The organism is Methanomicrobiales archaeon, assembly GCA_030019205.1.
Classification (GTDB): domain Archaea; phylum Halobacteriota; class Methanomicrobia; order Methanomicrobiales; family JACTUA01; genus JASEFH01.
Map to the genome: position 1 here is coordinate 1 of JASEFH010000017.1, position 56,814 is coordinate 56,814.

General features: G+C 65.5%; 52 protein-coding genes and 1 tRNA gene (1 of these 53 only partly in view). 28 read left to right on the plus strand and 25 right to left on the minus strand.

From position 1 onward, the window contains the following. Positions 1-536: 536 nt before the first annotated feature. From QMC96_09450 to glgP, 3 genes are all read left to right on the plus strand, one after another. Positions 537-1,469 (plus strand): ROK family protein, encoded by a 933-nt coding sequence (locus tag QMC96_09450; GenBank protein ID MDI6876981.1) that lies wholly within the window; start codon positions 537-539, stop codon positions 1,467-1,469. 61 nt (positions 1,470-1,530) lie between these two features. Beyond that, positions 1,531-3,051, plus strand: a complete 1,521-nt coding sequence (gene malQ / locus QMC96_09455) for a 4-alpha-glucanotransferase (protein ID MDI6876982.1) — start codon at positions 1,531-1,533, stop codon at positions 3,049-3,051. 65 nt (positions 3,052-3,116) lie between these two features. Next, positions 3,117-5,345 carry an alpha-glucan family phosphorylase gene (glgP, locus tag QMC96_09460; GenBank protein MDI6876983.1) on the plus strand — a complete coding sequence of 743 codons (2,229 nt, stop codon included), beginning with the start codon at positions 3,117-3,119 and terminating at the stop codon, positions 5,343-5,345. Between the two features lie 16 nt (positions 5,346-5,361). Here the strand turns inward: glgP and QMC96_09465 are convergent, their stop codons facing one another. From QMC96_09465 to QMC96_09475, 3 genes are all read right to left on the minus strand, one after another. After that, a complete protein-coding gene (locus tag QMC96_09465; GenBank protein ID MDI6876984.1) occupies positions 5,362-6,072 on the minus strand; it encodes a glucose-6-phosphate isomerase family protein in 711 nt (236 codons plus the stop codon). Positions 6,073-6,153: 81 nt separating this feature from the next. Continuing rightward, complete coding sequence (locus QMC96_09470; protein ID MDI6876985.1) at positions 6,154-6,393, minus strand: PspC domain-containing protein; 240 nt, start codon at positions 6,391-6,393, stop codon at positions 6,154-6,156. Between the two features lie 155 nt (positions 6,394-6,548). Then, positions 6,549-7,817 carry a PEGA domain-containing protein gene (locus tag QMC96_09475; GenBank protein ID MDI6876986.1) on the minus strand — a complete coding sequence of 423 codons (1,269 nt, stop codon included), beginning with the start codon at positions 7,815-7,817 and terminating at the stop codon, positions 6,549-6,551. 115 nt (positions 7,818-7,932) lie between these two features. On the opposite strand from QMC96_09475, the gene QMC96_09480 reads away from it, so the two are divergent. Then, positions 7,933-8,877, plus strand: coding sequence for a slipin family protein (locus tag QMC96_09480; GenBank protein ID MDI6876987.1), 945 nt, complete (start codon positions 7,933-7,935; stop codon positions 8,875-8,877). A gap of 105 nt (positions 8,878-8,982) precedes the next feature. Continuing rightward, entirely contained in the window at positions 8,983-9,549 is a 567-nt protein-coding gene (locus tag QMC96_09485) for a flavin reductase family protein (GenBank protein ID MDI6876988.1), read from the plus strand. Here QMC96_09485 and QMC96_09490 read toward each other — a convergent pair whose 3' ends face one another. Further along, positions 9,550-10,599, minus strand: coding sequence for a trypsin-like peptidase domain-containing protein (locus tag QMC96_09490; protein MDI6876989.1), 1,050 nt, complete (start codon positions 10,597-10,599; stop codon positions 9,550-9,552). Positions 10,600-10,887: 288 nt separating this feature from the next. Here QMC96_09490 and QMC96_09495 point away from each other — a divergent pair, with 288 nt between their 5' ends. From QMC96_09495 to QMC96_09505, 3 genes are read left to right on the plus strand one after another with little or no spacing between them, the layout of a single operon-like run. Beyond that, complete coding sequence (locus tag QMC96_09495) at positions 10,888-12,633, plus strand: PAS domain S-box protein (GenBank protein MDI6876990.1); 1,746 nt, start codon at positions 10,888-10,890, stop codon at positions 12,631-12,633. Then, the gene (locus QMC96_09500; protein MDI6876991.1) at positions 12,630-13,703 is read left to right on the plus strand and encodes a PAS domain S-box protein; all 1,074 of its coding nucleotides are present in this window, start codon (positions 12,630-12,632) and stop codon (positions 13,701-13,703) included. Before QMC96_09495 ends, QMC96_09500 begins: the two co-directional genes overlap by 4 nt. Positions 13,704-13,751: 48 nt before the next feature. Further along, the gene (locus tag QMC96_09505) at positions 13,752-14,798 is read left to right on the plus strand and encodes a PAS domain S-box protein (protein MDI6876992.1); all 1,047 of its coding nucleotides are present in this window, start codon (positions 13,752-13,754) and stop codon (positions 14,796-14,798) included. Between the two features lie 6 nt (positions 14,799-14,804). Here the strand turns inward: QMC96_09505 and queC are convergent, their stop codons facing one another. After that, positions 14,805-15,503 (minus strand): 7-cyano-7-deazaguanine synthase QueC, encoded by a 699-nt coding sequence (gene queC, locus QMC96_09510; GenBank protein ID MDI6876993.1) that lies wholly within the window; start codon positions 15,501-15,503, stop codon positions 14,805-14,807. A gap of 100 nt (positions 15,504-15,603) precedes the next feature. Between queC and QMC96_09515 the strand changes: the two genes are divergently transcribed. Next, entirely contained in the window at positions 15,604-16,590 is a 987-nt protein-coding gene (locus tag QMC96_09515) for a hypothetical protein (protein MDI6876994.1), read from the plus strand. 14 nt (positions 16,591-16,604) lie between these two features. Here QMC96_09515 and QMC96_09520 read toward each other — a convergent pair whose 3' ends face one another. After that, on the minus strand, positions 16,605-17,372 hold the full coding sequence (locus tag QMC96_09520) for a DUF169 domain-containing protein (GenBank protein ID MDI6876995.1): 768 nt from the start codon (positions 17,370-17,372) through the stop codon (positions 16,605-16,607). Positions 17,373-17,824: 452 nt separating this feature from the next. Between QMC96_09520 and QMC96_09525 the strand changes: the two genes are divergently transcribed. Then, positions 17,825-19,093: a glycosyltransferase gene (locus tag QMC96_09525; GenBank protein MDI6876996.1), complete on the plus strand. Its 1,269-nt coding sequence runs from the start codon at positions 17,825-17,827 to the stop codon at positions 19,091-19,093. A gap of 691 nt (positions 19,094-19,784) precedes the next feature. Beyond that, positions 19,785-20,555, plus strand: a complete 771-nt coding sequence (locus QMC96_09530; protein MDI6876997.1) for a PrsW family intramembrane metalloprotease — start codon at positions 19,785-19,787, stop codon at positions 20,553-20,555. Positions 20,556-20,587: 32 nt separating this feature from the next. On the opposite strand, the gene QMC96_09535 is transcribed toward QMC96_09530, so the two are convergent. After that, on the minus strand, positions 20,588-21,763 hold the full coding sequence (locus tag QMC96_09535; protein MDI6876998.1) for an inorganic phosphate transporter: 1,176 nt from the start codon (positions 21,761-21,763) through the stop codon (positions 20,588-20,590). A 6-nt stretch (positions 21,764-21,769) separates the two neighbouring features. After that, a complete protein-coding gene (locus QMC96_09540; protein ID MDI6876999.1) occupies positions 21,770-22,411 on the minus strand; it encodes a DUF47 family protein in 642 nt (213 codons plus the stop codon). Positions 22,412-23,112: 701 nt separating this feature from the next. Here QMC96_09540 and QMC96_09545 point away from each other — a divergent pair. After that, positions 23,113-23,415: a hypothetical protein gene (locus QMC96_09545; GenBank protein ID MDI6877000.1), complete on the plus strand. Its 303-nt coding sequence runs from the start codon at positions 23,113-23,115 to the stop codon at positions 23,413-23,415. Between the two features lie 7 nt (positions 23,416-23,422). On the opposite strand, the gene QMC96_09550 is transcribed toward QMC96_09545, so the two are convergent. Continuing rightward, positions 23,423-24,205, minus strand: coding sequence for an aminotransferase class III-fold pyridoxal phosphate-dependent enzyme (locus QMC96_09550; protein ID MDI6877001.1), 783 nt, complete (start codon positions 24,203-24,205; stop codon positions 23,423-23,425). On the opposite strand from QMC96_09550, the gene QMC96_09555 reads away from it, so the two are divergent. Further along, positions 24,129-24,812 carry a hypothetical protein gene (locus QMC96_09555; GenBank protein MDI6877002.1) on the plus strand — a complete coding sequence of 228 codons (684 nt, stop codon included), beginning with the start codon at positions 24,129-24,131 and terminating at the stop codon, positions 24,810-24,812. The two genes, QMC96_09550 and QMC96_09555, sit on opposite strands and share 77 nt — an antisense overlap. 427 nt (positions 24,813-25,239) lie before the next feature. Continuing rightward, positions 25,240-25,410, plus strand: a complete 171-nt coding sequence (locus tag QMC96_09560) for a hypothetical protein (GenBank protein ID MDI6877003.1) — start codon at positions 25,240-25,242, stop codon at positions 25,408-25,410. Positions 25,411-25,546: 136 nt separating this feature from the next. On the opposite strand, the gene QMC96_09565 is transcribed toward QMC96_09560, so the two are convergent. After that, a complete protein-coding gene (locus QMC96_09565) occupies positions 25,547-25,723 on the minus strand; it encodes a hypothetical protein (GenBank protein ID MDI6877004.1) in 177 nt (58 codons plus the stop codon). Positions 25,724-26,017: 294 nt separating this feature from the next. Between QMC96_09565 and QMC96_09570 the strand changes: the two genes are divergently transcribed. Then, the gene (locus QMC96_09570) at positions 26,018-26,278 is read left to right on the plus strand and encodes a hypothetical protein (protein MDI6877005.1); all 261 of its coding nucleotides are present in this window, start codon (positions 26,018-26,020) and stop codon (positions 26,276-26,278) included. A 66-nt stretch (positions 26,279-26,344) separates the two neighbouring features. Here the strand turns inward: QMC96_09570 and QMC96_09575 are convergent, their stop codons facing one another. From QMC96_09575 to QMC96_09585, 3 genes are all read right to left on the minus strand, one after another. Next, positions 26,345-26,779, minus strand: a complete 435-nt coding sequence (locus QMC96_09575) for a response regulator (GenBank protein MDI6877006.1) — start codon at positions 26,777-26,779, stop codon at positions 26,345-26,347. Positions 26,780-27,005: 226 nt separating this feature from the next. Continuing rightward, positions 27,006-27,566 carry a tetratricopeptide repeat protein gene (locus tag QMC96_09580; protein MDI6877007.1) on the minus strand — a complete coding sequence of 187 codons (561 nt, stop codon included), beginning with the start codon at positions 27,564-27,566 and terminating at the stop codon, positions 27,006-27,008. 774 nt (positions 27,567-28,340) lie between these two features. Next, positions 28,341-30,794 carry a PAS domain S-box protein gene (locus QMC96_09585; protein ID MDI6877008.1) on the minus strand — a complete coding sequence of 818 codons (2,454 nt, stop codon included), beginning with the start codon at positions 30,792-30,794 and terminating at the stop codon, positions 28,341-28,343. 229 nt (positions 30,795-31,023) lie between these two features. Here QMC96_09585 and QMC96_09590 point away from each other — a divergent pair, with 229 nt between their 5' ends. After that, positions 31,024-31,632, plus strand: a complete 609-nt coding sequence (locus QMC96_09590) for a hypothetical protein (GenBank protein ID MDI6877009.1) — start codon at positions 31,024-31,026, stop codon at positions 31,630-31,632. On the opposite strand, the gene QMC96_09595 is transcribed toward QMC96_09590, so the two are convergent. Beyond that, positions 31,629-31,886, minus strand: a complete 258-nt coding sequence (locus QMC96_09595; protein ID MDI6877010.1) for a pro-sigmaK processing inhibitor BofA family protein — start codon at positions 31,884-31,886, stop codon at positions 31,629-31,631. The two genes, QMC96_09590 and QMC96_09595, sit on opposite strands and share 4 nt — an antisense overlap. A 52-nt stretch (positions 31,887-31,938) precedes the next feature. Beyond that, entirely contained in the window at positions 31,939-32,829 is an 891-nt protein-coding gene (locus QMC96_09600) for a hypothetical protein (protein MDI6877011.1), read from the minus strand. A gap of 63 nt (positions 32,830-32,892) precedes the next feature. On the opposite strand from QMC96_09600, the gene QMC96_09605 reads away from it, so the two are divergent. Then, complete coding sequence (locus QMC96_09605; GenBank protein MDI6877012.1) at positions 32,893-34,524, plus strand: PAS domain S-box protein; 1,632 nt, start codon at positions 32,893-32,895, stop codon at positions 34,522-34,524. Between the two features lie 11 nt (positions 34,525-34,535). On the opposite strand, the gene QMC96_09610 is transcribed toward QMC96_09605, so the two are convergent. After that, complete coding sequence (locus tag QMC96_09610; protein ID MDI6877013.1) at positions 34,536-35,195, minus strand: hypothetical protein; 660 nt, start codon at positions 35,193-35,195, stop codon at positions 34,536-34,538. Positions 35,196-35,469: 274 nt separating this feature from the next. Beyond that, positions 35,470-39,198 (minus strand): PAS domain S-box protein, encoded by a 3,729-nt coding sequence (locus QMC96_09615; protein ID MDI6877014.1) that lies wholly within the window; start codon positions 39,196-39,198, stop codon positions 35,470-35,472. A 328-nt stretch (positions 39,199-39,526) separates the two neighbouring features. Here QMC96_09615 and QMC96_09620 point away from each other — a divergent pair, with 328 nt between their 5' ends. From QMC96_09620 to QMC96_09630, 3 genes are all read left to right on the plus strand, one after another. Next, a complete protein-coding gene (locus tag QMC96_09620; protein MDI6877015.1) occupies positions 39,527-40,543 on the plus strand; it encodes an inorganic phosphate transporter in 1,017 nt (338 codons plus the stop codon). Between the two features lie 10 nt (positions 40,544-40,553). Beyond that, positions 40,554-41,201, plus strand: a complete 648-nt coding sequence (locus tag QMC96_09625) for a DUF47 family protein (protein ID MDI6877016.1) — start codon at positions 40,554-40,556, stop codon at positions 41,199-41,201. 71 nt (positions 41,202-41,272) lie between these two features. Continuing rightward, positions 41,273-41,728, plus strand: a complete 456-nt coding sequence (locus QMC96_09630) for a GyrI-like domain-containing protein (GenBank protein MDI6877017.1) — start codon at positions 41,273-41,275, stop codon at positions 41,726-41,728. Positions 41,729-41,752: 24 nt separating this feature from the next. Here QMC96_09630 and QMC96_09635 read toward each other — a convergent pair whose 3' ends face one another. Together QMC96_09635 and QMC96_09640 are read right to left on the minus strand one after the other, a co-directional pair. Next, on the minus strand, positions 41,753-42,769 hold the full coding sequence (locus tag QMC96_09635) for a GNAT family N-acetyltransferase (GenBank protein ID MDI6877018.1): 1,017 nt from the start codon (positions 42,767-42,769) through the stop codon (positions 41,753-41,755). 187 nt (positions 42,770-42,956) lie between these two features. Then, positions 42,957-43,985 (minus strand): hypothetical protein, encoded by a 1,029-nt coding sequence (locus QMC96_09640; protein MDI6877019.1) that lies wholly within the window; start codon positions 43,983-43,985, stop codon positions 42,957-42,959. Positions 43,986-44,361: 376 nt separating this feature from the next. On the opposite strand from QMC96_09640, the gene QMC96_09645 reads away from it, so the two are divergent. The 5 genes from QMC96_09645 (at position 44,362) to QMC96_09665 (ending at position 49,018) form a co-directional block, all read left to right on the plus strand. Further along, positions 44,362-44,853: a hypothetical protein gene (locus QMC96_09645; protein ID MDI6877020.1), complete on the plus strand. Its 492-nt coding sequence runs from the start codon at positions 44,362-44,364 to the stop codon at positions 44,851-44,853. 178 nt (positions 44,854-45,031) lie between these two features. After that, positions 45,032-45,505, plus strand: a complete 474-nt coding sequence (locus QMC96_09650) for a peptidylprolyl isomerase (GenBank protein MDI6877021.1) — start codon at positions 45,032-45,034, stop codon at positions 45,503-45,505. 287 nt (positions 45,506-45,792) lie between these two features. Then, positions 45,793-47,106, plus strand: coding sequence for an ABC transporter substrate-binding protein (locus QMC96_09655; protein MDI6877022.1), 1,314 nt, complete (start codon positions 45,793-45,795; stop codon positions 47,104-47,106). A 34-nt stretch (positions 47,107-47,140) separates the two neighbouring features. Next, positions 47,141-48,022, plus strand: coding sequence for a branched-chain amino acid ABC transporter permease (locus QMC96_09660; protein ID MDI6877023.1), 882 nt, complete (start codon positions 47,141-47,143; stop codon positions 48,020-48,022). After that, complete coding sequence (locus QMC96_09665) at positions 48,023-49,018, plus strand: branched-chain amino acid ABC transporter permease (GenBank protein ID MDI6877024.1); 996 nt, start codon at positions 48,023-48,025, stop codon at positions 49,016-49,018. Here the strand turns inward: QMC96_09665 and QMC96_09670 are convergent. The 3 genes from QMC96_09670 to QMC96_09680 form a co-directional block, all read right to left on the minus strand. Beyond that, the gene (locus QMC96_09670) at positions 49,003-49,698 is read right to left on the minus strand and encodes an ABC transporter ATP-binding protein (protein ID MDI6877025.1); all 696 of its coding nucleotides are present in this window, start codon (positions 49,696-49,698) and stop codon (positions 49,003-49,005) included. The genes QMC96_09665 and QMC96_09670 overlap by 16 nt on opposite strands. A gap of 10 nt (positions 49,699-49,708) precedes the next feature. Continuing rightward, positions 49,709-50,446, minus strand: coding sequence for an ABC transporter ATP-binding protein (locus QMC96_09675; protein ID MDI6877026.1), 738 nt, complete (start codon positions 50,444-50,446; stop codon positions 49,709-49,711). A 380-nt stretch (positions 50,447-50,826) separates the two neighbouring features. Continuing rightward, the gene (locus tag QMC96_09680) at positions 50,827-51,273 is read right to left on the minus strand and encodes a GNAT family N-acetyltransferase (protein ID MDI6877027.1); all 447 of its coding nucleotides are present in this window, start codon (positions 51,271-51,273) and stop codon (positions 50,827-50,829) included. Positions 51,274-51,492: 219 nt separating this feature from the next. Between QMC96_09680 and QMC96_09685 the strand changes: the two genes are divergently transcribed. Further along, positions 51,493-51,563: transfer RNA gene (locus QMC96_09685), tRNA-Gly, on the plus strand. A 1,174-nt stretch (positions 51,564-52,737) separates the two neighbouring features. Here QMC96_09685 and QMC96_09690 read toward each other — a convergent pair. The 3 genes from QMC96_09690 to QMC96_09700 all read right to left on the minus strand — a co-directional run bounded on the left by QMC96_09690 (position 52,738) and on the right by QMC96_09700 (position 54,318). Further along, entirely contained in the window at positions 52,738-53,142 is a 405-nt protein-coding gene (locus QMC96_09690; GenBank protein MDI6877028.1) for a DUF3467 domain-containing protein, read from the minus strand. Between the two features lies 1 nt (position 53,143). Further along, entirely contained in the window at positions 53,144-53,650 is a 507-nt protein-coding gene (locus tag QMC96_09695; GenBank protein MDI6877029.1) for a hypothetical protein, read from the minus strand. A gap of 455 nt (positions 53,651-54,105) precedes the next feature. After that, complete coding sequence (locus QMC96_09700) at positions 54,106-54,318, minus strand: hypothetical protein (protein MDI6877030.1); 213 nt, start codon at positions 54,316-54,318, stop codon at positions 54,106-54,108. 375 nt (positions 54,319-54,693) lie between these two features. Here QMC96_09700 and QMC96_09705 point away from each other — a divergent pair, with 375 nt between their 5' ends. Together QMC96_09705 and QMC96_09710 are read left to right on the plus strand one after the other, a co-directional pair. Next, positions 54,694-55,494 (plus strand): DUF6293 family protein, encoded by an 801-nt coding sequence (locus QMC96_09705; GenBank protein MDI6877031.1) that lies wholly within the window; start codon positions 54,694-54,696, stop codon positions 55,492-55,494. Between the two features lie 905 nt (positions 55,495-56,399). Continuing rightward, on the plus strand, positions 56,400-56,814 hold the start of the coding sequence (locus QMC96_09710) for a class I SAM-dependent DNA methyltransferase (GenBank protein ID MDI6877032.1). It continues 1,202 nt past the right edge of the window; 415 of the gene's 1,617 nt are visible here — the first part of the coding sequence; the start codon lies at positions 56,400-56,402; its stop codon lies off the right edge, out of view.

Consider the following 56,814-nt stretch of genomic DNA (forward strand, 5'->3'; position numbering starts at 1 on the left):
GCCCCCTCCCCCTCAAAGGCCCCCTCCCTCCTTGATGCGATAGGCCTGTAATATCCGGTCCCACATACGGGATATCTTGTGCGAACACCTATTCCCACACTATCGTTCCCCTGCACTGACCGGTGGAATTCAAAATCTACCTCCGGCCGGATCGAACGACAGAGTTGCCTTCGCGAGATGCGAGATGATCCCTCTCCGCTGGAGTGCGACAGATATGGAAACCAGGGGAGGGGCTGGCAACGGTTCCGGTCCGTCCCCCTTTTTAGATCCTCATATCGCGGGTGGGGACGCGCCCGTCCCTTCCAACTCCTCCTTTCCGTATTGTGGTGAGACATTTCAGAGACAGGAGAACCGGCCAGCAGGAGAAGCAGAATGCGCAGACCATGTTTTTCCCCTCCACGAGCAGGGGCATAATCCCCCCACACCTCCGCGAACGTCCGGCGAACGGCAGAGCCGGTGCGGGATCGCCGAACCCCTCTGCCGGCAGCGGTCGGATTTTTATGCCTCCCCGCCCATCCGTCCCGGCAGGGAAGAAGATGAATCAGCCTGCCATAGCCGTCGACGTCGGCGCGACGAACACCCGCGTGGCCCTGGTCTCGCCGCAGGGGGAGGTCCTGAAGAAGGTGACCGCGAGGACCCCCGTCGGGGATCCCGACCCGATGGCGATCGCCCTCGATGTGATCGCCCGGATCCATGCGATCGCGGACGCAGGGGAGCTGGCGGCGGTGGCGGGGATCGGGATCTGCACCGCCGGACCCGTGGACCTGCGGAGCGGCGCCATCGTCAACCCCCCCAACATGCCCTACTCCCGCGTCCCGCTGGTCCGCCCCCTCTCCGAGCACTTCGGGCTGCCCGTGCGGCTGGTGAACGACGCCCGCGCCGGGGTGCTCGGGGAGGTGCGGTTCGGGGCGGGAAGGGGCTGCCGCAACGTGGTCTACATCACCATCTCCACCGGCATCGGCGGCGGGGCATACGTGAACGGGCGGCTGCTGCTCGGCGCGGACGGCAACGCGGCGGAGGTGGGGCACCTGATCGTGGATACCTGCTACAACCTGGGCTGCGGCTGCGGGCTCTGCGGCCACTGGGAGGGGTATGCCTCGGGGAGGAACCTGCCGGCCTTCTTCCGGGCCTGGTGCGGGGGCGAGGGATTCGCCCCCGCGGGGATGGAGACGGCGCGGGCCATCTTCGACGCGGCGCGGCGGGACGATCCGCTGGCGCTCCGATTCATGGAGGAGCTCGGGCGGATCAACGGACGGGGCGTCTCGAACGTGATCGTCGCCTACAACCCGGAGGTGATCGTCCTCGACGGCGCCGTGGTCCAGAACAACCCGGACCTGATCGTTCCCTGCCTGGAGAGGCACATCGACCGCTACCTGCGCATTCCCGCGATCCGGGTGAGTCCGCTGCGGGGGGAGGCGCCCCTGCTGGGCGCGGCGGTGCTCGCCGGCACGGGCGGCGGGGAGTACTGAGGCATCGGAGCGCCGCCGGCCGCCGGGATTCCCGCCCATACCCTTATGTATCTGCCACGTCATGGACACACGGAGAACGATCATGAAGACCCGACGAAGCGGTATCTTTTTGCATATCGCCTCCCTCCCCTCCCCGTTCGGCATCGGGGATCTGGGATCCGGGGCGTACCGGTTCGCAGATTTCCTCAAGGAAAGCGGTCAGACCTACTGGCAGATCCTCCCCCTGAACCCGACCCGGGAGCCCTGCGGGAACTCCCCCTACGACAGCCCCTCGGGGTTCGCCTACAACACCCTGTTCATCAGCCCGGAGCGGATGGTGCAGGAGGGGCTGCTGGACCAGAGCAGCCTGGAGATCGTGGCGGAGTATCCCGAGAGCCGCATCGACTACGGCTCGGTCTGCGCCCACAAGGCGCACATCTCCCATGTCGCGTACGAGGAGTTCCGCACCTCCGCTCTCTCCTGCGAGTTCCAGTCGTTCTGCGCCCGGAACGCCTACTGGCTCGACGATTACGCCCTGTTCGCCGCGCTCACCGCCCACTACGAGGAGCAGCCCTGGACCGCCTGGCCCCCCGAGATCCGGGACCGGGAGCCGGGGGCGCTCGCCGCCGTGCGGGAGGAGCTGCGCGACCGCATCGAGCAGGAGAAGTTCCTGCAGTTCGTCTTCCACAGGCAGTGGACCGACCTGAAGGACTACTGCCACCGCCGGGGCATCTACATCGTCGGGGATATCCCCATCTACGTCAGCTACAACAGCGTCGACGTCTGGACTCTCCCCCACCTCTTCCAGCTCGACGGGGAGAAACGGATGACCAGGGTCTCCGGGACGCCGCCTGACATCTTCAGCGCCACCGGCCAGCTCTGGGGCAGCCCGGTCTACCGCTGGGACGCCATGCGGGAGGAGGGCTATGCCTGGTGGAAGCAGCGGATCCGCCGCACGCTGGAGATGTACGACTACGTCCGCATCGACCACTTCCGGGGATTCTTCCAGTACTGGGAGGTTCCGGCGGGAGATGCGACCGCGGAGCACGGGCAGTGGGTCGACGGGCCGGGAGAGGAGTTCTTCCGCGCTCTCGAGCAGGACATCCCCTCCCTTCCGCTGATCGTCGAGGATCCCGGCGCCAACCCCCCCGACATCCAGCAGACCATCGACCATTTCGGCTTCCCGGGCATGCGGGTTCTCGTCTTCGCCTTCGGCGAGGATCTCCCGCGGAACCCCTTCATCCCCCACAACTACGACAGAAACCTGATCGTCTACACCTCGACCCACGACACCAACACCGCGCGGGGCTGGTTCGAGCAGGAGGCGGCCCCGGAGGACAGGGAGAGGCTCTTCCGCTACCTCGGGCGGGAGATAGATGCGGACGAGGTCAGCGGGGAACTCGTGCGGCTGGCGATGCAGTCGGTTGCGAACACCGCGATCCTGCCCATGCAGGATCTCCTGGGGCTCGGCGCGGAGGCGCGCATCAACCGCCCCGCGACCACCTCGGGGAACTGGAGGTGGCGCCTCACGCCCGAACAGCTGGCGTCGGCCCCGAAGGAGCGGCTGCGGGAGATGACGGAGTTCTGCAGACGGATCGGGTGAGCCGGCAGGCGAGGCGGCAATCCCGCAAAGGTGTTATTAGGGGGAGGGAGCTTATGCAGAGAATCATGGACGAGGTACGAAAAGAGCTGCATGAGCGGGTGCCGGAGCGGATCGCGGGCCTGATCGACCTGGCCTACAACCTCTGGTGGAGCTGGCATCCGCAGGCGCGGAACCTCTTCCGGCTCCTGAATCCGCAGGGGTGGCGGGTCACCAACGACAACCCGGTGATGATGCTGCGGATCACCCCGCGGTATTTCCTGGAGAAGGCGGCAAAGGACCCGAACTATCTCCACTACTACGACATCCTCATGTACCGCTGGAGGGGCTACATGGAGCGGCGGAGCCGCTGGTTCGCCGAACAGTTCCCCGCCCAGCAGCTCCTCACCATCGCCTACTTCTCGGCCGAGTACGGGCTGCACCACTCCCTCCCCTTCTACTCGGGGGGGCTCGGCATCCTGGCGGGCGACCACCTGAAGGAGTGCAGCGATCTCGGGGTGCCGCTGGTGGGCGTCGGGTTCATGTACGGGCAGGGTTACCTCGCCCAGCACATCAACGCGGAGGGCTGGCAGGAGAACATCTGCGAGCCCATCGAGCGGGACAACGCTCCGGTCAGCCGGGTGCGGGACGAGCACGGCAGGCAGCTGATCGTGCGGGTGCCCTACTTCGAACCGCCCATCCACGTCGCGGTCTGGAAGGTCGACGTGGGCAAGGTCCCCCTCTACCTGCTGGACACCAACATCGAGGAGAACGATCCCTGGAACCGCCCCATCTCCTCGCGCCTCTACACGGCGGACAAGGAGATGCGGCTGCGGCAGGAGATCATCCTGGGGATCGGCGGGCGCAAGGTGCTGCACACGCTGGGCGTGGACTACCACGCCGTGCACCTGAACGAGGGGCACTCCGCATTCGCCCTGCTGGAGCGGATCCGGGAGAGGGTGGAGAGCGGCGTCGAGTTCAAGCAGGCGCTGGAGCAGGTGCGGGGGACCTCGGTCTTCACCACCCACACCCCGGTGCCCGCCGGGCACGACTACTTCCCCTTCGATCTGATGGAGAAGTACTTCGGGACCTACTACCCGAAGCTCGGGATCGACTGGGACACCTTCCTCGCGCTGGGAAACCCCCCCGGGAACACGATGGACGGGTTCGTGATGACCGCGCTCGCCCTCCAGGCGTCCCGCTACCACAACGCGGTGAGCGTCATCAACGCCCGCGTGGCACGGGAGATGTGGCGTCACCTCTGGCCGGATCGCCCCGTCGATCAGGTCCCCATCGACGCGATCACGAACGGCGTGCACATGCCGACCTGGCTGGCGCCGGCGATGGAGAAGGTGATCGACAAGTACCTCTCCCCGGTATTCCCGCACTGGCAGACGGGCCACGACAATCCCGCCGTCTGGGACTTCATCCGGGATATCCCGGCGGCCGAGCTCTGGTACACGCACCTGCGGCTGAAGACGCAGATGATCAACCACATCCGCGAGGCAAAGAGGATGACCTGGGAGAAGCGGCGGGACGAACCGGTCAACCTGGCCGCCGGCGGGCTGATGCTGAACCCGGACATACTCACCATCGGGTTCGCGCGGCGGTTTGCCACCTACAAGCGCCCCGACCTGATCTTCTCCGATATGGAGCGGATCAGGTCCATCGTGAACAACCCCTGGGCGCCGGTCCAGATCGTCTACGCGGGCAAGGCCCACCCTGCCGACGAGGAGGGCAAGGCGGTGCTCCGCGGCATCTACATGCACGCCGAGAATCCGGACTTCGGCGGAAGGGTGGCCTTCATCGAGGACTACGGCGAGCAGATCGCGCACTGGCTGGTTCAGGGCGTGGACGTCTGGCTGAACAACCCCATTCCCCCGATGGAGGCCTCCGGGACGAGCGGCATGAAGGCCGGCATGAACGGCGCCCTGAACCTGAGTATCCTGGACGGCTGGTGGGCGGAGGGCTACAACGGGCGGAACGGATGGACCTTCGGCGCGGAGGAGGGCACGCCCCCGGAGAAGCGGGACGAGGCGGACGCGCAGTCGCTCTACGATGTCCTGGAGAACCAGGTGATCCCGCTCTACTACAGCCGGGAGCTCGACGGGATCCCCCACGCCTGGGTCGAGATGATGAAAGAGTCGATACGGAGCGTCGCTCCGCAGTTCTCGGCCCGGCGGATGATCAAAGATTACGTGCGGAAATATTACCCCTCGCTCCTGCTGGGCGCAGAGGCCTGCTACGTTCCCCCGCAGCCCGCAGGCGAGGCCAGACCCGCGCGGGTTCCCGCACGGAACGCCGGGTCGGAGCGCTGATCCCGCCTCCGACCCGTCACACCGGGGCGCCCAGCTGCTCCCGGTGGCGTTCCGGGTGGTTCAGGAAGTCCAGGCATTCTTCGCAGCCCACCAGGCGGTAGATGCTGCCGCCGCCGCAGAGATCGGGCATCGCGGGCGGGCTGGCGAAGCGGAGCGCCGGCACCACCCCGTACCGCGGGTTCTTCCGCCACTCGCCGCCGGCGCACGCGTAGTAGGCCGCCCCCTGCATCCGCTCGAAGAAGTCGTAGTCGCTGGCGAACCGTGACGAGACCAGGTTTGCCATGACGATCGCCTCGCTCCCGGGGTTGATGGTCACGTGGCCGTATCCCGGCGGCACCAGCACCCCCTCGCCGGCCCGGGCGTTCACGACCACCAGATCCGTGAGATCGCGGTGCTGGAGGAGGAAGTGCGCCTCCCCCGCGAGCACCTGGTAGAGTTCGGGATACTCCGTGCCCGCCTCGTTCTGCGGGTGATGGTGCCCCTTCGTCTTGACGTGCTCGCCGCAGAGCGCGGCCGGCGGGATGATCGTCATGTCGTAGCGGATGCTGTGCGCTTCCAGCCAGAGCCGGTCGGCGTCGGTCCGCGCCAGGTCGCGGTACATGTAGTAGAGGGGCTTGCCGAGGGCATCGCACTCCGGCTCCGCCAGCACGCTGCGCATGTCCTCCGTCGTGCGAAGGTCCGGTTCCGGGATGGGGCCGTCCCAGTACTGGCGCATCAGCTGGTACATGGTCCTTTCAGGGTATCCTTTCATCCTATAAGAAGGCAGCACACGCCCGGACCCGCAGTCCGCCCCCGGGACGGGAGGGATTCAGGTCCCCTTCTCCACGACCTCCGCTTCCGCTTCGATCACGCCCGGGGCCTCCCCCTCTTCGGGGACGATCAGCCAGGCGAGGATGTATGCCACGATGCCCGGGATAAAGCCCGTGATCACCGTCAGAACGACCCATGCCAGGCGGATGAGCGTCGGGTCGATCTCGTAGTACTCTCCGATGCCCCCCGCGACACCGGCGATGATCCTGTCGTCGATCGATCGGTAGAGTCTCTTCACCGTTTCACCTCCGGATACTGGACTCCGACCATCCTTAAAAACCTTTCCTCATCTTCGGGTGGATCCGGGCATATCTTCAGAAATGCGCCCTCTTGAGCCCTCCGGTGCCGGGTGGGGCGGAATGCCGCGAGTCAGGTTCTGGGGGGGGAATCCCCTCAGGCAGTGAAGGGATCCGACAGGGCTTCGGCGGGCTGGAAGTTGTCGCCGTAGACCACGCAGCGGATCCGGGCGGTCTCCCCTCGCGGGATCTTCAGAGTCGCTTCGGCCCTCCCCCGGGCGCCCTCGGGATAGTCCCCGAGATCGAGCGTGCAGTCGGGGGGCCAGACCATCCCCTCCCCCTGCGCGAGGGCGAGGGCGGCGAGATGCACCTTCAGACCGGCTGCCGCCCCCGGCCCGAGATTCTCGATCTCGCAGCGGACCCGGTAGTACGCGAAGCGGAGATCGGTGCGCTCCAGCTCCGCCGTGAACTGCAGGTCGATCCTTGGAGCCCGCACCATGGGGTGGACGATGGCGGTCCGGGATCCCGCCTGGAAGTCGGGAGGCACCTCCCCGATCGTCCAGCCGCGGCCGGTGGTCTCCAGGTAGCAGTACCGGGACCCCTCGAACTCGTAGCAGGTGCCGGCGGGGGGCTCCGGGCAGGCCACGCCGACGGCCATGTGGTCGGGGAGCTGGAGCAGGACCGCGCCGTAGCCCATCTCGTTCAGGAGCGCCGCCGCGAGGATGGCGGTATCCTCGCAGTCTCCCCCGTTGTCCACCAGCGTCTCCAGCGGGTAGCGGGGGTACTCGTCATAGCCGGTGGTCAGGTTGTCCGAGGTGTAGGGAAGCGACTGGACAAAGGAGATCAGGTGTTCGACGACCTCCCGCTCCGAGCGGTCCTCGCCGCTCTCCCGGAACTTCTGCACGATCCCCTGCAGGTATGGCCGATCGTACTCCGAGAGCGCATACTGGGCGTAATCCCGTTCCCGGTCGTGGGGGCGGCTGCGGTAATAGTCGTATACGGCTTGCGGGAGGGAGAGGGTGAATGTCGACTCCCTCCCTCCGTACTCCCAGCGGTAGGTGCGGGTATGGCGGGAGCCGCCGTCCGGCGGTGCAGGTGTGGCCGACGGGTCCGATGGGCCCGGATCCGGTGGGCGGTTCACGACGATGGGGGAGAGGTTGGCCTGCACCGGGAGGTGGACGAGAGGGAGCACGCTGACCGTATCCGACCAGGCGCCGAAGCCGCCATGGCGGAGCTCGAGGGCATGTTCGCCCGCGGCTACGCCCTCCAGGAGGAGCGGCGTCTCTCCCCGCAGGAGTCCGTCGAGGTAGACGTCCGCCCCGGCAGGGTCCGAGGCGACCGCGATCGAACCCGGGGGGAGGGGTTCCGTGCATCCGCCGGTGAGGGCGAGCGCCGCCAGCAGGGCGAGGATGCCCCATCTCTGCATACGGTCTGTACTGAATCCCTGGTCTATAGGAGCCTTGCGAAACGATCCGGGGCGAAGATCTGGAGCCGGGCGCTTCATCCAAAAGTATATCGTGCCGGGATGGATAGGCACTTGCATGAAACAACCCAATGCGCTGCAGTTCCTGATCTTCTTCCTGATCTTCCTGCCGGGTGCCTGGTTCGCGATCTCCGGTCTGCTGGAGACGGGTGCGCTCGCGTTCCTCTGGGCTGCCGCGATCTCTGCCGCCGTCGGGCTGCTCGCCGCCATGTCGTTCCGCGTGGCGGAACAGTGGGAGAAGGCGGTCGTTCTCCGCCTGGGGCGGTTCAAGGGGCTGAAGGGTCCGGGACCCTTCTTCATCGTACCGCTGCTGGAGACCGTCCCCTACTGGATCGACCTGCGGGTGATCACCACCTCGTTCCGGGCGGAGAAGACCCTGACCCGCGACACCGTTCCCGTGGACGTGGAGGCGGTGCTCTTCTGGAAGGTGGTGAACCCCCAGAAGGCGGCTCTCGAGGTGGAGGACTACCGCTCGGCGATCAGCTGGGCCTCCCAGACGGCGCTCCGCGAGGTCATCGGCAAATCGCTCCTCTCGGATATGCTGGAGGCCCGGGAGAAGCTGGACGCCGAGCTCCAGACGATCATCGACCTGCGCACCGAGCAGTGGGGCGTGCACATCAGCTCTGTCGAGATCCGCGACATTCTCATCCCGACCGAACTCCAGGACGCGATGTCCATGCAGGCCCAGGCCGAGCGGGAGCGCCAGGCACGGGTGATCCTGGGGGACTCCGAGCGCCAGGTGGCCCAGAAGTTCGAGGAGGCGGCCCGCACCTACCGCGACAACCCCACCGCCCTCCACCTGCGGGCGATGAACATGCTGTACGAGGGCCTGAAAGAGCGGGGCGCCCTGATCATCGTCCCCGCCTCCGTGCTCGACACCATGAACCTGGGAACGACCGCCGGGCTGGTGTCGCTCGGGCGGATGGCGGAGGAGGGGCGGGAGGAGAAGGTCCCAAGCGACAACGGGGGCAGCGCACCGTCAGCGGAGCGGACGGCGGCCTGAACTCTGTCTCCTCGGGCAGGCGTGCGGATCCCGCCGGGGGCGCTCCGTGCGGTTCCGGCAACCTCTTATGCCGGAACCTCCATATCGGGGTGAAGAGGAGGAGCCATGAAGAAGTCGCTGGGTGCAAAAGCTCTGCTCTACCCCACGCCCGTCCTGGTGGTGGGGACGTACGATCCGGGGGGGAGGCCCAACGTCATGACGGCGGCCTGGGGCGGGATCTGCAGTTCCGATCCGCCCTGCATCGCGGTCGCGCTGCGGAAGGCGACCCACACCTACGGGAACATCGTCGAGAGCCGGGCGTTTACGATCAGCATACCGTCGGAGGATCACGTCCGGGAGGTGGACTACTTCGGGATCGCCAGCGGGCGTGACCGGGACAAGTTCGCCGCCACGGGGCTGACGGAGGTGCGGGGGGACCGCGTGGATGCCCCCTACGTGGGAGAGTTCCCCATCGTCCTCGAGTGCCGCCTGCGCGACATCGTGGAGGTCGGGCTGCACACCCTGTTCATCGGGGAGATCCTGGACGTCAAGGCGGAGGAGGCGGTGCTGACCGGTACGGGGTTCCCGGACATGAAAAAGGTGATGCCCCTGGTATTCGACCCCGGCGTCCGGGGCTACTACGGGGTGGGGGAGTACCGGGGGAAGGCCTTCCACATCGGAAGGCTGCGCTGATCAGAGGCTCGGGGCGGCCTCGCTCGGGACGACGGTGATCCGCAGCCTCTGGACGCCGCGGATGACGTCCAGGTGCAGCGGTTTGCCGATGGCGCACTCCGCCAGGTGGCGGTGCAGGTCGTCCACGCTCTGCACGCATTCGCTCTCGATCCCGACGATCAGGTCGCCCTCCCGGATGCCGCCCCTTCCCGCCGGGCTCTGGCGGTCCACGGCGGCCACCTCGACGGCATGCCGGCTCTCCAGGCGGTGGAAGCGGGAGAGGCGGGGATCGAGGGGGCGGCTCTGCGCGGTGATCCCCAGGTAGCCCCGCCGCACCCGCCCGTGGGCCAGGACCTGGTCGAGCACGAAGCGGGCCGTATTCACGGGGATGGCGAACCCGATCCCCTGCGCCATCGCGATGATGGCGGTGTTGATGCCGATGATCCGCCCGCGGGAGTCCACGAGGGGACCCCCGGAGTTCCCCGGGTTGAGGGGGGCCGTGTGCTGGATGATGTTCTCGATCCGCCGCCCGTCCCGGCTGCGGAGGGCCCGCCCGAGGGCGCTCAGCACGCCGGTGGAGACGGTGGACTGGAACCCGAAGGGGTTCCCGATGGCGATGGCGAGCTGCCCCACGGACAGGGCGTCCGAGTCTCCCAGGGGTGCATGGGGCAGATCGGTCGCCTCGGCCTGCAGGACCGCCAGGTCCGTCGCCGGATCCGTGCCGACGAGCCGCGTCGGGATGGTCGTCCCGTCGGCCATCCGCACCTCGAGCGCGGTCGCACCGTGGACCACGTGGTCGTTTGTCAGGATCCGTCCGTCGGCCGAGACGATCACGCCCGAGCCGGCGCCGACCTGCTCGGAGCGGTAGCCCGGCATCCGCTTCCCCACGAGGATGTTCACGACCGCCGGCCCGACGGCGTTCACCACGCCGACGACCGCCTTCGAGTAGGCGTCGAGCAGATCCGCGTCCGCAGGCGGGGAGGGATCCGCTTCGACAGACGGCTCCGGCAGCGTGCCGGCGGCCGCCGCCCCGCCGATCATCCCGATTGGCTCTGCTGCTGCTGAATCCATGATGTGAACAGTATATATGCGCGAGCGGTAATCTATTTTATGCATATATTTTTATATATTAAAATTCGGTTGCCTGCGCGAATCGGAGCATTCTGCCGTCGGGAACGAGCGAGGATCGCACTGCCGGGAACGCGGCGCACAGAAATACGGGAGATGACATTATCTATTGGGATTTATGACTCATAACTCCTATAATTTACAAAAAAAATTTCTATATCAGAAAATGTTAAAATAAAAATATTTAAATACTTACATCGATTGATCTTATTAATCCTGTCTGGTTGTTGTATGCTCGCGCGCCCGCACTCCGATACGGCCTGGATCGTCCTGATCGTGCTCACATCGCTGGCAACGGTCGGGATCACCGTTGTCAGCCTCTCCCGGGGGGTCTACGACGTCTTCCCCTACCTCTACCTGATCCCCATCGTCATGGTCACCTTCGCCTTCCCGCACCGCGGCGTCCTCTGCTCGATCCTCCTGGGCGGGGTGTACATGGCGCTCGTCTACGCCTTCGGGCTCTTCAACCTGGCGCTGCTCACCATCAGCACGGCCTGGTTCTACGTCTTTGTCTCCGTGGGCGTGGTGATGTCCTCTCTCTCCGAGGGCATGAAGCGCGAGGAGAGGCGGTTCCGCGGGATCTTCGAGAACTCGCAGGCCGGGATCTTCACGATCGATCTCCCCTCCCGGACCATTGCGGAGGCGAACCGCCAATGCTCCGCTCTCCTGAACTACGAACCCGGCGAACTGGCGGGGAAGGATGTGGCCGTCATCTGGCCGGAGGTGGAGAACGGCCCGTTCCTCACCCGGGTCACCAGCCGGTACACCGTGATCGACTCCGAGGTGTGCCTGAAGAACCGGAAGGGGGAGATTCGCTGGGCCCTGATGTCCCTCGCGCCCACCGCGGATCGCCAGCTCGTCTGCTCCTTCGTGGACATCACGGAGCGGAAGCGGATCGAGCAGGCGCTCCTGGAGTCGGAGATCAAGTACCGCAGCATCGTAGAACGCTCGCTTGCAGGCGTCTACCTGATCCAGGACGGCCTCTTCCGCTACGTCAATCCCCGGTTCGCGGAGATCTGCGGTTACCGTCCCGAGGAGATGATCGACTGTATCGGGCTGCGGGATCTGGTGGTCCCCGAGGACTGGCCGATGGTGGAGGCGACCCTCGAGGGGCGGATTGCGGGCGAGCTCGAGGCCGTCCGCTACGAGTGCCGCTGCCGCACCCGGGAGCAGGAGATCATCCTCCTGGAGGTTCACGGCTCCCGGATCTCCTACGAGGGGCGGACCGCCGTCGTGGGCACCGCGCTGGACATCACGGACCGGCGGCAGGCTTCCGATGCCCTCCGCCGGGCGAACGAGAAGCTGAACCTGCTCGGGTCCGTCACCCGCCACGATCTCCTGAACCAGCTGACCGCCGTGCAGGGCTACATCGGGCTCGCCGAGGAGACTGCCCGGGAGGAGACGGTGCGGAAGTACCTCGCCAGCGCCGGGGGGGTGACCGGCAAGATGGAGACCCTCCTCCAGTTCACCCGGGACTACCAGAACATGGGTCTCCGCGAGCCCGAGTGGCAGATGGTGCGTGACGTGGCGCTCCAGGCCGTTCCGGCGCTGGACCAGGGCGGGATCCGGGTCGCCATCGCGACGGACGGGCTGGAGGTCTACGCGGACCCCCTCTTCGAGAAGGTCTTCTACAACCTGATGGACAACACCCTCCGCCACGGCAAGCGGGCGACCGAGGTGCGGATCTACCACCAGATCTCCGCGGACGGGCTCTTCCTGATCTACGAGGACAACGGGGAGGGCATCCTGGACATCGAGAAGGAGCTGATCTTCCGGCGGGGCTACGGCAGGAACACCGGGTTCGGGCTCTTCCTGATCCGCGAGATCCTGGCCCTCACCGGTATGACCATCCGCGAGAACGGCGATCACGGGAAGGGAGCCCGGTTCGAGATCTTCGTACCCCGGGGTAACTACCGGTTCGCTCCTGCGGCCCGGCAGAGCGAAGGTGAGATTGCACCGCTGGAGAGGAAGGCATGATCTCGGTTCTCTGCGTCGACGAGGAGAGCGGCCTGCTCGAAGTCGCCCGCATCTACCTGGAGCGGGAGGGGGACATGCAGGTGGATACCGCGCCATCCGGCATCCATGCCCTCGAGATGCTGAAGACCCGCCGCTACGATGCGATCGTCTCGGACTACCACATGGCCGGCGTCGACGGGATCGATCTCCTCAAGACCCTCCGCGCCCGGGGGGACAAGACCCCGTTCATCCTCTTCACGGGGAGAGGGAGGGAGGAGGTGGTGATCGAGGCGCTGAACCACGGGGCGTCCTTCTATCTCCAGAAGGGCGGCAACCCGAAGTTGCAGTTCGCGGAGCTCCGCCACATGATCCTCCAGGCGGTGCAGAGGCGGCGGATGGAGGTCTCCCTGCAGGTCACCCAGTTCGCCGTCGACCACGCCTCCGACGAGCTCTTCTGGATGGATCGGGATGGGCGGTTCCTGGCGGTGAACCACGCTGCCTGCCGGGCGCTGGGATACGACCGCGGGGACCTCCTGGGGATGACGATTGCGGACATCGATCCGTCGTATTCCGCCGATGCCTGGTCGGCCCTCATCCGGGAGCTGGCGGAGAAGGGATCCCTCGTCTTCGAGGGGAGGCACCGCCGAAAGAACGGAACCGTCTACCCCGTGGAGATCACGGCCAACTACCTCAACCTCGAGGGGAACGATTACCTGTTCGCGTTCGTCCGGGATATCACGGAGCGGAAGCGGGTCGAGGAGGTTGCACGGGCGTCGCGGCAGCAGCTGGCCGATATCATCGATTTCCTGCCCGATGCCACCTTCGTGATCGACCGGGACCGCCGGGTGATCGCCTGGAACAAGGCGATCGAACGGATGACCGGTGTCTCCAAGGCGGAGATCCTGGGGCAGGGGGATTACGCCTACGCGGTGCCGTTCTACGGGTCCAAACGCCCGATCCTGATCGACATGATCGGGCGGGGGGATGCGGAGGTCGCATCGCAGTACCAGTCCCTCCGGAGAGACGGGGAGACCCTCTTCGCCGAGACCTTCGTGCCCTCGATCTGCGGAGGGCGGGGAGCCTATGTCTAGGCGAAGGCGTCGCCCCTCTACGACCAGCGCGGCAACCTGGCGGGCGCCATCGAGGCCGTTCGGGACGTCACCGAGCAGAAGAAGGCGGAGGAGGCGCTCCGGGAGAGCGAGGAGCTCTTCCGCACCCTGGTGGACAGCATGGTGGACGCCACGCTGATCATCGACTGGTCGGGCACCGTGCTCTTCGCCAACCGTGCGGCGATCCGGCTCGTGGGGCTGACGTCTTCCGAGGAGAGCGTGGGGCGCAGTGTGATGGAGTTTCTGGCGCCGGAGAGCCGCGGAGCGGTCGCCCGCGATCTCGCCCTGGTGAGCCAGGGCCGGGGCGGATTCCTGGCGGAATACCGGATTCTGACGGCGGATGGCAGGATCCGCTGGGTGGAGTCCCTCGGGACCCGGATCCGGTTCCGGGGATCCACCGCCGACCTCGTCTCTCTCCGGGACATCACCGAGCGGAAGGTGGCGGAGGAGGCGCTCCGCACCAGCGAGGAGAAGTTCCGGGCGGTCTTCCACAACGCCAACGATGCGATCGTCCTGAACGAGCTCACTCCGGACGGGATGCCGGGGAGGTTCATCGAGGTGAACGATCTCGCCTGCACGCGGCTCGGATACTCGAGGGAGGAGTTCCTGGAGATGACGCCGGCGGACATCGGTCTTCGGGAGTTCATCGACCGGCACCCTGAACTGCTCCAGGATCTCCGTTCGGGGAAGGCGATCACGTTCGAGATAACGCTCGTCTCGCGGGGAGGCGTGCAGATTCCGACGGAGATCAGCTCTCACGTCTTCAGCCTGGCCAACCGCCCGGTGATCCTTTCCATCGCGCGGGACATCACGGAGCAGAAGCTGAACGAGCACGTGGAGAAGAAGGCCTTCGAGCAGATCGAGAAGAACATCAGCCAGCTGGCGATCCTGGGCGATCACATCCGCAACCCCCTGGCGGTGATCGTCGCCCTGGCGGACATGGACGAGACGGAGCACGGGAAGCAGATCGTGGAGCAGTGCGCCATCATCGACGACCTGATCACCCGTCTCGACAAGGGCTGGATCGAGTCGGAGAACGTGCGGAACTTCATCCGCAAACACTACAGGTTGAGCTAAAAGCCGTCAGTCCGCCCCGTACGGCAGGGGGTCCCGGGCTCCGGCGTCGCGGAAGGCCTCCAGCCGCTCGACGCAGGCTCCGCACCGTCCGCAGGCGAGTTCCTCCCCGCGGTAGCAGGTCCAGGTGTCGGCGTAGTCCACGCCGAGTTCGAGGCCGATCCGCACGATGTCCCCCTTGGTGAGGTAGAGGTAGGGGGCCTCCAGGATCAGGTCGCTCCAGTCCGCCAGGTGAAAGGCGGTCTGCATGGCGGTCACGAAGACCGGGCGGCAGTCCGGGTAGATGGGGTGGTCGCCCGCGTGGGCTCCGTAGAAGAGGCGCCGTGCCCCGATCCCGATCGCGTAGGCTCCCGCCAGGGAGAGGAAGACCATGTTGCGGTTCGGGACGACCGTCTGCCGCATCACGTCCTCGGCGTAGTGGCCCGACGGCACCGCCCGCTCCGCCCGCGTCAGGGCCGAGGGGGCGAGTTCGTTCAGGAGAGGGAGGTCGAGCACGCGGTGGGGCACGTGCAGCCTCCGGCACGTCCTCTCCGCGCATGCGATCTCGCGGCGGTGCTTCTGGCCGTAGTCGAAGGTGACGGCGTGGACCTCGTAGCCCCGCCGCACCAGATCGTAGAGGAGCGTGGTGCTGTCCAGACCCCCGGAGACGATCGCCACCGCGTTCCCGGAACCGTGCGGCGGGAGGCGCGGCATGTCTTCACGCTGCATACTCCGGAAGGTGTTGGCGCGGACGGCACATTATACTTCACCCCCGGTCCCTGCCCGGGCGGCAGAAACGATTATCAGAAGGGCGGAGGGATGGGCATCCATGCGCTGCCGGCAGGTGATCGTTCTCCTGGCCGTCCTTGCCGTCCTCGTGTCGCCCGCCCCGGCTCACGTGCCCCTGGAGGCGGGGGACAACGGGAGCCTGGCGTCTGCGACACGGATCAGCGATCCGACCCGATCCTACGCGATCTACGCTCGACTGCACGAGGGCAGCGAGGCGCAGTACTACGCCCTCGCGATGGAGGGCGGCGAGGAGCTCCGCCTCTCGCTGATGGTGCCGCGTGCCGGGGTCGATGCTCCCGATCTCGTGGTCATGGGCCCCGGCATCGAGTCCTCCGGAAGCGTGCCCTCCTCCGTGGAGGTTCCGCCCGGCTACGGGGCGGTCGTCGTGCGGGGAGTTTCCCCGGAGCAGGCGGAGTACGAACCCTTCACCCCCTCCGCCATCTACGAGGCGGCCGCCTTCTCGCGGGAGATCGAAGTTCCCGGCACCTACTACGCAGTCGTTCTCAACCCCGGCGGGAGCGGGGAGTACAGCCTTGCCGTGGGATACCGCGAGGAGTTCACGCCCCTCGAGTGGCTGTCGATCCCGTTCGACCAGATCCGCATTCACCTCTGGGAGGGCCAGCCCCTCTGGCTCATCCTCTCGCCCCTGATCCTGGTCCTCCTGGGGGGCATCGGGTTCGCCCTGGTGCGGCGGCGGGGAGGTCTCACCCCCTTCTCCCTCCTGGCGGGGCTGGCCGGGCTGCTCTACATCGGGACGGGCGGTATGACGCTTCTCCAGATGGGGATTGCCCTCTCCCGCACCGGCTTCGCGGGTTCAGCCCTGCTCACTCTCGTCTTTGCGGCAGTTCCCATCCTGCTGGGTGCTGCCGTCCTCCGCCTCGCCCGGAAGGAGCGGCCCCGTTCCTGCGCCCGGGAGCGGGTGTATCTGGCGGTCGCCGGGCTCCTGGGACTCCTCTCGTGGGCCGGGCTCGTTATCGGGCCTATCCTGGCCCTTATCGCCGGCGGCCTTCCCCGGCGGTTCTCCTGACGGCGGATCGGGGATCACCGCCGCTCGGGAAACGCCACATGAGGCCGCTTCCCGATGAACGAGCGGTCGATGTTCGCGGCCATGCGCAGCGCCGTGAGAATGGGGATGCCGATCGCCAGGTAGTCGGGCGGGATCGCCCAGTTGGTGGTGGGATCCTGCGGACCCAGGAAGACGGTCTCCTTCGGCGCCTTCTCCGCCATGCCGGCGGGGTAGGTGACGAGGGTGGCGCACGACGGGCCCCAGGGGACGATCACGGGGGAGAAGAGGTCCTCGCGGTCGAAGTGCGCCAGCGCCGCCAGGTTGCGGATCGTCTGGGCGTCCCCGAAGCAGCAGAGGGAGCGGATGCCGGGGTGCCGTTCTCCGAGCGCCTCGCAGTGCTGGATCACGGTGTACTTCCCCGGCGGCGTGATCGTTCCCACTGCCCGGAAGTTCCTGTCGACCAGTTCGGGGCTCTCCTTGAGGTATTCCGCCGCCCCGCCGCGGATGTCCGCCCTCCCCGTGGAGACGAAGTAGCGGATGTATTCCGGAGCCTCGCCGTAGCCCATGTGGGTGATCCCGCCGGGACAGCACCCCTCCCGCTCCTCGCCGCCCAGGTAGACGGCGGGGATATCGGCGGCGGTCGCCATCCGGTACATCGCCGCCGCGATGCAGCGGTGCACGCGGGAGAGGTGCACGGCCCCTTCGGGCACGTTCCCGGAGCCGTAGATGCAGAGGGGTTTTGCGGTGAGGCGGAACGCCGACGCCAGGCGCCGCCCCACCTCCTGAATGGTCGTTCTGCTCATGCCGGATAACCCTGGACCGCGATGGGGAAAAATGCTTGCGGATATGCGGGGCGGGGATGAACGTACCTCTCCCCGCCCGTGCACGGTCTCTGTACGACGCGTCTCTGCCGGTGCGGGCACGGTTCCCGCGGGGCAGTGGCGGAGGGGGTCCGGGCCGCCCTCCGGTGGAGCGGGGGAGGTACAGCCTCTTCCAGCACGTCCGGGCCCGTCGGCAACGGCGATTGCGCCATCGTGCGCACCGCCGCACCGGGATCGGCGGGCCGCACGGGATCCAGATATGCGTTTCGGTTATGGAATAGGTGCGGAATACGCACATCGGAAAAAAAATGTATATTTTTCGTTCTTTATTCCATCAATTAATATTAATGCATTTTTATTAATTTTTGGTAATATTTATAACTCCCCGGGCGAAACACCTGTGCAACGCACTACGATACCGGGGAGAGACGAACATGGCGTTCCTGGAAGGCATCACCTGCATCTGCGACAACGGAAAGAGGCTCGAAGACCACCGCCCCATCGTGGGGGATGCGGTGATGGCGGAGATCTACCGCAAGGCGGAATCCCTCCGCGGCAGGAGCATCATCCACGTCAACTCCACCTACCAGAGCGGCGGGGTGGCGGAGATGATCCTCTCCCTCGTTCCCCTCCTGAACGATGCCGGGATCCGCACCGAGTGGAAGATCCTGACCGGCAGCGGGGACTTCTTCACCGTCACCAAGAGCTTCCACAACGGGCTGCAGGGCGAGGCGATCCCGCTCACGGATGCGGATAAAAGGCTCTACCTCCGCACGAACGAGGAGTTCTCCCGCCTTCTTCCGATCGACTGCGACTGCGTGGTGGTCCACGATCCCCAGCCCCTGCCCCTGATCCAGTTCTACGAGAAGAGGCAGCCCTGGATCTGGCGCTGCCATGTGGATCTCTCCCATCCCCAGATGCACCTCTGGGAATTTCTGCAGGAGTTTGTCATGAAGTACGACCGGATGGTGGTCTCCCACGAGCAGTACCGCCGCGACAACCTGCCGCTCCCGCAGCGGATCTGCCATCCGGCCATCGATCCTCTCTCCGACAAGAACCGCGACCTGACCGACGAGGAGGTGGCGGCGATCCTCCGGGAGTTCGATGTGCCGACGGACAAACCCCTGATCACCCAGATCTCGCGGTTCGACAAGTGGAAGGATCCCGAAGGCGTGGTCGAGGTCTTCTGCCGCGTGCGGGAAGAGGTGGACTGCCGCCTGGTGCTCTGCGGCAGCATGGCGCCCGACGACCCGGAAGGATGGACGATCTACCGCGGCGTCGAGGAGAAGGCCCGGGACCTGCTGGAGAGCGGGGACGTCCTCCTGATCACCGTCGAGAACAACCTGCTCGTGAACGCCCTCCAGCGGGCGTCCGCCGTGATCCTCCAGAAGTCCCTGCGGGAGGGGTTCGGGCTCACGGTCACCGAGGCGCTCTGGAAGGGCAGGGCGGTCGTCAGCTCCCGCGTGGGCGGCATCCGCCTCCAGATCCAGGACGGCGTGAGCGGGTTCCTGCTGGAGCCGACGGATACGGAGGGGTTTGCGGCGAGGGTCGTGCAGATCCTCCGGGATCCGGCGCTCGCGGAGCGGCTCGGGCGGAACGGGAAGGAGTACGTGCGGGAGCACTTCCTCATCACCCGCAAGCTCCTGGACTACCTGGACATGCTGAACGAGGAGCTCGGGCGGACGCAGGAAGCCTGCACCTGACGCTCTCGCCAATTTTTTTCCTCCGTATCGCGATCAGACGGCCATTCGACCAACCGTTTATTCTCTCACGCCCGACAGGCGGTGGAAGGATGCGGTGCAGGTTCGTCCCGCCACACCTGCCTTCCTTCGACGCGCAGCCTCGATTGCCGCAGCGGATCAGGAGAGATCTGGGCGGAGACACGCAGCCGAACGCCCGGGCATAGAGACGAGAAGTTCGGCCAGCAGTTCCGCCGCAGGGGCGGGAGCACGGCAGAGAATTCCGCGGCTCCACTGTCTCTGGAGGCTGTCGCGGCAACGGGGTGGGGGCAGTTGGGGGGGAGCGCCCCCCTCCGGCGCGATAAACCCATGGATGTCCTGCGGAGAGCATGGATTCCCCGCGGAGAGGGCGATTCCGTCCCCGTTCTGGGTGGCATCCCGTTGTCCGTGCTATCCTGCCCGCTCCTGCCGCACCAGCAGGAGAGGGGCACCGGGGGAGGGAGCAGGAGATCCCCTCCCCGCCGCTGGGCGTGCTCCGGGCGGGAGGGTGATGGCAGCGCCTGCAGACCGCATCGCCCCCCCTTCCTCCGCATGTTCGCCGCGCACTGCAGCCTCATCCTCCGGGATGCCGCCAGGAATGCGCTCTCCGTCCCCTACGTTCTCCGGAGGCAGCACGGGAAACCTTCTTTACCCGGCCGCCCTCCAGGGAATATGTATGCCCTCCGACGGGATCCTCCTTGTTCTCGGCGCCGTCATCGCGGTGGGATTCGCCTACATCCTCCTCTGCTGGGTGCGGGGCATGGAGATCTACCGCCGGGAGACCTGCCCCGACGTGATGAAGGCTTTTCTATACGGGGGGATCGTCGCCGTCCTGGGCGCCCTCGTCCTCTCCAGCATCCTGCTCTTTCCCCTGCAGGGGTTCGGGGATGCGATGCCCTTCGACATGACTGTCGTCGGGGTCGTCGGGGCGGTCGTCGTGGCGCCGATCTCGGAGGAGCTCGTCAAGGCGACGGGCATCCTGGCGATGCGGTCCCGCCTCACGGAGGTGGAGAACGGGATCGTCTACGGCGCCGCCGTGGGTCTCGGGTTCGCCGCGACGGAGAACATCCTCTACTTCTCCGCCGCCATCGCCGCCGCCGGGGCGCTGGGGCTCGTCGTGACGGCGATCGTGCGGTCCCTCACCTCCACGTTCCTCCACCTGGGGGCGACGGGGCTCGCGGGCTACGGCATCGGGCTCTACTACGGGGCGGGAGGAAGGGCACGGACCTGGGGCGTCTACCTCCTGGGCGCCATGGCGGTGCATGCGGCTTTCAACCTCTTCGCCAGCGCCCAGGCCTTCGCCGCGACGCTCGAGGGGCAGCTGATCATCGCCCTGCTGGGTCTCCTCGCCGCTCTCGTCCTGACCTGGTCGATCTTCGGCTGGCTGCGGCGGAAGATCCACACGCTGGACCGGGCATCGGCGCCGCCCGCCCTCCAGGGGAGCTGAACGATACAGCATCCCGCGCATCGCGCACCGACTCAGGCGGGGATCCCCAGCACCAGCATGCAGAGGAGCCAGGAGATGAGAGCGGCGAGGGGAATTGTGACGATCCAGGCAGCAACGATCCCGCGGACCACGCTCCACTGAACGGCATCCACGCCCCGTGTCGCCCCGACGCCGATGATCGAACCGCTGATCACCTGCATCGAGGAGAGCGGCATCCCGATCAGCGTCGCTCCCACGATCACCGCCCCGCCGGCGGCCGAGGCGGCGAATCCCTGGTATGGTCGGATACGGGTGATCTCCATCGCCAGCCTCTTCACCACCCGCCAGCCTCCGAAAAGCGTCCCGAGTGCGATCACCGCCGCCGACGCGGCGATCGCGCCGGTCGATACGGTGAATGCGGGGACGAAGCCTGCCGAGAGGAGGAGCGCCGAGATCATGCCCGCCGCGATCTGGCCGTCATGGGAGCCGTGCCCGACCCCCTGAAAGGCTGCGGCCAGGATCTGAAGCGGCTGGAAGATTCTCCGCGTCTTCGTTCTGGAGGAATGGCGGAAGAGATGGGAGATGAGGATATTGAAGAGGCAGGCCGCCAGGAATCCCAGGACAGGGGAGATCAGGATGAAGACGACAATGGCCAGGAGCCCTGTGATCTCGCCCCTGTCCCGGAGAAGCAGCGCGGTGATGGCGATAGAGATGCCAAACGCCATTCCGGCAAGGACGGGAATCCGGACCGGCATTTTCAGGGAGAGGGCGACCGCCCCGAGGAGCATGCCGCCGGCGAAGGCCCCCAGCAGGGCGTAACCCGTCAGGGTCTGCAGGGCTGCGGGATCGGGGAGGATCAGGGCCGTCAGTCCTCCGGAGGCGATCGCGGCCCCGATCAGTCCGCCAATCAGGGACTGGTTGGCCGAGACGGGGAATCCCAGGGATGCGGAGAGGAGGAGAAGAGCGAGCGCGGTCGCGAGAGCGGTCGTCAGGATCAGCGGGGTCAGGCTGTCGGGGTTCACGATGCCGGTCCCGATGGTGCGGGCCACCGCGGTTGCGAGGACGAAGGGCCCGACGAAATTGGCGGCGGCGGCGAGCACCACCGCCCTCTCGGGAGAGAGACTGCGTGTGGCGACAGGGGTGGCGATGGCGGTTCCGGCATTGACGAGTCCGTTGGCGAACGTGAAGAGGAGGGCGAGGACGATGCCAGCGAGAACGAGGGCGTCCATATGCGGTCAGGCATAGGATCGGGATATCTCGAAGAGCACGTGCCCGAGGTCGTTGCACTTCTCCAGTACCGACGCCATGCTCTCGTAGATGTCTTTCAGCTTGATGATCCGGACCGGGTCCCGCGTCTTGAACAGCTCGGGGGTGGCACGGGAGAGGAGATCGCTGCCCTGGTTCCAGAGGCGGTTGATCTCAACGCTGCGCGTCTGGAGTTCGGCGGGCCGCCTGACGATCCTGAGGACCTGAATGCCGTTCTGGATCTCGCGGGCGCTCGATGCGATCAGGAGAGAGAATTCTTTTAGAGGTGCATTCGGCTCATCGATATCGTAGTTGCAGATCTGATGCCCGACCCAGTCGATGCGGTCCAGAACGTCGTCGAGCGCCGACGCCAGACGCGCGATCTCTTCGGGTTCGAGCGGCGTGATGAGGGAGCGGTTGAGGCTCTCGAAGATCTGGCGGGTGATCCCGTCACCGTTGTGCTCCAGCACCCGGAGCCGCCGGCAGCTCGTCTGGTCCGGTGCGAGATCCGTCGTCAGAGCAACGAGGATATCCGCCGCCTCCACGATGGTCGTGGCCATCTCCTCGAAGAGCGAGAAGAAAACCTTCTCCTCGGGAAGGATGATGTCGCGCAGGTTGCCGGGAATGTGCATGGGGGTTTCGGATCTCAGGTTGTACGGCTACGGGAAAAGCAATGCTATTTGGTCATGCCATCGATGCCGAACCGATACCCTCCCGGATCCCGGAGAAGGGGGAATGATCCTCCCTGCGCCTCTCCGCTGCCGGAGATGCGGTCGATGCGGCGATTCCGCCGGAGGAGTGTATCGGAATGCGGAAGGCAATCCTGCAGGATCGGATGGGGAGCCCCGTTCGGGCGGCGTGGCGGCAGCGGATCCTGTGCAGCCGAGCGCGGAACCCGTCGCGGCGGAGGCATTGTCGCTCGCTGGAGGGGAAAAGGTATGCGGAACCGGCCCTGTCGAAATCCTCATCGAGAGCCTGGTGACGGCTCTTCGGTATGCGCCGGGAGCGGGCTTCGCCCCTCCTTCGTGCGATGGAGAGGCTTCTCCCCGGTACTCGCCGTGCGGGCAGGTCGTCGATGGGTTCTCCGGGGGATCGGTGCGGGAACATGCCGGGAGATTCTCTGCAGAGCCGCGGGGCTCCCTCCTGCGCAGATCGGATGCCGCGGACGATCCGTTCTCTGCACCGCCCCGGCATCCTGTCGTGCAGCGGGAACGCTCCCTCCCCCCTCACCGCTTTCGCCCCGATCCTCCGCCCCGCTCCTGCACGGCGGGGACCGGCGGAATGCAGGGGCGCATGAGAAGGATCGAGCCACTCCCCCCCCACCTCTTCGCGGATGGCGGATGGGCTGATCGGACTCCCCTTCGTCCCCTGCCTCTCCGTCCGCATCGTGCGGAACTGCCGGAAGAACGCCTCTCCCTCCGCCTTCTCCGCCACCCTTCTCCGGCTGCGGGGAGACCTGGCAGAGCATCTTCGCCAGCCTGGAACGGAAGTTCCTGCGGCGGGAGGAGGTCTTGGCAGCACGCTCGCCACCCCCCTCTGCCCGGCTCCGCTGCTTTCGCGGATCACCGCCCCGATCGTCGCCGGGAACATCGTCGGGCGCCTGGTCCAAGGGGCATGCTGCGGGAGGGGGAGGTGAAGCGCTCCTAGGCGCTTTCGATCGCTTCCAGCGCGCCCTCCAGGATGGCGAGCCCCTCCTCCACCTCGCGGCGGGTGATGTTCAGGGCGGGGGAGAGCCGCACGATGCGGTCCTGGATCAGGTTGACGATCAGCCCGCGGTGCAGGCATTCCTGCAGGAGCCGCTCGGCCGCCCCGGGATCGGCGAGTTCCATCGCGGCGAGCAGCCCCCGCCCCCGGACGCCCCGGATCCTGTCGGGATCCTCAGCATGCCAGCGGCGCATGCGATCGAGGATGACCGATCCCATCGCCTCCACGTTCCGGGGGATATCCTTCTCCAGGAGTTCGTTCAGGACCGCATGGGCGACGGCGCAGCCCAGCGGGTTGCCGCAGTAGGTGCCTCCGTGGTCGCCCCTCCCGAGCCGGGCGGCCACCCCCTCGGTGAGGGCAAAGGCCGCGAAGGGGAACCCGCCGGCGATCCCCTTGCCCATGGTCAGGAAGTCCGGCTCCACGTCGTGCCCGCTGATGGCAAAGAGGGGGCCCGTGCGGCAGAACCCCGTCTGGATCTCGTCCACGATCAGCAGGCTCCCGTTCTCGTGGCAGAGCACCGACATCTCCTCCAGGCAGCCTTCCGAGGGGACGTTCACCCCGCCCTCCCCCTGGATGGGCTCGACGATCACCGCCGCGACGTCCCCGTCGAGCGCCTCCGCCAGAGCGGCCGGATCGTCGTAGGGGATGAAGCGGAAGTTCGGCATCCGCGGCTGGTACCTGTCGCGGTGCTTCGGCTGGCCGGTCGCGGACGCGGTGCCGATCGTCCGTCCGTGGAAGCCTCTGCAGGGTGGAGATGACGTCGGTCCTGGCAGTGACCTTGCGGGCCAGCTTGATGGCGGCGTCGTTCGCCTCCGCTCCGCTGTTGCAGAAGAAGACGCGGGTGAGGGGCGGCGGCAGCAGAGGCACCAGGCGGGAGAGGAGCCGGGCCCGCACTGGGGAGTAGGTGAGCCCGGAGTTGGGGTTCTGGAGGATCTTCTTCCCCTGCTCCACGAGAGCGGCATAGACCGGCGGCGCGGCGTGCCCGAGGCAGGTGACGCCCCAGCCGGCGGTGAAGTCCAGATACCGTCTCCCGTTCTCGTCCCAGACGTAGACCCCTTCCCCCCGCTCGATCGCGATCGGGAGCCTGGCGGCGAAGGGCGGCATGTGGCGATCCTCGATCGCCATGGTGGATGCGGCATCGTCCATACTGCGTCCCGTTCTCCCTGCACCCGGGCGGATCGCTGCGGCTGCCCGTCGGGATGTCCGCGGGACCCGGATCCCGTGCAGGATCGTACTGTCGACCTGCAGGTATTTAAGGCCCTATCGAACTCCCGCGGGAAGACGGACGGGCCGTCTCCCGGGCGGGTTCCGCCCCGGAGAGGGCGATAGCCGGGAGCGCCGGGTCGGACCGCGCTCCGCATGGAAAAACCGCCGATCCGCCCAACGCACGGGAGAAGAGGGCGCGGGCGGATCGATGGCAGGCGAACGGGAGGAACCTCGAACCCGCCTCTCCCCCACCACGGTGGCGGGGAGACGAATCCCGGCTCCCGCAGTGCGGTCCTGCACCCTCCGGGGGAGACGCCTCCTTCTCCCGGGGCCGGCCCGTCCGCCGGCAGCATTGCCATGCGCGACTGCTGCAGCTCCTTTCCCTGATTCGAATCGCTCCTGCCGTATTTTCGAGAGAATCGAAATCTGGAAAGTATTTATGCAGATATGGCAGAGTTCATGTACCTTTGGGGATGGGGATCGGGAAGACCCCGATCCGGGACGGATCTCCAGACGCAGTTCAAGGTCAACAGGACGAGAGTGTGAACCGATGCCGACATTTACATGCAACCACGAGGGTACAGGATTTGCATCCGCCAGACCGTACGTGCTCCAGATGCGGAAGATGGACTGCTCAACGCCGCTCTGCTTCGTCTGCGGGCGCATCATGATGCGCGTGGCGGACGAACAGGCTCCCCAGACGAGGATCATCGTGCAGTAACCGACAGAGGCACGCAGCCGGAGAGTGCCCGGGCAGCGCCGGACCGCACGGCTCTCCGCTTTTTTTCCCGGGGCATCCGCCCCCTCTTCTCCCCTGCCGCTCCTGCACGGGCGGCAGCGAGCGAGCGCCGCCTGCACTACTCGATCAGGCGATCGTGGTCTGCACCGCGGTAAAAGGTCACCCTGCCGCACTTCTCGCAGTCGACGGGGATGGTCTGGATCCTTCGAACGCAGCGATCGACGACGGACTTCCGGACCGCCCGGGAAGAGCGGCAGAACCGGCAGGTGGCAATGTAACCAGCGTGATTGTCCAATTGGCCTCCCTCCCTGCAGAGATGCGCCACGCACTCTCGCTGACCGGGATCTGGGTCGGGATTATTGAAATATCTTTACAATTATATTTTACCCGTTATAATCCGAGTTCATCAGCAGTCTGCCCCGCATGCTCTCCGTGCATGCCCGTTGGGAATGGCGCCGACCCGTCCCGCACCGGGACTCGGGGTTGCGCGGCACCCTCCCCCGATCCGTCCAGCGCGGCATCCGGTTTTTATCTGCGGCATGCACCCGGAGGGAAGTTACTTCCCGTAAGGGCGGCAAAACAGTACAGAATGGAAGATCGGTTGAAGTCGATCCTGTTCGTGGCGGCGGGGGCGGGGATCATCCTGCTGGCGGGCATAAATCCGGCTGGGTATTTTCTCATCCTGATGGGCCTTGGGGCCCTGCTGGGCCTCTACCGCATGGACGAGCTCCGCCTGCGTTCCCGTGCCGGGTTGTCGTGGATCGCCCTCGGGATCGCGGGGGCGGTTCTGCTCTATGCAGTCTCGATCGGTGTTATCCTGACGATCGCGGGCGGGACGCCGTTACCCTGAGGCGGATGCGGTGCTGCACCCGCTCCGGGCATACGTGCGGGGGGCCCTTGGGGAGGGGTCCGCGCCCTATTTTCTTGTATCGAAGAACTCCAGGAACCAGCGGACGAACTCCATCAGCTGGCGCATGTCGGCGGGTTTGGTGATATAGTAGGTCGTGGGATACTGGGTTGCCTGGCTGTAATCCATCTCGTCTTTGGATCCGGTCAGCACCACCACCGGTATCTTCTTCAGGCGGGCGCTCGTCTTGATCTCATGGAGCACCTCCCGCCCGTCCTTTCGGGGAAGGTTGAGGTCGAGGAGGATCACATCCGGGGCGGAGACGGAGGCGTATTTCCCCTTCCTCTCCAGGAACTCCATCGCCTCCACCCCGTCCCCGACGGTGCTGAGGTGGTAGTGCATCCTCGACTCGCGGAACGCCTCCTCGATGGATCGCACGTCACCGGGGTTGTCTTCGACGAGAAGGATCCTCTTGGGCATCTCGAGTTGTCCTTCGTTCTTCATGATAGCCTCTAATGGGGCGGTGCAGAATAAAAAGATTCAGCCCGCACGCCTCCGCGGCGGGCGGGCGCCCCCGTCCCGGTGCGCGCCGGGTGAAGGGGATCGTCCCTTCCCGGGCTCCGGCCCGCCGCGGCGGTCGATGATCCGTTTGACGACGGGATACAGACGGCGACTCTGCGGCGTTATGCACGGCGGGCGGGAGGGGGGGCACCGCATCTGCCGCCGCTCCTCACCGTTCCGCCTCGATGCACCGCTCTGCGTTCAGCAACCCGGCTCGCGCGGAGGGGTAATCGGGTTCGAGCCGCAGTGCCTCGGCGTATGCCTTCTGCGCCTCATGGCACCGCTTCTGCGCCATGAGGAGATCGCCTTTGTTCTGCCAGGCGACGGCGAAGTCGGGGCGGATCTGCAGCGCCCGATCGTAGGACTCCATCGCCTCCTCGTAGCGCTTCAGGTTGAAGAGCGCCAGGCCCCGGTTGCACCACAGGGCCGGATCGTTGTCGCAGCCGTAGCGCAGCGCGGTATCGAACGTCTCGACGGCGCGGTCGTACTCTTTCCGGAGACCGAATACGACTCCTTTGTTGTTCCACGTCGCGCAGTGCTGCGGGCTGATCTCGAGCGCCTTGTTGAAGGCCAGAATGGCGCTTCCATAGTCCCCGCGTGAGGCAAGCGCCCTGCCCCGCTCGTTCCAGAGCGAGATCTCGTCGGGGGTTTCGGATCGGGGGATGGGCCAGGGCCAGACAAATACCGCCGGCAGGCATTTCAGCAGGGTCCAGGGTTGCTTGAGCACCATGCGGTGCGGAGTACTCGGTGCAGGGATAAAAACTGTTGGGGGCTATTGCCATGGCGCGGCCGTCCAGGCAGCGAAGGATCCTGCCCCGCACTCGCAGTTCCCGTCCGATTTCCGCCCGGAACGGGGAGGTGGGGCGGCCGTCTGCCCGAAGGAGGGGAACGGCATCGGCAGGGATGGCCCCACCCGTGCGGGGCGCCGCCACGGTCTCCGCCAGCACTGCCGGAACACTTCGGGGAGGCGGACAGCACGCCTCTCCGCACCCTGCGCCCGGGGCGGAAGATGCCCGGAGCCGCCTGCCAGCACCGCAGGGAGATCGCCCCGGTCCGGGGGAACGGTCGCCGTCTCCGGTTGCCCGCAGCGGCCGGCCGGGGAGCGTGGGGCGCACACGATCGACCGGTCTCGTCGAAGACCCGGCTGGGGGGGGGGCGGCTCGAACCGAACTCCGGATGTCCGGTTCAAAATCCTCGGTGTGAGGGATCCCGGGATTGCGGTGACGGGGGACACGTCCTGCCGTGCGGAGCGCCGGCGGAGAACGAGCCGGGGCAGCCTGCCGGCAGTCACCCCCGGTTGCCGAAGGGGTCCCGATGCTCCCTGTCCCGGTCGTGGTTGCCACCGGCGGGGGAAAACGGCTTCGCTCCCGCACGCGACCGCGGCGCCTACCGGAGCGAGGGATGCGGCCTCGTTCATGCGGGACGGCATCGATGGGAGGGAGGGCACGGCGCCGGCAGGGGGCGGGGACCGGGGATCGAAGCCCGCCGGCAGGGCTTCATGCGGTCACTGTTCGTCCGCGAGCGGCAGCGTGAAGAAGAAGGTGGTCCCCTTCCCGGGCTCGGACTCGACCCGGATGGCGCCCCCGTGCCGCTCCACGATCCGCTTGCAGATGGCGAGCCCGATCCCGGTGCCGGGATACCGATCCCGCCCGTGGAGCCGCTGGAAGATGACGAAGATGCGGTCGAAGTACTGCGGCTCGATCCCGATCCCGTTGTCGGCGACGGAGAACTCCGCCATCCCCTGCTGCCTCGCTGCCGATACCCGGATCCGCGGGGGTTCGTCCTCCCGCCGGAACTTGATCGCGTTGCTGATCAGGTTCGAGAAGACCTGGCGGATCTGGGACGGATCCCCCTTCACGCAGGGGAGGGGATCGCAGGTGACGGAGGCTTGGGACACCTCGATCTGAATCTGGAGGCTGGCGAGCACCTCCCTGAGCACCAGCTCCGCGTTCACCCTCCCGGGTGGACGCGCCCGTGTCGAGATGCGGGAGTATTCCAGCAGGTCGTTGATCAGCGCCTGCATCTGTTTGCCCGCATCCACGATGTAGTCGATGTACTCGTCCGCCTCCCTCCCCATCTGCCCCTTGTACCGCCGCTCCAGCAGCTGGGTGAAGGTCACGATGGTGCGGAGCGGCTCCTGCAGGTCGTGGCTGGAGACGTAGGCGAACCGCTCCAGGTCCTCGTTGGACCGCTTCAGGTTCCGGGCGTACTCCCGCAGGGCCTCCTCGGCCTGCTTGCGATCCGAGATATCGCGGAAGAAGACCTGGATCGCCGGTCGTCCGTCCGCGAGCGTGCGGGTGCCGCGCCCCTCGACCCAGGTGGACGTCCCGTCCAGGCGGAGGATGCGGAGCTGCTGCGGCGGCGTCTCCGCGCCTTCCAGGTCCCGCCCGATATTCCCCCGGACGATCTCCCTGTACGCCGGATGGACGATGCTCAGGATCTCCCGTCCGACGATTTCGGCAGGATCCGACGCCCGCAGCAGCTGCACCCCCGCGGGGTTGACGTACACGATCGTGCCATCGCGGTGGATCAGGATGGTATCCGCGGCGAGCTCCACCAGTTTGCGGTACTTCTCCTCGCTCTCCCGCAGCGCCTGCTCGATCCGTTTCCGCTCGGTGATGTCGCGGGCATTCACCACGAATCCCTGGATCTCGTCCCCCTGCAGGAGGCTCGCCCCCGTGACCTCCAGGAGGTGCCAGGTGCCGGAGGCGTCGGCGATCCGCACCTCGAGGTTCAGCTGCAGCAACGGCTGCGCCACCGCCTTCACGAACGCATCAACGACGGCCGGCACGTCCTCGGGATGCGTCATCTCCAGGATGTGCCGCCCGATCAGGCTCTCGGGCGCGTAGCCCCCGATGCGCCGCACCGAGGGGCTGGCGTAGGTGAGATGCCCGTCCGTGTCGAGGAGGACGATGATGTCGGAGGTGCGCTCGATGAGCATGCGGAACTGCTCCTCCCTCTCCCGCAGTGCCCCCTCCGCACGGTTGCGCTCCAGGGCGTGGGTGAAGAGCTCGGCGGCGACGCGGATGAGAACGATCTCCTCTTCCGTCCAGCGGCGGGGGTGCCGCACGGACTCGAGCCCGACCTGCCCCCGCACCACGCCGCCGGAGACGAGGGGCGCCGCCAGGATGGCCCGGATCCCGCCGCCCTCAAGGACTTCCCTCTCCGCCCCGGCCGCCGGCGGCAGCGCGGCGGCGCTCGGAACCCGGACCACCTCCCCCCTCCGCATCCGCTCCCTCCACCAGGGGCAGCGGTCGGAGGCCAGCGCCTCCGGGACGGCCCTGCGGGGCTCGATCCCCGAAGCGCACCACTCGTGGATGCAGGGGTGCGGATCGCCCCTCTCGCCCCCGACCTGCAGGTAGGCGCGGTCCGCCCCGCTGATGGCGCCCAGGGAGGCGACGGCATCCCGGATCTCACCGTGTGCGTTCTCCGCCGTCAGGTGGAGGAGGCGGTTCGAGAGCGTCACGATGTACTCGATCGCGCCGATCCTGCGGGTCGGCCCCGTCCGATCGGGGAGCCCCGTCGACTGCGCCAGCCCGCTCTGCCGTTCGGCATGTTTCCGCCGCGTGATATCGCGGAACGTGACCAGGATGGCGGTGCCGCCGCTGTAGACGATCTCTCCCGCCAGCCCCTCGGCCCACCGCTCCTCGCCACGGACGGTGCGGATGCGGTATTCGACCGGGACGCCGCCCCACCGCAGCCGTACCAGGGGAGGAACGCCGGAGTCCGCCGGATCGGAGAGAAACTCCCGCATGTTCCGCCCGATCAGCCCGGCGGGACTCTCCAGGCCCGCCAGGGTGGCCCCGGCCGGGTTCGAGAAGAGGATCGTGCCGTCGGGGGAGAGGACGAGCGTCGCGTCGATGAGGCTGTCCAGGAGGAACCGCGAGGGATCTCCGTCCCGGGGGTCTGCCGGAGGAGCCGGCGGTCCGCGGCGATCCTCTTCGGGTGGGAACGTCATGGCCGTGTTCGGACCGGGATATTTATAAAGATACTACTATGGGACCTTCGATAAAGGTTGCCCCTCCCGCGGATCGCCACCGCTGCCTCGCGGGGTCGGGCGGTATTCCTGGCGGCGCCGTCAGGGGCAGCCGTCGCCGCTCTCCTGCCGGGCGGTGGGGCGGGGCTCCGGGGGTGGACCGCTGCGGGTGCCCTGCCGGCGAGGAGGGGAAGAACGTTCCGGTTTTCCGGTGCGGCTATCCGGTGCGAAGGTCCGGACATCGGGCGATCCCCGCCGGCGGGCCGAACCCCGGGAACCCACGACGCCGATCAGGACGGACAGCGTTCCTGCACCCCCGGAGGGCTGTACGGGAAGGGCATCCTCCGTTGTCAACGCCGGCAGGGGTTCCGGCAGAGCGGACAGCCGGGGCATGGACCTCTCCCGGTATTCGGGTGCCCCATCCCGCCGGGGAGGGGGCAGCAACCTGGATATAGCCGTTCGATATACTCCCGGGCCGAGGGAACGCCGCACGTTTTGCGAGACGGCAGCGGATGCCGGGCGGACAGGTGCGGTCCTGCCGGCGCGCCCGGATCCGCGGAGGGGCCGCAGGCTGGTGCGGATCGTGCCGCCCTGCGTCGTCTTCTCCCTCGTCTACCTCGCCGCCATGGCCGCCTCGGCCTCGCTCCTCCAGGGGATCCGCACCGTCCCCTCCCTCTCGATCCGGGAGATCGGCTGCCGTCTCCTCAGCGGCTCCTGCCACGACCACCTCTGGTTCGTCGTCCTGATCGTCGAGCTCTCCCTGATCTACCCGCCCCGCATCCGGCGGGGCGGGCGGCGGGCAGCGGCATCCGCCTCCTAGATCTCCAGGGATATGCCGGCGAAGTAGAGGAGAAGGATGAGCGCCACGCCCACGATGCCGCCGATCGCGCTGATCAGGACCGTGATGATGTTGATGGGGATATCCGGCTGGAGAAAGATGTTGGCGATGAACAGCAGGAGCACGCCGACGATCGCGTTGACGACGAGGGATATGGCGTTGCGCAGGAACCAGTAGAGCACGACTGCGACGATGACGGCCAGAATGAGGATGACGATCCCTTCCAGGAGAGCCATGGAGGGCAGATGGCCGCCCTCCTATTAAAACATGGCGGAGGACCCGCCGCCTCTATCCCAGTTCCACCGCCGCCCGTGCGTCGAAGGGGTTCGTCCGCATGGCGAGCGAGAAGAGGTAGGGGTAGTTGTTCTTCAGGTGCTCCATGTAGTTCAGCCACTCGCGGATCAGGCAGCCGTAGACCCGTTCGATGTCGGTGCAGACGTGCGTCCGATCCGCACCGCTGCACTGCCCGAGGTCCTTTCTCCGCTGGAGCTCCTCGGCCAGGTGGAAGGTGGCCCGGAGGAGCTCCGTGAAGGACTCGTGCTCCAGGAGGAGCGGGTTCTCGAGCATGCGGACGAGGATGTCCTCCCTGCCGGCAAGATAATCCCGGAGGGCGACCAGATCCAGATCCTCCCCCCGGACCTGGGGCGGGTGCTCCGCGATTAGGTTCCGCACGCGGTCGAACTCCGCCGCCGTCCAGGTTCCCCGCACCACCAGCCGCCCGCGGATGTTCTCGAGCCCGGGATCGTGGTCCGATAGGAGGGCCAGAAGGTGCGTCCCCACGGCGCTGAAGAACACCCCGATGATCATGTTCAGCTTCTCCAGTCTCCGCCGTAGGTCCCGGCGCTCCAGGAGGCGGTGGATCACCAGCGTGACGAGCAGCACCTCGACCGGGAGGAACGCGATGTCTCCCAGGGTGTAGATGGCGATGTGGTGGAGATCGAGGAAGACCAGGTAGTGGGCGGTGTAGAGGAGGACCGACGCGACGATCAGCGCAGCGGCCAGGTAGAGCTCCCATGTGCGGATCTTCATGCTCTCTGCGGCCCCGGAGGGCGCGGGAGGTCTTCTTCCTTGCGGTGGCGCCCGGGCGGGCAGCCCCCGCACCGCGCTGGACCGCCGGCACGCCGGGGCCCGTCCGTTCACGGGGATCGCCGCGGACCCGGCGGCCAGCACCTTTCCCAAGGACAATGCTTATCATATAGCGGAGGGATGATCCTACATACCCTGATTTTTGGGCATGGAGCCATGCTGGAAGGTACGTCACCGGAAGAGCACCTGCGGAATCGCCCCGAAGATAGGGCACAGGAGGCCTCTGCGAAGCTCATGGCGGAGCTGCAGTCCATGCTCCAGGCGCTGGAATCCGAGAGCAGCCTGCGGAAGAAGGCCGAAGAGGGGCAGAGGGAGAGCGTTCGGAGGTACCGCAGTCTGGTGGAGCAGTCCCCCGACGCCATCATCCTCCACCGCGCCGGGACGATGGAGTATCTCAATCCGGCGGCCGTCCGTCTTTTCGGGGCTAAGAAGGCGGGCGATCTGATCGGCACCTCGATTCTGGAGCGGATCCATCCCGATCACCGCAGCCTCGTCCAGTCCCGCATGAACCGGCTCCTCCAGGGGAAGCGGATCCCGAGGAAGGAGCTGAAGCTCGTCGATATCCACGGGCGGGAGGTGGACGTGGAGGCCACGGGGGCGCTCGTGGGACCGGGCGGGGCGATCCAGACGATCCTGCGGGACGTCTCGAGACGGAAACGGGCGGACGAGGCGCTCCGGAAGAGCGAGGCCCGCTACCGCGAGCTCGTGGAGCTGCTCCACGAGGGCGTCGTGATCGTGGACCCGGAGGAGATCATCACGTTCGCCAACCCGCGGATGGCGGAGATGTGCGGCTGCCCGCTGCGGGATCTCATCGGGAGATCGTTCCTCAGCCTTGCCGACGCCGAGAACGCGGAGGCCGTGCGGAAGAGTCTCGGCCGCCGGAAGCGGGGCATGCAGGGGAGGTGCGAGGTGAGCCTGCGCAGGCAGGATGGAAGCCGGCTATACGTCTCCCTGCAGGCGTCGCCCATGACAGACGGGAGAGGCAGGCACGCCGGCTCTCTCGTCACCCTGGTGGACATGTCGGATCGCAAGCAGGCCGAGGAGGCCCTGCGGGAGTACGCCCGGAACCTGAAGCGGTCCAACGAGGACCTGGAGCGGTTCGCCTACGTCTCCAGCCACGACCTGCAGGAGCCGCTCCGCACCATCGTCACCTTCACCCAGCTGCTGGAGCGGCGGTACAAGGGGCAGATGGGGAGGGAGGCGGACGAGTACATCGACTACATCGTGGACGCGGGCAAACGGATGCAGGCGCTGATCAACGACCTGCTGGAATACTCGCGGGTGACCACCCGCGGAGGGGAGATCACGGAGTCTGACAGCGAGATGGCGCTGGAGCAGGCGATCTCCAACCTCCGCTCCCAGCTCGAGGAGTCGGGGACGGCGGTCACGCACGATCCGCTGCCCGCGGTGCTGGCGGATCCGCCCCAGCTGGTGCAGGTCTTCCAGAACCTGATCAGCAACGCGGTGAAGTACCGCCGCGAGGACGAGCCGCCGAAGGTCCACGTCTCGGCAGAGCGCCGCAACGGCTACGTGCAGTTCTCCGTCGCCGACAACGGGATCGGGATCGAGCCGCAGTACTTCGACCGCATCTTTGTCATCTTCCAGCGGCTCCACGGGCGGGAGAAGTACTCGGGGACGGGGATCGGGCTCGCCGTCGTGAAGCGGATCGTGGAGCGGCACGGGGGCGCCATCCGGGTCGAGTCCGAGCCCGGGAAGGGGGCCACGTTCTTCTTCACGCTGCCGGAGCCGCTGCGGACGGAGCCCGTGCAGAACTATGAGGCGGGGTGAAGGGGAGCCGATCAGCCCCGATCGATCGGCAGGCCCTTCCCGCCGAGTGTGCGTTCGATCTCCTCCAGGAGCCCGGGATCGGCGAGGGCGTGGTCGAGCGTCGGGATGCCCCCCACGAGCGGGATCGGTTTCAGGATGGCGACGGGAAGTTCCCCGCCGCGCTCGCCGGACTCGCCGGGGGCGCAGGGGGCCATGGTGCCATCCCGATACACGGCAATGTTGCTGTAGCCCTGGGCATCCCAGAGCGTCCGGATAACATCTCGGGTTGTCGTCATGCGTGCCGCTGTTGTACTCTCCTGCTGCTTATACTCTCCCCACGCTCTCCCGCCGGGAGCGGCCGGGACCTCTCCGCGGATCAGCAGCGGAACGATCGCGAGCGCGCAGCAGACGGCGGCAGCCGGGATGGTGGCGCCGGTGGCATCCGCCAGCACCTGCGGATCGGCTCCCGGCACCGCGCCGCTGCAACCGCGCAGGAGCCCGGTGCTGCTGGGGCTCTGGAAGAGCGCGTTGCCCATCGCCGGGGAGATGGAGAAGGCCATCGAGGCCCCGGTCGTCGCCTGCAGGATCCGGGTGCCGACGATGACCGGCAGCGTGGGCGCCGGGGCGCAGCCGAGGGAGCTGGCCGTGACGATGCCGATCAGGATCGCGGCGGGGACGAGGCGGCGCAGCACCCTCTCCCCGGATGCGATGGGGTTGCCGTGGAGGGGCGCCGATCGACGCCGTGTGCGGCCTCGATGATCTCCATCTCCTAACGCGCGGGCCCCCTCCAGCATACGGGCGCTGGTGCGACAGGACACCCGGACGCACGAGGGCTGGAGCAGCGCCGGGTGCGCGGGGCAGGAGATTCCGCGCCATGCCCGCCTGCACCCGGCGGATTCGGATGGCTGCATCCGCGGGGAGATGCGGCGGCTGGAGGCGGACGCGGAGGAGCGACGAGATCGGGATTCAGGAGGACGAGCCGTCGTCGTCGCTCCCGCAGGTGAAGAAGAAGGTGGTGCCCCGATCGATCCCCGACTCCACCCAGATCCGACCGCCGTGGCGGTCGAGGATCCGCTTCACGATGGCGAGCCCCACGCCGGTCCCCTCGAACTCCTTCTCGCTGTGGAGCCGCTGGAAGACCCCGAAGAGCTTCTCGGCGTACCGGGGATCGAAGCCCACGCCGTTGTCCCGCACGAAGTAGACCGTTTCACCGTCCTTCGCAAAGGATCCCACCTCGATTCGGGCCATGGCGCGGGGGCGGGTGAACTTCAGCGCGTTGCTGAGCAGGTTGTGGTAGACCTGGCTGATCAGGAACGCGTCCGCACGGGAGGGCGGCAGGGGCCCGATGGTGAACTCGACCTGCCGCCCCGCGCACTCGCTGCGGAGATTCTCCCAGACCGTCTTCACGACCGCGGTGATGTCCACGGCCTCCTTCGTGAGCGACGAGCGGCTGATGCGGGAGAGATTGAGGAGGGCATCGATCAGGTTCGCCATCTGCTGGGTGTTCGACCGCACCTTCTCCAGGTAGACCCGGGCCTCGGGCGGCAGGCTCGAGCGGTACTCGGAGAGCAGGATCCCCGAGTAGCCGTCGATCGCCCGCAGAGGAGATCGGAGATCGTGGGACACGGAGTAGCTGAAGGACTCCAGTTCTCCGATCGCCGACTCCAGTTCGGCGGTCCGTTCGGCGACGCGGCGCTCCAGCTCCTCGTTCAGGCGGCGGATATCCTCTTCCACCTTCTTCAGGCGGGTGATGTCCACGATGACGCCCCGGATGCCCGCCACGGCGGAGCCGGCGTAGACGGGGGTGGCATATACCATGACGGGGAAAACGGTTCCATCCTTGCGCACCGCCGTATACTCCATGTCCACCAGGCGGACTCCCTGACCGACCTTCAGCATGCTGTCATGCACCCGCTCCCTCTGTTCCGGCAGGACGACAGCATCGAGAGAGATGCCCCGACCCAGATCCTCCGGCGTGTAGCCGAAGGTGTCGAACGCGTACTGGTTGGCGAAGGTGATGACACCCTGCAGGTTCGCCTCGAATACCCCCTGCGGCAGGAGGCTGACCAGATCGCGGTACTTCTTCTCGCTCTCCCGCAGCTCCTCCTCGATCCGCTTCCTCTCCGTTATGTCCCGCCCGACCGACTGGTACTCGGTGACCCGCCCGTCGGCATCGAAGAACGCCCGGTCGTTCCACTGCTGCCAGCGGATCTCCCCGCCGGGGAGGATCAGGCGGTGCTCGATGTTCGCCGAGGGGTTGTGCGGCGTCAGCGAGCGGAAGTGGGCCTCGACAAGGGCCCTGTCCGCCTCGGGGATCTGCGGCACGAACCGCCGCCCGACGATCTCGCTGCAGGTCTTCCCGAAGTAGCGGCAGTAGGCATCGTTGGCGAATATGTGGGTCCCGTCGGGGCGGAAGCGGGCAATGAACTCGCTCTGGGTCTCGACAACGGCCCGGTAGCGCTCCTCGCTGCTCTGCAGCGCCTGCATGCTCGCCTTCAGCCGCTCCACCATGGTGTTGATGCTCCTCTCCAGCACCGCCAGCTCGCTCGCGCTCGAGGGGGGGACGCGGCGGTCCAGGTCCCCCCGTGCGATGGCTTCCGCATCCTGCACGATCCGCTGGATCGGGCGGGTGAGCCCCTGCGAGAGGGCCAGGGCTAAAAGGCCGCTCAGGGCGATCGCGCCCAGTGCGACCAGGACGTGCGAGAGGAGCAGCCGCTGCAGCTCGGTGTCGACGAGGTTCGTATTGTAGGTGAGCTCCAGGATCCAGCTCGTATCGGAGGCGTAGTCGGGACTGGCGAGATCGACCAGCAGGTAGCGCACCGTCTTCCCGCTGCCGGGGATCTCGACCGTCCGCCTCTCCTGAATGACGCGATCGAGCGCCGCCGCCTCCTCCGGGGTGGGAACGTAGCTGAAGTTGCCCATCATGTGCCGGGTGGTGTCGAAGAGGCGGACCGTCTCCAGGTAGGGGTTGCGGGCGGCGATGGCGGTGATGCCCGCCTCGTAATCCAGGCGATGGTGCTGCTCCTTGAAGAGATCCTCCGCCATTCCGAGCTCGAGGATGTAGCGGTGATCCGGCGTGGGCATGTAGGCGAACTTGCGGAACATGCCGGTCGCGGTCTCCCGCACGACGCGATCGGGGTAAAATCCGTCCTTCTGGAGAATGTCCATCAGGAATTCGTGGGTATGGTTCCACTGCCGGAAGTCGAGCCCGAGATCCGGCGCAAAGGTGGTGCGCTCGACCACGGCGGAATCGTTGATGATGTAGAGGTCCATCTCGCCGCCCAGTTCCGTCTTCACGCGTTCGAGATCCATCCGCGAGACGTCCCGCCCGGCACGTTCGTACTCGGCCAGGAACTGCATGAATCCCTCCCGCATCCTCGCGTTGAGGGTCTCGTCGTACAGAAGGTAACCGGTGTCCACCAGGCGGACGGTCTGCCCCAGGTAGCCCTCGGTCCCCTGCCGGGCAAGCGCGGCGGTCTCCTGGAAGTCCCTCTCCGTCTTGACGTAATCGGCAGCGGTCACGGCGACCACGACGAATCCTACGATCAGAACCATGACGAGGAAGATGGTGTGGGCGAGACGGCGCTCCCCGGGGAGGGGCCGATACCCCCGGGCGCGGCCGTGCTCTCGCGGCGCGGCGCGATTCGGCTCCCCCCGGGAGATCGCGTCCACATCGGACGCCATCTGCTGGATCGGGACGGCGATGCGGCGCGTGAGGAGGACCGCACCCAGAGCGGCGAGGACGAAGGCGGCGGTTGCGGCCAGGAGGTGGTAGAGGATGCCGGTGTCGAGCGTGCTGCGGAGATTCGCGGTGTCGTAGGTGATCTCCACGATCCGGCTGACGTCCGACCCGTATCTCTCGTCCCGCAGGTCCACGAAGAGGTAGGTGACCTTCCTGCCGGTGATCGGATCGTCGATCCGCAGGGTCTCCCGCTGCTGGATCACCCGGTCCAGGATCGCGTCGACCTCGGGTTCGGGTTTGAGACTCGCATTCTCGCGGAGCTGCTTGCGGCTGTCGAAGATCCGCACCTGCTGGACGTAGGGATTGAGCGACGTTATCTGGCGGATGCTTTCGCTCTCCCCCATGCGGGAGAGCGGCGTGTTCAGGATCTCCCCCTGCAGCCCCAGCTCGAGGACGTAGCGGTGGTCCGGCGTCGGCATGTAGGCATACTTCCGCAGGATGCCGGTGGCCGGCTCGGTGACGATGCGGTCGGGGAAGAACCCCTCCGACTGGCGGATGGCGGTCAGGTAGTCGTAGAAGTACGGCACCTTCCGGAAGTCCAGGCCCCGGTCGGGTGCGAAGGTGGTGTACGCGATAACCCCGGTTTCGTCGATGACGTAGAGATCCATGTCGCCCCCGATCCGCTCCTTGACCCCTTCCAGGTCCATCCGGGCGGGATCCCGCCCGGCGCGTTCGTACTCCTCCAGGAATAGGCCGAACCCGTTCAGCATCCTCGCGTTGAGCGTGCCGTCGAAGAGCTTCTGCCCGTCATCGATGATGCGCAGGTTCTGATCGATGCCGTTCTCGACCTGCTGCTCGAGCAGTTCCGTGCGGGCTGCCAGGTTCCGTTCGGCGAAGGTGTAGTCCACGCAGGTGGTACCCGCCGTGGCGACGGCGATGAGCAGGAAGAGGGAGATCAGCAGGTAGTGGGAGAAGGGGCGTTTTCCCGTGTCCATCGGAATTCTCGACGGCATGCTGGCACCCGCACTCCGGTCGGGGGAAGATCCGGATCTCCGGCGATCAGGGGATTGGGTGTTGAGCATGATAATGGCTCCGCAGCCGGGATGGTCATCCGTGTGCGCCGGAGCCTCCGGGCCCATGAAGGCTCCCGCCGGCGTCCTCCCCGCTGCTTTCGCAAAAAACCCCTCCGTGCGATCCCGAGCGGCGCAGGCCGCCCCGTCGGGGGCGTCCCGCGGGCGACAGGGGATGGCGGCGATCCGGGCGGGGGAGCCCCGGTCCTCGCACTCCCGCAGAAGGGCAACCCTAAAACCGTGGGACCTGCTATCTGATACGGGGAGGCTCATGCTGGAGATGGTGCTCGTCGCTCTGACGTTTGCCTTCGCCTTCACCAATGGCTTCCAGGATGCCAGCACGATCGCCGCGACCTTCATCGCGTCCCGCTCGGCGACCCCCCGCCGGGGGATCCTCTTCATCGCCGGGCTGCAGTTCGCGGGGGCGCTGCTGGGCGGGACCGCCGTCGCCTTCACGCTCTCCTCCCTGCTCGCCTTCGACGCCGGTCCGGCGGCGGTCCCGGTGCTGCTGACCGCCCTGCTGGGGGCGATCGCCTGGAACCTCCTGACCTGGAGGTATGCCCTTCCCTCCTCCTCCACCCACGCCCTCATCGGGGGTCTGGTCGGAGCCGGCGTCGCCTACGGCGGTCCTGCCGGCATCTTCTGGGGCGTCGCGGAGTTCCTCGCCCCCCCGCACGAACTCGCCGGTCTCCTGAAGATCCTGGTCTTTCTCGCCGTCTCCCTGGCAGTCGGTCTCCTGGGGGGGTTTGCCCTGCACCGCACGGCCGCGCTCCTGCTCCGCAACGCCCGGCGGGGAGTCGTGCGGGAGATCGCGCGCAGCAACTGGATCGCCGCGGGGTTCATGGCGTTCTTCAACGGCGCCAACGACGGCGGGAAGCTGCTGGGAATCGTGCTCCTGGGGCTGGGCGCCTCCGGCACCTGGGCGGGCACGGGGCAGCCGCTCTGGGCCCGGCTCGGCATCGCCCTGCTCATCACCCTGGGAACGGTCGGGGGCGGGTGGCGCATCATGGCCACCCTGGGGCGGCGCATCTTCAAGATCGAGCCCCTCCACTCCTTCTCCTCCCAGTTCTCTTCCGGAGCCTCGATCGCCCTCTCCACCCTCGCCGGCGCCCCCATCTCCTCAACCCACGTCATCACCAGCTCGGTCCTCGGGGTGGGGGCGGCGGAGAACCCGCGGCGGGTCCGGTGGTCGGTGGGGCGCGACATCGTCGCCTCGATGCTGCTCACCCTCCCGGCGACCGCGCTCCTCACAGCCTTTATGTACTGGCTGATCGCACCCTTCCTCTAGAGCGTGACGGATGGACAGAAAGAGCGGGGATCAGAAGGAGCACAGGGGCCTGTTCGACTCCATCTTCCCGAAGGAGTACGACTTCGAGGGCATGCTCGCCGAGCAGGCGGACCGCACGGTGGGCGGCGTCGAGTGCTTCCTGGACTGGCTGCGGGAGCGCCCCGCCGGGGAGCCGCGGGAGCTGGAGCGGCGGGAGGAGGAGGTGGACGACTTCCGCCACAGGCTGGAGGATCTGCTGACGGAGGCGTTCTTCACGCCCTTCGACCGCCAGGACCTCTACTACCTCTCGCGGCAGATGGACTACATCCTGAACTTCGCCACCGAGACCGCCCGCGAGATGCACGCCTTTGCAGTGCTGCCCGATGCGCCCATCCTGGGCATGGCGGAGGCGCTGCTGCGGGGGACGAAAAGCGTCACCGCGGGCGTGAAGGCTCTCCGATCGGACGGCAGGGCGGTCGAGCGGCGGGTGCAGGAGACCCGCGACGCGATCAACGCGATCGAGAACATCTACATCGCGGGCATGGCGGAACTGCTCCGGGACAGCGATGCGATGGAGGCGCTCCGCCGGCGGGAGATCTACCACCACCTGCGGGATGCCGGCAGAGCGCTGCGGGACACGGCCGACGTCCTCCACCGGGTGGCGGTCGGTCTCGGGTGAGTGCGTCATTTTTGCCCCCCTCTCCGGAACGTTTTTATCCCCCTCCTCCGACGCTTCCCGCGGTGAAAACAATGGGATGCCATCACCATCGTCGAGCCCCGTCCCAGCGGGTGCTCGGGATCCGGCGGCGCGGGCACTATCGCCTGATCGACGGGTTGCTCCCGCAGATCTTTCAGTACGCGATGGAGAACGGGATCCCGGTTGCCGGAATGCCGGCCTTTCTCTGCCACGAATGCTCTCCCGAGGCGGCGCAGGAGGCGGACAGGAGCGGCACCGCCGATGTGGAGGTGATCGTCCCGATCGCCGGCGATGCCCGCCCGAGCGGCGAGATCCGGGTTTACACGGTCCCCGGCGGCAGGATGGCCCGCGCCGTCCACCGGGGCCCCTGCGAGGGCTGCGAGTCGACCTTCCTCCGCCTCTTCTCGTGGCTGGCGGAGCGGGGGCCGATCCGGGAGGTCTACCTGAACGATCCCCGCGAGGTGCCGTCGGAGGAGATCGCGACCGGGATCTGCGTGCCGATCGGCTGAAACGGGTGACGGGCGATTCCGCAGTCACCGCAGTCCGTCCGGCCGCCCGGGGTGCACCCCCCGCCTTCGCAGGCGATGGTACAGGGACTCCGCCATCCGTCCCCGCAGGTTCCTGCGGGCGACGCGCAGGTACGGCCGCAGGTGCGGGTTGAACTGGCTCTTGAAGGTGCAGAGCTGGCGGGTGTTGGCGCCCACCAGCTCGAAGCGGGGATAGCCCTCCGCCTTCGCCTCCCGCAGGAGCTCCCAGATGAGCAGCTCGTTGCTGTGGTTCTCCGAGCGGGGCGTGCCCACCCAGACCTTCGCGTCGTTGTACTTGATCATGAGGACGGCACCGGAGATGGCATCCCCGTGGCGGGCATAGTAGAGGCTGAAGTTGCGGGGGAACGCGGCGGCGAGCCTCTCCAGGTAGCGCTGGCTCAAAATGCCGTTCGTGAGGCCCTGCTCCCTGTACCTCCGTTCCAGCATCGTGCACAGCCGCGAGAGATCCGTGCCGCGGACGATCTCGATGCCGGAGCGGGAGGCCCTGCCGATCTTCTGTCTGCGGTCCTTGGAGAATCCGCTCCAGATCTCGGACAGCGGACGGCCCAGGTCGATCTCGTAGGTGTAGGCGATCTCGACGCCGTACCCGCCCCACTGGAAGGGGCGGACGTCGATCACGCACGGCGGATTCGAGATGATCACGCTGCTCGGGGAGTAAGAGGCGATCTCGGCGATCACCTTCTCCCCGAGACTCCGCAGGACGCTCTCGCGTTTGTGCTGCTTCAGGTCCGCGAGGGAGGAGTCGAGGAGCAGTCCCAGGTAGGGTATGGCGGTTCTCGGGGGCGGCGAGAGGATGTACCCCAGTCCCGGCAGCGCGCGGTGGAAGAGGGGGAGGACGCCGATCATCTCCCGCCCCCGGTAGATGGCATACGGGAGCAGGCGGCAGCCGCTCTGCTCCTCCACGATCTTCAGAAAGTCCCAGCGATGGAAGATCTCGCTGCCGGGATTCCTCTCCACGAAATCGTCCCACTCACCTCTGCCCCCTGCCAGTACGATCTCCATTGTCCCCTCCAGCAGTCGCCGGATTCTAAAAGCAGAGGTTATTCTGCAGCATCTTCGCGACGGCGCATCGCGCTAGCACCATGCCGTAGGGGTTATATAAACGTATCTGCCCCGGAAGGGAGGCTGAATCCCTCCGTGAGACCTCTCGGACCCCCGACGGGCCCGAAGAGGCGGCAGCGATCCCCGTTCACCCGGAGACGGGGCGGAAAGTCTCCCAGAGGAGGAACACGATCTCGATCGCGATCAGGAGGATGATGACGATCTCCAGGAAGTGGGAGTACTGGATGTTCACCTCGTCGGAGAGCATGCCGTAGTTCTCGCGGATCACGTCGATCCGCCGCTTCACGCTGGCGCGCCACTGGGAGATCCGCAGCACGTCGAGGGCGGCGGAGTAGACCCGCGCGTAGTAGACGTCCTCGGTGATCTTGATCAGGTTCTCCGCCTTCTCCGTGATCTCCGAGATGTCCGCCTGCGTCTCCAGGAGACGGGTCATGATGGAGTGGTACTGCCGCAGCCGCCGCCAGCGGGACGAGCGGTCCACGGACTCGATGTCGTCGTACATCCGCTCCATCTGCGCGGTCAGCACCCGGTCGTAGTGGCGCAGCTCCAGCGCCTCCACGTTGGCGAACTCGATCAGATCGGTCAGGTCCCCCACCGGCTCCGTGTCGATCAGCAGCGCGGTGTCCCAGGAGAGGATGGTCAGATCGCTGTCCCCGTAGGAGAGGGAGTGGCGGAGACTGTCGGCCCGGGTCTGGGGGCTGAACGTCCGCTCCTCTCCGAGCAGCAGCACCACCGGGTCGAGTGCCGGATCGGCGCGGTCGGCGATCAGGATGGTATAGTCCTCGTAGAAGTCGGGATCGACCGGCAGTTCTCCCAGGTGGGGGCGCAGGATCTGGCGGATCTCCTCGAGCGATCGCAGGAACAGGGAGTCGAGGCCCCGCTGCCCCGCGAACGCCAGGGCTGCCGGGCGCAGGTCCGCAGCGGGAGCCGCCATATCCTCCAGGATGAAGCAGAGGCTGATCGCCCCGATATCGTACACCCGCACCACGGCGGCGAGGGCGTACTCCCGCCCGTCCGCGGTCACCCGCGCCGGGGAGAGCCGCAGGAGGAGCGGGGGCACCTCCATCGTGATCGATTTGGGCTTCACGCGGCTGAAGCTGGCGCGGGCGGTGGAGTGGTCGGTGTGCAGGGCCTGTTCGAGGCGGTTCAGGTCCACCTCGTCCCCTGCGTCGAAGATGCGGTAGAACCGTATGGCGTACGTCGTCGATCACCTGTTCTCCCCCCGGGGCGCTGCCGCCCGCAGGCGGGGACGATCACTCCGGTATGCCCGCCGGTCCTTAATGAGCGTTGTGCATCGCGTCCGGGGTCCGGCATGCAGGTTCCGCCTCCCCGGGCCCCTGAAGGATATTTATACGAGGATGCGACAGGGAGGGGCATGCACACCCTGCCACCCCCTCACAGGAGAGCCGCTCCCGAACCGCACGGATCGGTCCCGCCGCAGTTCCTGGAGCGGTTCCACACGGGGAACCCCCCGGAGGAGATTCCCGGAAACGACGCGCGAGTGTTCAGTGTGTCCAGGGCATGGGGCCGCGATGGACGTCCATGACAGGATCAAGGTGTTTCTGGACATCCTGGACGATGAAGTCTTGAAGGACTTCCGGGAGGGGGATACCTGGGAGATCATCGTGAAGCGGGGGTATTTCATCGTCTCCCTCCGCCACAGGAAGGATATGCCCTACGTCGACGTGGTCTTTCCGTCCCCCTTCAAGGAAGAGGAGTCCCTGCAGAAGCTGAACCTCTTCTTCTCCAACCCCCGGAACATGATCCGCCTGCTCTCCTACCTGACATCGCCCTACACCTCGTTCAACCTGATCAGGCGGGACGGGCGGTTCGGCGGGTTCACGGTGTCGACGAAGCTCTTCCCCTACGAGGAGGGCTTCTCGATCCAGAACCTGGACCACGCGATCAAGGCGGTCGTCAGCGCCGGGGCGCTGGGGTTCATGTACATCCAGATCTGCGCGGGGGACATCCCGATCGAGCAGCGGATCGTGGCCGAGGAGACGGCCGACCGCATGTTCCGGTAGCAGTCCGGGTGTGCCCCGCATCGGGGCACCGCGGCAGCGCGGGTATCCGCCCGCAAGTCCGGGATCCGCAACGCTTTTTCCCGAGGGTGCCCCAGAGGTATGGAAGCAGAGGACGGCAGGCGTTGGCATGCCCCCTCTCCGGGTTCCGCCCGCGCCTGCCGCAACGGAGACGGTCACCATGGCACAACCAACCGAAGGAACGAACGTGCGGCTCGAGACCACGATGGGGAACATCACCGTCCGCCTCTATGCGGACATGCCGATCACCGCGGGCAACTTCGAGAAGCTGGCAAGAGAGGGGTTCTACAACAACACCATCTTCCACCGCGTCATCGACCGCTTCATGATCCAGGGCGGGGACCCGACGGGTACCGGGATGGGCGGGCCGGGCTACACCATCCCGGATGAGTTCGGCAGCCGGCACCGCAACACCCGGGGGACCCTGGCGATGGCCAATACCGGCCGCCCGAACAGCGGCGGCAGCCAGTTCTTCATCAACACGGTGAACAACAGCCACCTGGACGGCAGGCACCCGGTCTTCGGCGAGGTGATCGAGGGGATGGACGTGGTGGACCGGATCAGCAGGGTGCGAACCGACAGGAACGACCGCCCCCTGCAGGATGTGACCATCGTCCGCGCGACAGTCCTCTGACGGCGGCCCGGCAGCGCAGCCTCGTGCCCCGGCCTGCGGCGGCGGTCCGGATCCTGCCATCGCTTCCCGTCGGAGCGGGGCGGGAGCGCATCTCTCCCCCGCGAGGGCGACCCCTCTTCCCCCCGGATCTCGACAATGCTCTGCCGTTCCGTCCCCGTTCGTGAACCGGGCGGCTCCCCCCGCCCGCCGCTCCCCGCACGGGTGCCGATACACACTTTTTATATATGGCTATCGAGATAGTAACACTGTCATGCTATATCATGGCATAGCGGTATGAGGATGAGTCCATGAAGGCAAAACTGGCGATTTTGCTCATCTCTTGCATGATGCTCTCCCTCCTGATCGCCGGCTGCACGCAGCAGTCCGCGTCGGCGGAGGAGATCCGGATCGGGGTCGTGGCGTCCATGACCGGATCGGCGAGCACCACGGGGAAGGATATGTGGCAGTCGGCGGTGGTCGCGGCCGACGCGATCAATGCGGAGGGCGGGGTATTCGTCCGGGAGCTGAACCGGAAAGTCCCCATCCGCCTGATCCAGGGCGACGACGAGTCCACGCGGGAGGGCGGCATGAAGGCCGTGACCAAACTGATCACCGAGGACAAAGTCGACCTCCTGGTGGGCGGGTTCTCGAGCGCGGTCACCTCCGCGCACCAGTCGATCGTGGCGGATCACAAGGTCCCCTACATCATCACCGGCGCCTCGAGCCCGATCATCACCCGCAGGACCGACATCGACACGACCTACATGTTCCACCACTGCCCCACCACGGAGGACTACGGGGAGCAGACCATCCTGTTCGTCGACGAGGTGATGCGGCCCGCGATCAACCAGAGGTTCAACTTTGCCGACGACCGTCCCCTGCGGCTGGCGATCATCTACCAGGACAGTCCGTACGGGAAAGGGGTGGACGACGCCGTGAGGAGGACAATCACGGAGAAGAACCTGAACATCCAGATCGTCTCCGAACAGAGCTTCAAGATGGGCGAGAGCGACTTCCGGACCGTGCTGACCTCGGTAAAGGCGGCAAAACCCGATGTCATCTACCCGGCCGCCTTCATCAACGAGCAGACCGCGCTCGTCACCCAGGCGCGGCGCGATGTCGGTCTGGACACGATCTTCCTCGCGGTCGAGTGCAACGATGACCCCGACTACTACAGGGGCGTGGGGAGGCACGGAGAGTACTCGATCATGGAGAGCCGGTTCAGCCCCTATGTGGTCCCGAAAGGGAACATCACGGACGCCGCCGTCGCGTTCAAGGAGAGTTTCAGGGCGCGGTGGAACGGGTTCCCGGGCATGATGGGGGCGTCGACCTACGAGGGGATCTTCATCGCGAAACAGGCGATCGAGACGGCCGGCACGACGAACAAGGAGAAGGTGATGATGGCCCTGAAGGATCTGGAGATGCCGGAGATCGTGGAGGCGATGGAGGGCAGCACCATCCGCTTCTCGGAGGACTACCGGGAGAGCAAGTTCGCCCTCTACATGGAGCAGCTGATCTGGGATCCCGCCCTGAACGAGCTGCGTCCGAAGATCGTCTGGCCCGACAGCCTCAAGGAGGCCGACTTCGTGCTCCCGGAGTGGTACCGCCCCGGGAGCCCCTGATCTCCCTTTGTAGCGGTTCGGTGGAGCGGCGCCGATGACGAACGAACTCGAGGTCCTGATGCAGGTGCTGTTCTGGGGGGTCTACTCGGGCTGCATCTACATCCTCCTGGCGACGGGCCTCAACCTGATCTTCGGGGTGATGAAGACCGTCAACTTCGCCCACGGGGAGTTCCTCATGCTCGGCGCCTACGTCACCGCGACCATCTTCGCCCTGACCGGCTTCGATCCCTACAGCATCATCCTCCTCTCGATGGGGGTGCTGGCGCTCGTCGGGATCGCCACGGAGCGGCTCTGCTTCCGCTGCGTCCTCGGGAAGGGGAAGCTGAACGAGATCTTCCTCTCCCTCGGGCTGATCTACGTGTTCCAGAACGTGGCGGCCCTGATCTGGACGGACGAGTGGCAGGGCATCCACAGCCCCTACGAGGCGATCACCATCCCGATAGGGGGTCTGCGGGTGCCGCTCGACTACTTCATCATCGCCGGGGTGACGATCGCCGTCCTTGCCGCCCTCTACTTCTTCCTGCGGCGGACTCCCACCGGGCGGGCGATGCGGGCGACGAGCCAGAACCGGAGAGGGGCGATGCTCGTCGGGATCGACGTGGAGAAGATGGACATGATCAGCTTCGGGATCGGCACCGCCCTGGCGGCCGCGGCGGGAACCCTCTGGGTGGTCAGCGGGCAGGTCTTCAACCCCTACATGGGCTCGATACCCGCCGTGAAGGCGTTCGCGATCATCATCCTGGGCGGTCTCGGCAGCATCCCCGGGGCGATCATCGGCGGGCTGCTCTACGGGATTGCGGAGAACGGGGCCGCCTTCTACCTGGGAGGGCCGTGGAAGGACGCCATCTCCTTCATCGTCCTGATCGTCGTATTGATCGTCCGCCCCACGGGGCTGTTCGGGGAGTCGGGTGAGTAGATGCTGGAGAGGCTGCGGGATCCGCGCTGGATGCGGTATGCGCCCCATATCGCCGTGGCCACGGCGATCGCCCTGCCGTTCCTCTCGGGGATGAACCTCTACCTGATGAATGTCTGGATCCTGATGCTGATCTTCATCATCTTCGCCTCGTCCTGGAACCTCCTCGCCTACTCGGGGCAGGCGTCGCTCGGGCACGCCGCTTTCTTCGGCATCGGGGGCTACGTCTCGACGCTCGTCGCCCTCAACCTGGGGGTGAGCCCCTATCTCTCCATTCTCGTCGGCGGCGCGGTCTCGGCGATCGTCGGGGTGCTCCTCGGTCTCACCTGCGTGCGGCTGAAGGAGTGGTTCCTCGCCATGGTCACGTTCGGGTTCGCCATCATCGTCCAGACGCTGGTCGTCAGCGTGCTCGCCCCCGTCAGCGGCGGCTGGGACGGGCTCTCGTCGCCCCGTCTGCTGGCGAGCAGCGTCCCCGGCTCCGCCCTCTTCGAGTACTACGCGATCCTCCTGGTCACCATCGGGTCGATCCTGCTGATCCACTTCATCTTCCGGTCCCGCCTGGGGCTCGCCTTTGCTGCGATTCGCGAGAACGAGCTCGAGGCGCGGGTCTCCGGCGTGGATCCGGTGCGCTACAAACTGCTGGCGTTCGCCATCAGCGCCTTCCTGGCGGGCATCGCCGGCGCTCTCGAGATCCACCACTTCGGCTACGTCACCCCGGAGATCTACGGTGTGGATCTCTCGTTCTGGCCGGTGATCTACACCATCTTCGGGGGGCTCGGCACCATTGCCGGACCCATCCTGGGAACGGTGGTCATCACGGTCCTCTGGGACGCCCTGAAGGACCTGGGGCTGACCTACGAGCGCTACATCGTCATCGGCGCCGTCCTGGTCTTCTCCGTGATATTCCTGCCCAAAGGGCTGGTCTCCCTGCCCGAGGCGATCTCCGCGTGGCGGCGGCGGAGACGGGGGCGGGTCCGCGGCGATCAGATGCCCAGGTAAGCCCGCTGCACGTGCTCGTCGTGGAAGAGCTCCTTTGCCTTCCCCTCCAGGACGATCCTGCCGTTCTCCATCACGTAGCCGCGGTGGCAGAGGTCGAGCGCGTTCCGCACGTTCTGCTCGAGCAGCAGGATGGTCATGCCCTTCCGCCCCAGGCGCTCCAGCGAGCGGAAGACCTCCCCGACGAGCCGGGGGGAGAGCCCCGTCGACGGTTCGTCCAGGACGAGCAGTCTGGGATTCGACATGAGCGCACGGGCGATCGCGAGCATCTGCTGCTCCCCGCCGCTCAGGGTGCCGGCCAGCTGACTCTCCCGCTCGCGCAGAACGGGAAAGAGCGCGTGGATGCTCTCGAGATCCCCGTCCCGCCCCCGACGGTCGATCGCCCCCAGGCGCAGGTTCTCGAGAACGGTCATCTTCGGGAATATCTCCCGTTTTTCGGGGACCAGGGCGAGCCCTTTCCGGAAGATGGCATGGGGGGGTTGTCCGAGGATCTCCTCGCCCAGGAACGTGACGCTCCCGGAGGCCTGCGGGTTCAGCCCGAAGATGGTCTCGACAAGGGTGGTCTTCCCGGCGCCGTTCGGCCCGAGGAGGGCCACGATCTCCCCCTCGTCGATGTGCAGGGCGAGATCCCAGAGGATCTGGAGACTGCCCCGGAACACGTTCAGACGGTCGAGCTCCAGCACGCGAGACCCCCTACATGGCGTCCAGTTCGCCGAGGTAGGTCTCGATCACGCGCCGGTTGTTGATCACGTCGTGCGGCCGCCCTTCGGCGATCTTCTCCCCGTGGTCCAGGACCACGATCCTGTCGGAGACGCCCATGATCACCTGCATGACGTGCTCGATGATCAGGATCGAGGTCCCTGCGTCCCGGATCTCCCGGATGAGCTGGACCGCGTCCGCGCTCTCTCTGGGCGTCAGCCCGGTGGTCAGCTCGTCCAGGAGGAGGAGCCGGGGCTTCGAGGCCAGGGCGCGGGCGAGCTGCACCCTCTTCAGCTCCACGACGTTGAGGTGGCGGATCAGCGTCTCGTGCTTCTCGGGCGGCAGTCCGATCCGCTCGAGCAGTTCCTCCGCCTCCCGCCGCGCCTCCCCCATGCCGGGCGCCCTCGAGTTCCCGAAGAGGGAGCCGAGCATCACGCACTGCTTCGCGGAGAGCTCGGGAAAGAGGTGGACGAGCTGGAACGTCTTGGTGATGCCCTTCCGGCAGATCTGCTCGGGTTTCCAGCCGGTGAGGTCTTCGCCCTGGAAGATGACGGTCCCCGAGGTCGGCTGCGCGATCCCGGAGATGATGTTGAGCAGCGTGGTCTTGCCCGCCCCGTTGGGGCCGACCAGCCCCAGGATCTCGTTCTCGTGCACCTCGAGACTGACGCCGTTCAGGGCGACGAGGCCGTTGATCTTCTTGGTGATCCCTTCCGCCCGCAGCAAGATCGACACCGTGCCAGACTGTAGCTAGCTACTAATTGACAGTGATGGTTATTAAGGTAACCCGATTCGGATCCGGGAGGTTTCCGGCGGAATCCCGGGCGGGTCCGCCCCGACCTGCCGCAGCCGTACTCGCGATGAAGGCAGAGTGCCAGGAACCGCTCCCTGCCGCCGCACCGAAGACGTGCTGACGCCCTCTCGATGTGCGAGGGCAGCCTGCGGCGATCCGTGCCGACGGTTGCACCTCCCTGCAGTACGCGAACCCGAACGTGCGGGACGGCGGAAGCTGCCTCGAGGGCGGCGGGGCAGGGTGGGGAAAGGGGTCCTCCATCACCCTCTGCTGTCCTCTCGAGCAACCCTGACGCCCGGGATGGTCCGCGGCAGCGGCGGGACTATGCCGGCGGACTCCCGCCGGGGTTCCGGGCCATCGGGCAGACGTTGCAGCCCTCCATCTCCCCGAAGCAGAAGAGGAACCGTTCGCGGATGCTCCGCGGTAGGCGGGCCTCGGGGATGGGGTAGAACCCGAAGGTCTTATAGAACGGGATGAGGGGCAGGGTCGAGTGGATGTAGATCGTCTCGGCGCCGCAGGTGTCGATGAGGAGTTCGACCGCCTCGCGGGCGTAGCCCTTCCCCCGGTACGCGTCCAGCGTGAAGACGCAGTCCATCTCCAGGCCGTCGGGGTGGCGGGTGCAGCGGGCGGTGGCGGCGAGGGTGCCGTCTAGGAAGACGCCGAAGATCCTCTCGCGGGCGGGATCGGCCTTCTGGTTGCGGTACTGCTCCCAGATCTTCTCGGCGAGGGGGAACTCTTCCGGCGTCAGGATGCGGGTCTCGGGTTTCATCGGTCTCTCCGGTGACGATGGGCGGATACGCTCTCCTCCCTGATATATGCTTGCGGTCTGCGGGGGCAGGGGGCGTCCGCGCCCCGCGGTGCATGCGGAGATTCGGGGGATCCCCCGGGATTCGGTGCGGACCCCGAGCCTCCCCAGGGGTTCTTCCGCAAAGCCCTTCAGGCAGCAGTTAGTATTATGATCCCGGAGCGCCAAAGGTACTGGTCAGGTGCGATAGTAGTCTAGTGGCAGGACAGGGGCTTCCCAAGCCTCTAGCCCGGGTTCGAATCCCGGCTATCGCATCCCTCTTCTCGGTCACCGTTTATGCACACCCGTTCCGGGTCACCCCTGACCCGCGACTGCCGGGAGATATTTTCTCCACGAGGTCCGGCCGGTGACTGCCGAGCCCGATAGGCTTTGCGCCCGGGAGAACGCGGCCAAAATCCCGACGGACGCTGCGCATTTCCGCGAATGCATCGCCGAACGTCGGGCGGACCGGCACGATCGTCTCCTGCCCGGTCACCGGGCGGGGCTTCACCGCTCTCTTCCCGGAGATGCTGGAAGCGGATCTCTGCGGGGTATCGCACGCGCATAGAGTCCTGAGGTCGGCCGTTCACGCAGAACCCCCCGGCGGGGGGAAGGGGTCCTCGAGCAGTGCTGCCGCTGGCTGAACGAGAACGGCTACCCCAGCATCCCGGAGAGTAGACGACCGGGGTGGCCGCCATCTCTCCCGGGGAGATCCGCCCCATGGTCCATTCCTCTCGCCGCCTGGTGGACGGGACAGGGATCCCGCCCCCTCTGCGAGGGGGGGATCCGCATCGGCGAGTTCGGGACCCTGAAGCGGGGCGATCCCGCCTTCGGCGCTGCATCCGCCCGATCATGGCCCGCGAGTGCCTCGCCACGCCCGAGGGTGATGCCCTGCTCTCTGTCACCGTCAGGGGGAGCCCTTCACCCCCGCCACCATCCCGCGGCTGCAGGTCATCGCGGAGGAGGCGGGTATCACAGGGCATATCGTCCCCGCATCTTACCGGCCTGGTGTTCCAGACCTATGCCCGCCTGACCGGCGCCGATATCGATGCCGCGATGTGACAGCCCCACGGCATTGCCGGGACGGTGGAAAAAGCCTCCTCCCGCCGGGAACCGATCCTCGGCCCCCTGCAAGACGATCAACTCCCCGCTCTCCAACTACCGATCGAGCTGCGGCTGTTCCTTGACGGCCGGTGTCATCCCGACTCAGGAGGGGATGCAGAAGGATATCCTCGGTAACCCCGGGGTGCCGCGGGCCCTGTTGACCGGGCTGATCGAGGAGAAGCGGAAGAATGGCAGCCTGCGAGTGTCGGAGCGACTGTCCCTGATTGTGTATGATTCGTGCACAATTTGGTGATGATCTGTAACCATCCCAGATTACAATCTTATCCGAAGAGCAGGTTTCAATGGACCTGGAATGGATCAGCGGAGAAAAGAGGGTATCATGAGTTACCCTTGAGACGACTCCTCCATGGAGGTTCTTTTTACTTTGGTGGATAGAGCCTTCTCTTCACCCTCGTGTGGCGCATATGTTTCTATCTGACCACCACGATGCACGGCCTCGAGGGTTCTGAGGGTGACCTCTGCCAGTTTTTTAGCTGCTGCATGGGACATGAATATTCGTGTTGCATTGACCAGGACTTTGCCATCTCTCTTGACACCCGGCATTTCAAGAAAATCAATAAACACGTCGCGTGTTGAACAGGTTATATAGGCAGTGTTGGAGTAGCGGGTGATGGTAACGTCCGGTACCATGTCTGCCGGGTCGAAGGCATACATCGCCTTTAGATCGATCTCCATAGGTTCGTTATCCAATGTTCCGGGTTCCTGTTTGTTTGCTTTACTTTTCGCCATATCATGTACCTGCCGAGCGTGCGATTCCATACTCTCCTTTGATCAAATAGCTCGGTTCAGAGGTCGAGAGCTGGGAGTTCACGAGTTTGTATTCTCCCACGGTTGCAACAGCGTGGGATGCGACCTCGCTCCCGAGAACCGTCTTGCAATAGTGTTTGATTGCCGTATCCATGCACTCCGATCCTTCTCGATCATCCAGGATGGCAAAGGACAGGAACGTGAGTGCCACGAAGCGTTTGCACTCTGTGTTGACGCTGTACACGGGATGCTTGTCACCATGCTTGATGAGCAGCCCCAAGTCCGTGAGTGTTTTCAGTGCGTCCCGGATTGTGGGCGCTGTACATCCTGTCAGTTCCACTAGATCCTTGGGGCGGTAGAGCGAATGCGGGTCCGCAACAATCTCCTGGACAACCTGAGCGAGTGCCGCATCCCCAAATATGCCCCCAAACGGTGAATCGATAAATGTATCATCGACTTCACGTCGGGGATTCACGCCATTCTCTATCATAGATCGTGATGGTAGATGGTGCAGAATAGATAATAATTTTTCCGTTATGGAAAAAACATTATTCAAATTTCTGCCAGTGCCGGTGGTGGGGGATCTCCTCTCCGTAGTACTGCATCCACTGGTCCGCCCATACCAGATCGTGGAGTTTCACCACCTTATCCCCCGTTGAGCCGTGTCAGTAGATGCCGATGCGGTCCTGCCCGAGGTCATTGATGGTCGTCTCCACTTCAAGGCCCAGATCCTGCCACTTCCTCTCGCACTTCGTGAGACGCTGCTGTCCTCCTCTCTTTTTCAACCAGGCCAGGAAACGAACTCCGATTGAACCCGGATCCGGATGCGGCGGGTGAGGTGGGGCGGCCGGCATGTATCCTCAGTCCGTTGTCAATTTTCTGAATGCATAAAGGATAGGCAAGCGCTGTAAATATACTGACAAATAAGTCCCTTTTTACTAAAAATTAAATGTGAAGTCTGCTTAAGACGCCAAGAACTCCCAGGATTCCCAGGGCAAATCCGATGGCCACACCGCCGACGAGTGCCAGTGTCCCGACAATCTCGTTGACCTGGGTGATACAGAGGATGATGCCCGTGGCGATCAATACCCCGACGATACCGCTCCCGCCTAAGCCCATCCCAAAAATCCTTTGAGCCAATGCATCACCTCCATTCATCAGAGAGATTTTCTCCTGCTGATCAGCCGTACGTTAGGCCGGAATCTGTCGCGGTACTCGATGGCAGGTCGTGTGAACCCGGCCTTGCTGTCCACTTCTGACACGCCTTTGTCTCGGATCAGTCTCTGGAGCTCAGGACGGGTGACTTTGGAAGATCGGCATTTGACTTCCCCCTTCACCGAGCCTCTCTGGTAGTCGTGATTCCCCGGGCCGCCTACATGCCTTGCCCCGTGCTCCTTGGCCTTCCGTTTCTCGTAGTCGAGGCCACGTTTTACATGATTCCCTGGCATTTGTTTTCACTGTTATATTATTTTCAATAATAAAATTTTGAAATTTTTATTTTAGCATTCATAGCATCCTTACTATGGTTAACATATGCAGGGCATCGAAAAGACGGTTCACATCATCCCCCTCGGATACGAGATCGATCGGGCCGTAAAACCGTTCGAGAAGACGAAGGCCGACCGTGTATACCTATTGACGACGTTGCATCCATCGAACCCGGACGATGTCCGGAGTAAGGATCAGCGGCACTACACGGAGACTGTGAAAAGGATTCTGGAAGATATGGAGATTCAGGTACAGTGCGTCCATGTGGATCTCTTCGATCTGCTCGACGTGATGAAAGAGATCTCGAAGATCATCCTTCGGGAGAAGGCCAACAACAATCGAATTTTTGTGAACATGTCTGCTAGCGGAAGGCTCACTTCTGTCGCTTCCACCCTTGTTGGAATGGCCCACGATGTCACGGTGTATTATGTCCCTGCCGAGGATTACCCTGTCGACGAGGTCCTCCGCAGAGATCACGGCTTGAGAATCTGCTCTCCAGATGATGATATCCAGAAGCTGGTGAACTTCCAGTTCGTCATGCCGGATCCCATCGGCAGACAGATCCTCCTGCACCTGTGCAGCGAGAGAAGGCGGTTGAAGATGAGAGATATTCTGAGTGTCCTGAAGAAAGAGAAGGTTGAGGGGTTCGAGGAGCTGTTCGATGAGATCCGGGATGGCAACAAAAGAGCGGAGCAGAGTCGCCAGCTCATGAAGCTGGACAGGACCATCCTGGCGAAGCTCGAAAAGAACGGGTGGATCGCGCGGGAAAAGGTCGGACGGACCGTCTTCATATCCATAACGGAATCCGGGAAATACGCCGCATGTATCAGCGGTTATTTGGACTAGGGTACAATCATGCAGTATTCGGTATCGTGATTGTATTTGAGTGCTGTATTCTCGGCCAATACATTGTCAAATGTGTCTCTACACAATTGAGAAAGGAATATTATTGACTGAATGTAAAATCTAAGCCAAATTCTCAGCTTTTCAGTTCTACAAATACAGTTTCGTCTCATTCACTCCTCCACTCTAATAGAATGATCCAACGAAATTTCTCCGTGTGGTCATGGGCATCGCGACTGAAAACCCCCCAATATCGCACACCGGGCGCTGAAACGGCAGTCATTCCAGCTTTTCACTCACCGCACGACAGCATCACCAGCACTATCACCTTTCCATCCCTATGGTGCCTGTCCCATACCCCGAATCCCCCGCAGCGTTCCGCCGCTCCCTGCACCACGCAATCAAAGTGATTAACATGGGGAAGTAAAAATTTTCAAGTGAACAAATGGAGGCATAACAATGCTTGAAAAGAGATGTTCCTTCAACAGGGGCATCGTTCGCAAAATGATAGTCTTTGGACTGAGTACTTTGGTCGAGCGGAGGGAATGGACGTGCGCAACGGAATAAGCGGCAACTCTCACACTAACTTGCCCCTAATACGTGATAGGACTGCCAAAGTGCATTAACTACGCGATGAAAAATTCTGACGGACCAAGAATGGCAGCCCCTCTCTTATTGGATAGATATTGTTCCATGTGGAACAATTTTGTTATCCAGTTGCATCGGATATTGGACGTATTCGAGTGGAATAGGTGCGACACTGTCGCAACTATTGTTTGCCAGTCTGCTATGCCCTCCAGCATCCATGACTCTGACATTCTATCGCCATTAGCCTAAATCGCAACATTATTCTTTTCCGATTTTCGATACTTGCATACAGTAACTATTGCATTTATCAGGAGAAGGCGATGGCACGGGGGAGCAGGACCGCAAGGAACCAGAGCAAAAGATCCGGAAACGGGGCCAATCTCGGGTTTGAGGCAACGCTCTGGGCCGCTGCTGACAAGATGCGCAACAACATGGATGCGGCCGAGTACAAGCACGTGGTCCTCGGCCTCATCTTCCTGAAGTACATCTCCGATGCGTTCGACGAGCGCCACACCCGGCTCGAGACGGAGCTGGGCGATCCGAAGAGCCTCTGGTACATCCGCGAGCCCCAGGCCCGCTACCGCGCCCTCGAGGATCCGGACGAGTACCGGGCGGAGAACGTCTTCTGGGTCCCGAAGGAGGCCCGCTGGTCCTACCTGCAGGCGAATGCGAAGCAGCCCACCATTGGAAAGATCCTTGACGAGGCGATGGTCGCGATCGAGCGGGACAATGTAT

What these genes read in the sequence shown, in the direction of transcription:
- QMC96_09450 (MDI6876981.1), top strand. Translation starts at nt 537, where the DNA reads ATGAATCAGCCTGCCATAGCCGTCGACGTCGGCGCGACGAACACCCGC.
- malQ (MDI6876982.1), top strand. Translation starts at nt 1,531, where the DNA reads ATGGACACACGGAGAACGATCATGAAGACCCGACGAAGCGGTATCTTT.
- glgP (MDI6876983.1), top strand. Translation starts at nt 3,117, where the DNA reads ATGGACGAGGTACGAAAAGAGCTGCATGAGCGGGTGCCGGAGCGGATC.
- QMC96_09465 (MDI6876984.1), bottom strand. Translation starts at nt 6,072, where the DNA reads ATGTACCAGCTGATGCGCCAGTACTGGGACGGCCCCATCCCGGAACCG.
- QMC96_09475 (MDI6876986.1), bottom strand. Translation starts at nt 7,817, where the DNA reads ATGCAGAGATGGGGCATCCTCGCCCTGCTGGCGGCGCTCGCCCTCACC.
- QMC96_09480 (MDI6876987.1), top strand. Translation starts at nt 7,933, where the DNA reads ATGAAACAACCCAATGCGCTGCAGTTCCTGATCTTCTTCCTGATCTTC.
- QMC96_09485 (MDI6876988.1), top strand. Translation starts at nt 8,983, where the DNA reads ATGAAGAAGTCGCTGGGTGCAAAAGCTCTGCTCTACCCCACGCCCGTC.
- QMC96_09490 (MDI6876989.1), bottom strand. Translation starts at nt 10,599, where the DNA reads ATGGATTCAGCAGCAGCAGAGCCAATCGGGATGATCGGCGGGGCGGCG.
- QMC96_09495 (MDI6876990.1), top strand. Translation starts at nt 10,888, where the DNA reads ATGCTCGCGCGCCCGCACTCCGATACGGCCTGGATCGTCCTGATCGTG.
- QMC96_09500 (MDI6876991.1), top strand. Translation starts at nt 12,630, where the DNA reads ATGATCTCGGTTCTCTGCGTCGACGAGGAGAGCGGCCTGCTCGAAGTC.
- queC (MDI6876993.1), bottom strand. Translation starts at nt 15,503, where the DNA reads ATGCAGCGTGAAGACATGCCGCGCCTCCCGCCGCACGGTTCCGGGAAC.
- QMC96_09515 (MDI6876994.1), top strand. Translation starts at nt 15,604, where the DNA reads ATGCGCTGCCGGCAGGTGATCGTTCTCCTGGCCGTCCTTGCCGTCCTC.
- QMC96_09520 (MDI6876995.1), bottom strand. Translation starts at nt 17,372, where the DNA reads ATGAGCAGAACGACCATTCAGGAGGTGGGGCGGCGCCTGGCGTCGGCG.
- QMC96_09525 (MDI6876996.1), top strand. Translation starts at nt 17,825, where the DNA reads ATGGCGTTCCTGGAAGGCATCACCTGCATCTGCGACAACGGAAAGAGG.
- QMC96_09530 (MDI6876997.1), top strand. Translation starts at nt 19,785, where the DNA reads ATGCCCTCCGACGGGATCCTCCTTGTTCTCGGCGCCGTCATCGCGGTG.
- QMC96_09535 (MDI6876998.1), bottom strand. Translation starts at nt 21,763, where the DNA reads ATGGACGCCCTCGTTCTCGCTGGCATCGTCCTCGCCCTCCTCTTCACG.
- QMC96_09540 (MDI6876999.1), bottom strand. Translation starts at nt 22,411, where the DNA reads ATGCACATTCCCGGCAACCTGCGCGACATCATCCTTCCCGAGGAGAAG.
- QMC96_09545 (MDI6877000.1), top strand. Translation starts at nt 23,113, where the DNA reads ATGGCGGATGGGCTGATCGGACTCCCCTTCGTCCCCTGCCTCTCCGTC.
- QMC96_09555 (MDI6877002.1), top strand. Translation starts at nt 24,129, where the DNA reads ATGAAGCGGAAGTTCGGCATCCGCGGCTGGTACCTGTCGCGGTGCTTC.
- QMC96_09560 (MDI6877003.1), top strand. Translation starts at nt 25,240, where the DNA reads ATGCCGACATTTACATGCAACCACGAGGGTACAGGATTTGCATCCGCC.
- QMC96_09570 (MDI6877005.1), top strand. Translation starts at nt 26,018, where the DNA reads ATGGAAGATCGGTTGAAGTCGATCCTGTTCGTGGCGGCGGGGGCGGGG.
- QMC96_09575 (MDI6877006.1), bottom strand. Translation starts at nt 26,779, where the DNA reads ATGAAGAACGAAGGACAACTCGAGATGCCCAAGAGGATCCTTCTCGTC.
- QMC96_09580 (MDI6877007.1), bottom strand. Translation starts at nt 27,566, where the DNA reads ATGGTGCTCAAGCAACCCTGGACCCTGCTGAAATGCCTGCCGGCGGTA.
- QMC96_09585 (MDI6877008.1), bottom strand. Translation starts at nt 30,794, where the DNA reads ATGACGTTCCCACCCGAAGAGGATCGCCGCGGACCGCCGGCTCCTCCG.
- QMC96_09595 (MDI6877010.1), bottom strand. Translation starts at nt 31,886, where the DNA reads ATGGCTCTCCTGGAAGGGATCGTCATCCTCATTCTGGCCGTCATCGTC.
- QMC96_09605 (MDI6877012.1), top strand. Translation starts at nt 32,893, where the DNA reads ATGCTGGAAGGTACGTCACCGGAAGAGCACCTGCGGAATCGCCCCGAA.
- QMC96_09615 (MDI6877014.1), bottom strand. Translation starts at nt 39,198, where the DNA reads ATGCCGTCGAGAATTCCGATGGACACGGGAAAACGCCCCTTCTCCCAC.
- QMC96_09620 (MDI6877015.1), top strand. Translation starts at nt 39,527, where the DNA reads ATGCTGGAGATGGTGCTCGTCGCTCTGACGTTTGCCTTCGCCTTCACC.
- QMC96_09625 (MDI6877016.1), top strand. Translation starts at nt 40,554, where the DNA reads ATGGACAGAAAGAGCGGGGATCAGAAGGAGCACAGGGGCCTGTTCGAC.
- QMC96_09630 (MDI6877017.1), top strand. Translation starts at nt 41,273, where the DNA reads ATGGGATGCCATCACCATCGTCGAGCCCCGTCCCAGCGGGTGCTCGGG.
- QMC96_09635 (MDI6877018.1), bottom strand. Translation starts at nt 42,769, where the DNA reads ATGGAGATCGTACTGGCAGGGGGCAGAGGTGAGTGGGACGATTTCGTG.
- QMC96_09645 (MDI6877020.1), top strand. Translation starts at nt 44,362, where the DNA reads ATGGACGTCCATGACAGGATCAAGGTGTTTCTGGACATCCTGGACGAT.
- QMC96_09650 (MDI6877021.1), top strand. Translation starts at nt 45,032, where the DNA reads ATGGCACAACCAACCGAAGGAACGAACGTGCGGCTCGAGACCACGATG.
- QMC96_09655 (MDI6877022.1), top strand. Translation starts at nt 45,793, where the DNA reads ATGAAGGCAAAACTGGCGATTTTGCTCATCTCTTGCATGATGCTCTCC.
- QMC96_09660 (MDI6877023.1), top strand. Translation starts at nt 47,141, where the DNA reads ATGACGAACGAACTCGAGGTCCTGATGCAGGTGCTGTTCTGGGGGGTC.
- QMC96_09665 (MDI6877024.1), top strand. Translation starts at nt 48,023, where the DNA reads ATGCTGGAGAGGCTGCGGGATCCGCGCTGGATGCGGTATGCGCCCCAT.
- QMC96_09680 (MDI6877027.1), bottom strand. Translation starts at nt 51,273, where the DNA reads ATGAAACCCGAGACCCGCATCCTGACGCCGGAAGAGTTCCCCCTCGCC.
- QMC96_09690 (MDI6877028.1), bottom strand. Translation starts at nt 53,142, where the DNA reads ATGGCGAAAAGTAAAGCAAACAAACAGGAACCCGGAACATTGGATAAC.
- QMC96_09695 (MDI6877029.1), bottom strand. Translation starts at nt 53,650, where the DNA reads ATGATAGAGAATGGCGTGAATCCCCGACGTGAAGTCGATGATACATTT.
- QMC96_09700 (MDI6877030.1), bottom strand. Translation starts at nt 54,318, where the DNA reads ATGAATGGAGGTGATGCATTGGCTCAAAGGATTTTTGGGATGGGCTTA.
- QMC96_09705 (MDI6877031.1), top strand. Translation starts at nt 54,694, where the DNA reads ATGCAGGGCATCGAAAAGACGGTTCACATCATCCCCCTCGGATACGAG.